The sequence below is a fragment of the Rhizobium chutanense genome, from assembly GCF_002531935.1.
GTDB classification, from domain to species: domain Bacteria; phylum Pseudomonadota; class Alphaproteobacteria; order Rhizobiales; family Rhizobiaceae; genus Rhizobium; species Rhizobium chutanense.
The window spans coordinates 168,085-225,556 of record NZ_NWSV01000008.1 but is presented as its reverse complement, the minus strand read 5'-3'; the positions used below and the strand labels follow the sequence as shown (position 1 = coordinate 225,556).

Here is a 57,472-nt window from a genome sequence, read left to right as displayed (position 1 = left end):
ACGGCGCCAAGAGCCTTTACTCCGCCTTGCGGTCATCCGCTGCCCTCACGGCGGCGGAGGCCACATCGGCGAGTTTCCGGCAGACGCTCATGACCTGCCTCGCGCTTACCTGGCTCAATCCGCATGTCTATCTCGATACGGTCGTGCTGCTCGGCACCATATCGACACGCTATCCCGGGCAGCAGACTTCGTTTGCCGCCGGCGCGGTGACGGGTTCCTTCCTGTTCTTCTTTTCGCTCGGATATGGCGCAACATGGCTGCGGCCGATCTTCTCGAAACCTTCGTCCTGGCGGATGCTGGAGACGCTCGTCGCTTTCACCATGTGGGTCATCGCCTTCAAACTGCTGGGCGGCATGTGACCGCCATTCGATCGTCGATCATTCGCTGCCGCGGCCGAGGTGAGGGCGCTCAATTCCATTTCGCGCTGGCAATCCGCCAAGAGATGCGACGGAAAACGCTTCAACTGCCGGATCGCATACTCATGGTTCGCATCCCGGCGCCTCTGCGACTTGAATGCGGAAAGGGCCTGTACGATATTCCAGATGCTTGATTGCGTCATGTCCGGCCTCCTTTGCTTGTTCATTGCTGCCGACACTGAAGATAGGCGGTCGATTGACATTCAATCAAACAAAATGATATGGGGTTATAAATCAGAAAAATTGAAAGATAAGACGATGAGCATTCCCTTTCGCCGTCCCATTCCGCTGCTTGACAACGATGTGCTGCGTACCTTTGTCGCCATCGCCGAGACGGGCAATTTTTCAACTGCGGCCGAAGCGGTCTTCCGCACGCCGTCGGCGGTGTCGATGCAGATCAAGAAGCTCGAGGAACAACTCGGCGCGACGCTGTTTTTGCGCGACGCCCGCTCGGTATCCCTGACGCGCCATGGCGAGATGCTGCTATCCTACGCCCGCAACATCCTGGCGCTGTCGAACGAGGCTGTGTCCCGTTTCATCATGCCCGAACTCAGCGGCGTCGTGCGGCTCGGCGCGCCGGAGGATATCGGTGAACGGCTGCTGCCGAGCATCCTGAAGAGTTTCGCCGAAAGCTATCCCGGCATCATGGTCGACGTGACCATCGACATGAGCATCGGGCTGAAGAGGCGCATCGAGGAGCAACGGCTCGACCTGGCGTTGATCAACTGTGCGACGCGGCCGTTCCCGACCGGCGGCGAGGTGGTCTACCGCGAGCGGCTGGTCTGGGCCGGCGCCCGGTGCGGTTCGGCGCATCGCCGCGATCCGCTGCCGATCTCGATCTGGGAGGACGGCTGCATCTGGCGCCAGGAGGCGCTCACCCAGCTCGAACGCAACAAGCGGCCCTATCGCGTCGCCTATCTCAGCGGCCACACGATGGCGCAGCGCGCCGCCGTGCTCTCCGATCTCGCCATCGCGCCGCTGCCGCTTTCCTATGTCAACGAGGACATGGCGCTCCTTGGCCCGAACGAGGGGCTGCCGGAACTCGGCGCCTTCGATATCCGCCTGCTGACCGCCTCGCAGATGTCGGGGCCGATCGAGACGGTGGCCGACAGTATTCGCAGCGCTTTTGCCGAAAGAGCGAAGGCGGTTGCCGCCTGAGGATGTCTTTCAACCGTTGAACCTTTTGGTCTCTTGCGCGTTATCGGCGCGAACGGCATAAGTGCCGTTCGGGGGTTGATTTCAAACAAGGATATTCGAAATGACGACAACGGCCAAAATTGCCGCAGCCTTCATGGTTCTTCTTGCTCTTTCCTCCTGCGGCAACACGATCCGCGGCATAGGAAAAGATACGGCCAACGCCGTCAACGCCACCCAGGATGCCGGCCGCTCGGTCGATCGGGCTGCAAGGAAGTGATCGGCTGACAGGCTTGCCGGCTTGATCCGGATCATGCTGACCGGATCATCTTGACCGGGTCCGGACCATCCTATCGGGTGGCCGGGGTCCGGATCGTTCTAACGAACGACCGGGTGCGGACCACCCTATCGGGTGGCCGGGGGATAAGCCTTTTCGAGGCCGCCGGATCGGCTGAGGCCGGTCCGGACGGCTTGATAGGCGGGATGCTGGCTGGAACGGGCGGTTTCCATCAGCCTGATCTGCAGACGGTCGGGCGCGGCGGCCCCCAGCCACAGTCCGAGATTTTCGAGCTTCAGCGAGTTCAGCAACCGCGACCCGGCGGCAAGATCGAGATGGCGGCGCAGGCCTTCCAGCAGATTGTCGTCCTGAGCGGCGTTTTCCATGAGCAGCGCCAAGTATGACTTATCCGCCTCCGACAGCGTGGCAAGCTTTTCCGCAACGGTATCGCGGTCGGGAAAGGGAACATTGCCAGTCATGTCGAATCGTCCGGTCGTTGATCGTATCCTGACGTTATAAGCTCGCCTTGACCTTCTCGGCTATATCGGCCGGCACCCATTTCATCCACAGACCCTCGTAATTGCGAAGGAAATAGAGCGCGGCATCCTCGTTGCTCTCGCGGTTTTCGTCCTGCCAGGCGAGCACCTGATTGATTGTCCCATTGTCCCATTTTCGGGTTTTGAGATAGGTGGTGACAGGCCCGGCGCGGCTGGCGAAGGACCTCGTCATCAATGTAAAGGCGCGTGAGACCGGGTAGGAATTGAGTTGGGGCCTGTTGCAGCCTGCAACCGCCGTACAGCGGTCCCATTCGCTCTTGTCGTGACCGACGCCGAAGCTCAGCCGCGTCATGTCGTATTTGCCGAGGATGGCGGTCGGCGCCCAGTAATAACCGAGCCAGCCGATCTTGTTGTCGAAGGCGCGGGCAATCGAGGCGTCGAGCTGTTCGGGGCTGCCGGTCTCGACCAGTTCGAAGCTCTTCTTGTCTGCGGCAAGCGCCTTGAACAGATTGGTGGTCGATATCTGGCAGCTCCAATCGGCGGGGCAATTGTAGACGGCGCCCTTCGACGCATCGTCCTCGGCCGGGAAGAGTTCGGGATGTCTCAGCGCATCTTCGACCGAACGAATGTCGGGGTGGGCGTCGGCGATGAATTTCGGGATCCACCAGCCTTCGACCGCGCCGTCGGCCAGAATCTCTGCCCCTTGCACCAGCCGGCCGCTATTGACGGCCTGATCGAGCAGGGACCGGACGGAATTGATCCAATATTCCGAGGCAACGTCGGGGATGCCTTTCTCGTTCATCGAAGCGAAGGTCGGCAGGGTGTCGCCGTCGACGATGGTAACGGAGCAGCCGTAGCCCTTTTCCAGGATGATCTTGTCGAAGTTTGCCGCGATCCCCGCCGAGGCCCATTTCATCTCGGCGATCGAAACCTTGCCGCACTCTGCGGCTTCGGCCGGCGCAATGGTAGAAAGAGCCGCGGCAAAGACGGCCGTCATCAGATACGTCTTCATCGTCATTCCCCGAATTCTTAGGCGGACGCGCGGCCGGATTTGCAATCCACCGACAAAGCTCTCCGGCGGGTCGTCGCAGGCGGTGGTCAACAATGGCGCATTTTGGCGAAGCCTACGCGTTCGCTCGCAGAAATCAACCGTCTTCTGCTCATGGTTGCGTATCTAAATAATTGAATTCGAAGAATTTATGTCAATATCCCAAAAATGGCGGCCGCGGGTCAAACGCACGCCCTTGGCGATCGTCGGCGGATCTTCGACAGAAATTTCGGCCAGAATGTCAAAAAAAGTCGAAATTAACATTTGCGTAAGCCTTCAATAACTCTCCGGTAAGAATGTGCCGTTATCAGTTGGGTCGTGGCGGCAATGACCGCTGCTTCTTCGGTTCAGGTAGTGCGTACTGGAGAAAGCGAGCTTCGCCGTGTAGGGGCGAAGACGCCTGAGTTTTCGGCAAACCGCGCAGAGCCAAGGCAATGCGCGGTTTTCGCGTTTCTGTGCTGCGCGAGAGCCAGGCGAAGTCTTGACCCGGTATAACAGCCCATTGTAGGCCTCGGGCTAGCGCATCGGCCCGAAAATCTGACCGATTTTCGGAAGCGCGATGCTCTGGGGAAAGGCGGCCACCATGGCAAGAGCGATCATGCTGCAGGGAACCGGCTCGGATGTCGGCAAGACGGTGCTGGTCGCAGGGCTCTGCCGGCTGGCGGCCAATCGCGGGCTTGCCGTGCGGCCGTTCAAGCCGCAGAACATGTCGAACAATGCCGCTGTTGCCGACGATGGCGGCGAGATCGGCCGGGCGCAGTGGCTGCAGTCGCTGGCGGCGCGCACGCCCTCCTCGGTGCATATGAACCCGGTGCTGCTGAAGCCGCAATCGGAAAACGGCAGCCAGATCATCGTGCAGGGCAGGGTGTTCGGCCAGGCCAAGGGGCGCGACTATCAGCGGTTGAAGCCGCAACTGCTCGGCGCCGTGCTCGAAAGCTTCGAGACGGTGGCCGCCGGTGCCGATCTCGTTGTCGTCGAAGGTGCGGGATCGCCGGCCGAAATCAATCTCCGGCCCGGCGATATTGCCAATATGGGTTTTGCGACGCGGGCCGGCGTGCCTGTCGTGCTCGTCGGCGATATCGACCGCGGCGGCGTCATCGCCTCGCTGGTGGGCACGCATGCGATTCTCGCCGACGAGGACCGGGCGATGATTGCCGGCTACATCATCAACAAGTTCCGCGGCGACGTCTCGCTGTTCGACGACGGCATCCGCGCCATCGAAGGTTTTACCGGCTGGCCGTGTTTCGGCGTCGTGCCATGGCTGCCGGGCGCTGGGCGCCTGCCGGCCGAAGATTCGGTCGTGCTCGAACGGCTGGCGCGGGGCGGATCCGGCGCGCTGAAGATCGCCGTGCCGGTGCTGCCGCGCATCGCCAATTTCGACGATCTCGACCCGCTGCGGACCGAGCCGGATGTCGAACTCACCTTCGTGCGATCGGGCGAGCGGCTGCCTGCCGATGCGGGCCTCATCGTCCTTCCCGGCTCGAAATCGACGATATCGGATCTTGCCGATTTCAGGGCTGAAGGCTGGGACCGCGATCTCCAGGCGCATGTCAGGCGCGGCGGCCGGGTAATCGGCATCTGCGGCGGCTACCAGATGCTCGGGCGGACCGTGCGCGATCCGCTTCGGCTCGAGGGCGGCACGCTGGAGATGCCGGGGCTTGGGCTTCTCGATGTCGAGACCGAGATGGCGCCGGAGAAAACCGTGCGCAACAGCCAGGCCCGCTCGACCGAATATGATACGCCGCTTGCCGGCTACCAGATCCACCTCGGCATCACCCACGGCCCCGATTGCGACAGGCCATCGGCGATCGTCGACGGCGCGCCCGACGGGGCGCTGTCGGCCGACGGCCGGATCATGGGCACCTATCTGCACGGGCTCTTCGGCAGCGACACCTACCGCGCCCGGCTGCTTCAAAGTTTCGGGCTTTCGAGTGAGCGGAAGAATTACCGCGAGAGCGTCGACCAGGCGTTGGACGAGGTCGCGAGCGGGCTGGAGAGGCATCTCGACCCGCGTTGGCTTGCGGGGCTGATTGGATAGAGCGGTTCCGAGGTGGGACTCGTGCGACAAAATGGCCCGAGGGCCAAAAGGCATGCGATATCACAGAGCCGTGATTTGACCGATAGTTCTCTCCGATTAAACGTGAGACCCACGCAAAACAAAATCACAGGTAGTCCTTCTGAACAAGATTTGCCTATCCACCTTTGAAATATGAATTCAACAACCGGCGTTGACGAGCGGGGGCTCGGAGTAACCAATTCTTCTGCGCGTAGGGTTGCGGCGGGATTAGTCAGAGCCGGTTGTTTTCGGAACCTTTGTCAAAGCCGAAGGTAACCGTTCCTTTACAAGAAGAAGCGAGCCCCGCGAGTCAATGAAACCCTCTCAAAAACAATCAAAGTAATAGTCGATATTCTCGTGCGAGCTAGAGCGCGTTTTTGCGCGTTGCTTTCGCTTCGCACCGGATTTTCACGCCACGACATCAACCGAGAGCGTCGCGGGTCAAAGTATCTTTTTTCAGCCTGGGCCTGACGCCGAGCGCTGCGAACAGGATACTGGCGCTCCGCCACAGGCGTCGCTGTTTGCGCGCGCAGAGCGCACACAGAACTTGTCTTCGCGGTCACGCTGGAGCTCGAGCAAAGTGCGGTGAGGGCGGATAGTGCAGATGTCCCACTTCCCCTGGATGTCAGCGGTCGCCGAAGTCAGCACCGGCTCGAGGCGGATACGCGCCTATGTGTTTTCGTCTCTCGTTGACGTGGCAGCCGAAGCGATGAAGGAGCGGTGATTTGATAAATTCGCAGCAACCGAGGTGGTCGGTATTTTCCGTCGTCTCGTCATATTGATGGAGGACCCGAGCGTGAACAGTAATTTCCTGCCTGCAAGCCCGCTTCCCCCGATCGGGCCCGTCCCCATCCTCCTGTTTCTGATCTTCCTGTTCCTAATAGGTCGAATTCTACTTCGACGAAGCACTATTAGCCTAGACAGCATTTTCGCCATTCTGATGGTCGCAGTGACTATTTCGTCTCTCGCATTATTTCGCCGGTTTCGAGCCCCTGACTATGTGTTCATCTTCCTGACTGCGCAGATTGTAATCGCTTTGATCTTCTTCCCAATCGCCTGGTGGATGGCGCGCCGCGCTAAGGTGACTGATGAGGGATTTTTTTACAGACTAAGCAAAGTCCCAGTTGAAAGGAATATAAGGAGCGCATCTGTGGCGGCCTCAGTAGTAATGACGGCCTTCCTTGTCATATATGTCTCTGATTACAGATTAACTACGCCCTGCGAAAATGCGAAGTGTTATGCGATAGACCTTTTTATAGGATCTAGGGATAGCGGCTTCTTTAATCTTTACATGGCAAATATCTTGAAGTCCTTATTCTTTATTTCGCTTTTTGTGCATCTATACCACATCTATCGCAAGACAATAAAAGATCGCGAGAATTCCTGATGCAACAAAGGAAGCTGGCAGAGTGGCATTTGATGGAGAAGCCAATAGTCGAACTCTACATCGACGAAGCACTATTGGCCGATGGGACGACGACAGGCACATGCTCGTATGTATTGGATAATCAGAGAAAATCAACCTGTGCGGCGCAATCAAGGTGTAGGTGACGATCAAAGGTAGCCACGTCGCTAAGGGACATGCTTGAAATTATATATAAGAGGAGAATTGGATGTCGCGGAATTTGATAATCCTGTATGGGATCTTCATTGGATCAATTCCGGTAATGGGTGCTGCAATATACATATTTGAACTAGGCGATACCCCAACTATTATTATAATAACTGCGTACAGCATCTTTGCATACTCTCTTGGCGGCGACCGTTTGATAAGCAATCTCCAAAAACGCAAAAATAAACGTGAGCGATAGGAAGTTAGGCTATGGAGGACAACCAAAGAAAATCGCAGATTGATCGGATCTCGAGACCGCGCTCGCATCCGTTCAGGCAGAAGCCACGCGCCGGCGTGAGGCCTTTGCCGGGGAGGTTTTGAGGGTAGGTAGTCCCTGCAGGGGGCCGCACTGAAACTCGAAGTTTGCGTTCCCAATCGCGATTCGGCTTCGTTCATGTCGGGCAGCCGGCGGTGGTGAAACCAATACGGCACGGTTCCTGCGACGATCGCCAAGATAGCAGCAGTTCTGCCTCGCAAATGCCCGAAGCGCGATCGACGGCGAAGTTGCGTAACAATATCACGGGCGTCTTGAAATAGATCTTTACTCAAGGAACGTTACAATGCCCGTAGGCAATACACACCCCATAGGCCGAGTGCGGGATTTTTTCACCGTAAAGACTCCGGACCGTAAGATACGCATAGGTAAAATAATCAAGTTCGGCCAGTGTATTTGCTCTGCAGTTCTGATTTATTCCATTTATTTTGGAGCTTACTACAACTTTAAACCATTGTCTGAACCTGGGATGTATTCCTTATATTTATTTTTTTTATATCTCACGTGGATAGCGTTGGCGATAATTTGGAGACGCTCGCTGTCTATATTTATCGGGTGTCTGCCCATATTATTCTCCTTCGTATTTTTTTATTCCGGGCTTGGCCGAAAAGTTGAAGAGCGTGGCTTTATCGAGACCCGGGCTCCTTTCACCGAATATGTGGAACGCTGCCGCAGCCGCTCCTATAGCGCTGACGGTCACAGGATTGAATTTTGCGAGATAATCCACTCCGAAAATGGAGTTCTCGCGGACATAATGCGGGATGAAGGAGGTCCGCCATGGACGCGTGAGTTCCTAGACTCCGCAATCTTCCGCTCAGCATTGGAGTTTCACGCCAAGTCATCACCCGAGAGCATGATATTCAATATTAATGAAATGGTCTCGTCTCTCTCGCAGGTCAAAGTATCTTTCGCCAGCCTGGGCAACGGATTTTATCTCGTCTCGTACGATCCCGGATACTGATTGCACTAGTTATACAGTCAATAGGATGTGATCTTCGGTAAGCGGTGTCCCGGTCGCATCTTGACCAAGATGCTTCAAGCAGTTTCGAAGTCTGTCGCGATGACGGGACGAATGCTTCCTGCAGAGACGGTCACACTTCTCACGGGTCGTTAGAACTTATGATAATTTCGTGTAACCCAAAGTTGCTTAGAATTTTGGGCCTTCAAATGGGAGTGAAATGTCGAAGCTCAACATCTACAGGGCGATATTGATTATTTGCCTTGCGGCCATCGTATATGTTTGGCCCATTGCGGCTCTTATAATCGCAGGCTGGTGGGTGACGGCCCTCATCGGTGTTTGGGCGAAGAAAGTCGACCCCTCCCATGGAGAAAGTTCACTCTCTCAGACTTTAAACAGCGACTCATTCGGAGCATTGTCAGCCTGGCTCGGTCTTTGGAATGGGTTCTACGTCTGGAAAGACCTAGATCAGGACTACCATCGCCGAAACCGCAATTGATCCCTGAAAAGCCGCTTTGGGCCGACAGAAACCTAGGCATGGATCATCCCGAGGCGTAATCCCATGGTAGGAGACCCTCAATCTGGATCTGCTTGGTCTCGACCCTGTCCTTCGGACCCCGCTGGGGAGAAGCGGGAGCCAAGCCGGACCTCCTGATGTCAGAGGATCATCTCGTTCCGCTATTGCCAAATTAGTGGACTGAGTCCATTAATTGTCGCGGCGGACTCGGTTGAGAGCGACGAAAACCATGAGCGTATTGGACAGATTTTCACTGGCGGGCCAGGTGGCGCTGGTGACCGGCGGCGGGCGTGGTCTGGGTCTTGAGATGGCACGTGCGCTTGCCGATGCCGGTGCGCATGTCATCGTCACCGGACGCACGGCGGCGACGCTGGACGATGCCGTCAGGATTATCCGGGCCGTGGGCGGGACGGCGGAGGCTGCTGTGTTCGACGTCGCCGACCGCGAGGCTCAGCGTGCTGTGATGGCCGATATCGACAAGATCCATGGTCGTCTCGATATCCTGATCAACAATGTCGGCGTCCGCGACCGGCGGCCGCTGGCCGAATTCGATGATGAGGGCATCATCGAGTTGCTGCGCACCGATCTGGCCGCGGCGATCACGCTTTCGCGCGATGCGGCCGTGCTGATGAAACGGCGCAGTTACGGCCGGCTGATCGCCGTGACCTCGATCAGCGGCCATGTCGTCATGCCAGGCGACAGCGTCTATCCGGCCGCCAAGCAGGGCCTGACCGGACTGATGCGCGCCATGGCGGTCGAATTCGGCCCGTACGGTATCACCAGCAACGCGATTGCGCCGGGCTGGTTCGCCACCGAGACGAATGCGGTCATGGCTCAGAACGAGGAATTGATGCCCTTCGTGCGCCAGCGGATCCCGGTCCAGCGCTGGGGACGCCCGGACGAGATTGCCGGCGCGGCCCTGTTCCTGGCAAGCGGCGCCGCCTCCTTCGTCAACGGCCACGTGTTGACCGTCGATGGCGGCATGACGGTCAGGATGTGAGCAGCTGGAGATCCCGTGCTGAATGACATCGCCTTGTCGAGAGGCGAGATCCCTTTTGTCGCCTGCCAAGACGCGGACTGGAGCAGTTTCGCTAACCGCCGGGGAGGCTGAGGCAATTTGTCATCCGTGACACCAGCGCTGTGTACCCTCGAATTCCGCATCCCCGCATTCGCCTGGGAGTAGTATCACGACGCGAAGCAGGCTAATGAATGGCATGTGCGACATGGCTTTTTCAGCGCCTGTCCTGCGGTTCCTGGTGCCTGGCCTCGATCGTGAAAACGGCTACTCCGGCTCTTGGCCCGATGCGGAGGTTTTAAAAATTAACGATCATATTCACTGGCTTATCGAGCAGGGAATCACCAGCGAGCACATTGGCGACCTCGTGGCCGGGCTGTGTGACCGGCTGATCGCCGAGGGATTTCCGATCTGGCGGGCAAGCATCCGAATGCCGTCCATCCATCCCATGTATCGCGGCATCGCGGCCAATTTCATCAGGGGCGGCGTCACGACCATCGAAATTGCCGAACACGGTATCGTGGGGGAGCGTCTCTTCGAGGAGACCCCGATATTCTATCTTTTGAATCGCGGCGAAAGAAGAGGGCGGTGGAGCCTGGAGAGAGGCGAGGGTCTCGGCTACAGCGAGCTTCGCGAATTCGCGCTCGGCGGGGGCACGGATCACGTGATCAGCCTTTTCGAATTCCCGAAGGAAGTTGCGCTGCGCGGGCTTGGTTTTTCGCTGACCAGCGATGCGCCCGGCGGATTTTCCGATGACCAGCTGGCTGTTATCGAAGAGCTTTTCCCGGCGCTCGGGCTGGCGGCCTACCGCGTGGCGGCATCGAAGACCGCGACGGATATCCTCGCCGTCTATACCGGCGCCAGGACGAGTGCGCGCATCCTCGCCGGTGAGACCCAACGGGGAACGGGGGGCTCCATTAATGCCGCGATCCTGCTTGCGGATCTCCGGAATTTCACGGCCCTGACCGAGGTCTATCAGCCCGAAGAGATCGTCGGCTTTCTGAACGAGCATTTCGAGCTGATCGACCGGCATGTCGAGGAAAATTCCGGCGAGATCCTGAAGTTCATGGGCGACAGCGTGCTGGCGATCTTTCCGACCGACGCCGACGATCCGCAGCAGGCCTGCCTGGCGGCACTCGCTTCGGCACGGAACCTGCTGAAGGCCAACGAGGCGCTCAATCGCGAGCGGACGGGCAATGGCGGCCCCGATATCGGCGTCGACGTCGTCTTGCATCTCGGCGAGGTTTTCTACGGAAATGTCGGCGCCCATGGCAGGCTCGATTTCACGGTGATCGGCAGAGCGGTCAACGAGGCCTCGCGGCTAGAAAAGCTCTGCGGCACGCTCGATCAACCCCTCTTGATGTCGGAGAGCTTCGCGACGACCTGTGCGGCGCCTTGCCAATATCTCGGATCGTTCGAACTGCGCGGAGTTTCGAAGCGGGCTGATGTTTTCAGGATTGCCGACGCTGCTGAATAATTCAAAGTGCTGCAGTGCGGCGCGGTCGGTCGGAGCGGTTTAGATCTCGCCGGAGACTTCACGGCGGCGGCGGTCGAGTTCTTCGCTGTAGCGGCGCAGCGTGTGGCTTTCGCTGAGCTGGCCGATGACCTTGCGTTCGATCAGGTTGTTGACGACGGCGAGGGCTTCGCTTTCGCTCTTGTCGAAGATTGCCGCCGCCTGCCTGGCATTCATCTGCGGCTGCAGGAAATCGTTGCGGTAGTGGATGAAGTCGGCAAGCGTCTTGCCCTCGTCCTGCGCGTCGGTCGGGTTGGCGTAGATCTCCGGCACCAGCACGAGGCCGGCATATTTGTCGCTCTCCTCGACGAGGATGACGCGCTGGGTCGAGCCGATCGGGAAGGCCCGCTTGAATTCCTCCAGCGAGATGCCTGATTTGGCCGTCTTGACGTCTGATCGCATCAGCTTGTCCACCGTCAGGTTGCGGATCCAGCCGACGTCATGGGCGCTGCGGATGCTTTCGCCGCGCAGGTGGAAGCGCCAAGTGGCGAAAGAGTAGCCGAAGGTCGAGCGCACGACGAGCGAAGAGGTGATGACGGCGGCGAGCACCAGCGCTGTGATCGGGAAATCGCCGGTGATTTCGAGCGCCAGGAAGGTCATCGTCAGCGGCCCGCCGATGACGGCGACGGCAAGCGAACTCATGCCGACCACGGCATAGATCGCAGGCGTCAACGTCGCATCGGCGAAATAGGGGCCGCAATAGGCAAACAGCTTGCCGAGCAGGGCGCCCATGAACAGCGAGGCGAAGAACAGGCCGCCTCTGAAACCGGAGCCGATCGAGATCGCCGAGGCCAGCGATTTCAACAGGAAGAGGCCGATCAGCGCCGGGATCGCCACTTCGCGGGAGAGATTGAGATGCAGGGCGCCGTGGCCGGCCGAGAGCACCTGCGGTGAGATCATTGCGAGAAGCCCGACGATGATGCCGCCGAGCGCCGGGCGGAAGGGCGGGGCAATGGAGCTCTTGCGCGCCAGTTCCTCGATGAAGGCGACGCCCTGCATGATGAGGATGCCGACGCCGGCGCAGAAGACGCCGAGCAGCAGCGCCGGGACGTAGTCGGCCGGCACGACTGAACCGAAGCTGCCGATATCGATGGTGAAATCGCCCTCGACAAGCAGTCTTGCGACGAGCGTGGACACGAGGGCGGAGGTGACGACCGGGGTAAGCGACACGATCGTATACGTGCCGATGATCAGCTCGAAGGCATAGAAGGCGCCGGTCAGCGGCGCGTTGAAGGCGGCGGCGATGGCGCCGGCCGCGCCGCAGCCGACGAGCACGCGCAGATCCGAGCGACGAAGCTGCAGCTTCAGGCCGAATTTCGAGGCGAGGCCGGCGGCAAGCTGGGTATAGCCGGCCTCCAGCCCTACGGAGGCGCCGAAACCGTTGGAGATCAGGTTCTGCACGGCAACGATGATGCTGTCGGTCAAGGACAGGCGGCCGCCGTGCAGCGCATTGGCCTCGATCGGATCGACCATCGGCTTCTTGCGTCGCTTCGCCAGGATGAAAAGCAGCAACCCGAGCAGGATGCCGCCGACGACGGGGGCAGCGAGCAGCAGCAGTTTGTCGTCGATGGCAGACGAGCTCAGCCGTTCATCGTCGGATATGCCGAAGACCAGTCGGTGCAATTCATTGGAGACGAAGCTCATACCGGTGACGGCAAGGCCCGAGACGATGCCGACGATGGCGCCGGCGAGCGACAGACCGACCTCGCTGCGGCGGGTCAGCGCACGCAGCCGCTCCGGATCAAAGAAAACACGCAGCGCGCGCAGACGGCGCCGATCCAATTTCATAAGCATGGCTAGACAACTAGGCGGGGAGAAGCCCGGTCAAGGGCGGTGGCGCAGTCCGCTTGCCGTGCAATTGCGGCGAAAAGCTGGCGCGAGGGTCAAATATTTATGACGTAAGCCTCTGATAAAAGACGATATTTCTGGTGGGGTAAGTCGTGTTTGCGTGGGACGTGCCACCGGCCGGCGATCGGCCGGCCGCCAAGGCCGGTTGACTTCACCCCCGGGCTTGCCTAACCATCCCTCAACGGATGGTCACCCGACCATCCCACGCGGATGGTCATCTGACCATCCTCGGACATAACGGATGGTTCCGGATCGGTGTAGCGCCCTTCCGGATGAAAAGGGAATGTGACGGGGCGGACCCAAACCGGGCGCCTTCATCACAGCCGACCCCGCGACTGTAGAGCGGTCAGGGTCTTCCATCCGGCATTGAGCGCTTCCGGCCGATCCTTGCAATGGTGCAGGCGGGCCGGATGGGCGACATGCCGGAAAAGCCACTGGACATGCATGGTGATCAACCGGGGTCGGACGCCTCTTACTCTACGAATCGTCCGCCTTTTCACCGATGCGGCCGGGAAGGCGAGGCAGATCCGCCGGCACGATCAGGGCGACCGGTTTCCGGTCCGCCCCGATCGGCCGACACCCGCGAGCCAGGAGACCTGCCATCCCGTGCCGGGCGAAAAGCCCAACCCTGGGCGCTATGCCCGCTGCCAGCACGGAGGTTGTCTTGGCTGAACGATTGAATTCGGCGCGGCCTGGTGCGGCGCCATTGGGTGGCCATTCCATTCCTCTTAGTGAGGGGCGCGTGGTGTGCGTCTTCCTCTCCTCCCTCATTCCTGTGCTCGTCACAGGAATCCAGTGCGCCCAAGTCCTTGGGCGCGGGAGATCTCCCTTTAACCGAGTCATTCACGGCGCGGACGCGCCGTGGCTGGATTCCTGTGACAAGCACAGGAATGAGGGAGGCTGGTGGAAGGTCGCGGTTCCTCTGGAGGCCGTGTGCCCATGACCAGCGCCTCTTCCAACACCACCTTCATCCTCGGCGGCGCACGCTCCGGCAAGTCCCGCTTCGCCGAATCTCTCGTCACTGCGACCGGCCTCGACCGCCACTACCTCGCCACCGGCCGGGCCTGGGACGAGGAGATGCAGGCGCGCATTATCAAGCACAAGGCCGATCGCGGCCCGTCCTGGGCGACGCATGAGGAGCCGCTCGATCTCGTCGGCGCGCTTGCCGCCATCGACGGTGCGAGGCGTATCGTGCTGATCGACTGCCTGACGCTCTGGGTCACCAATCTGATGATGGAGGAGCGTGAGATGGAGGCGGAATTTGCCGCCCTTGCCGCGTTCCTGCCTGACGCCAAAGCGCGGCTTGTTTTCGTTTCCAACGAGGTCGGCCTCGGCATCGTGCCCGACAATCGCATGGCGCGGGATTTTCGCGATCATGCCGGCCGGCTGCACCAGATGATCGCGGCGAAGGCCGACGAAGTCTATTTTATCGCGGCAGGCCTGCCGCTGAAAATGAAGGGTTAAATCCATGAACCAGCAGAAGATTCCCGCAACCGTCATCACCGGCTTCCTTGGTGCGGGCAAGACAACGATGATCCGCAACCTGCTTACCAATGCCGGCGGCAAGAAGATCGCGCTTGTTATCAACGAGTTCGGCGATCTCGGTGTCGACGGCGACGTGCTGAAGGGCTGTGGGGCGGAAAATTGCACCGAGGACGATATTATCGAGCTGACCAACGGCTGCATCTGCTGCACCGTTGCCGACGATTTCATTCCGACGATGACGAAGCTGCTGGAGCGCGAACAGAGGCCCGACCATATCGTCATCGAAACCTCGGGCCTTGCCTTGCCGCAGCCGCTGGTCGCCGCCTTCAACTGGCCCGATATCCGCACCCAGGTGACGGTCGACGGCGTCATCACGGTGGTCGACAGCGCGGCTGTGGCCGCCGGCCGTTTCGCCGACGATCACGATGCCGTCGATGCGCGCCGCGCCGAGGATGAATCGCTCGATCACGAAAGCCCGATCGAGGAGCTGTTCGAGGACCAGCTCACCTGCGCCGATCTCATCGTTCTCAACAAAACCGACCTGATCGACGTCGCCGGCCTCGGCCGCGTGCGCGAAGAAGTCGCCTCCCGCACCGTGCGCAAGCCCGTGATGATCGAGGCGAAAAACGGCGAGGTGCCGGCCGGCATCCTGCTTGGTCTCGGCATCGGCACGGAGGATGATATTGCCAACCGCAAGTCGCATCACGAGCTGGAGCATGAGGACGGCGCGCCGCACGATCACGACGAATTCGACAGCTTCGTCGTCGAGCTCGGCCCCGTTGCCGATCCCGCCGGTTTCGTCGAGGCCCTGAAGACGATCATCTCGACCCATGACGTGCTGCGCCTCAAGGGCTTCGTCGATGTTTCCGGCAAGCCGATGCGCCTGCAGCTCCAGGCGGTCGGCAGCCGCATCGACCACTATTTCGACCGTGCCTGGGGAGCCGGCGAGACGCGCGCTACACGTCTCGTCGTCATCGGCCTGCACGAGATGGATGAGGGCGCTGTGCGGGCAGCGATCGAGGCGCTGGCGTAAACCCATGCATCTGCTTCTGGCCCAGCAGGGAACGATCAGCGACGGCGAGGAGGCAATCGACCTCGGGCAGACGCCGGGCGAGATCCTGTTCCTGACGGCTGCCGACAGCGAGCTTGCGGCGATCGCCGCGGCCCATCGCGAACGCGGTGGGCCGCATTCGCTCAGGCTCGCCAGCCTGATGAGCCTCAAGCATCCGATGTCGGTCGATACCTATGTCGAGCGCACGGCGCGGCATGCCAAGCTGATCATCGTGCGGGCCCTCGGCGGCGCCAGCTATTTCCATTATGCGCTGGAAGCGCTGCATGCGGCAGCGTCCCGCGCCGGTGCGCTGATCGCGGTGCTGCCCGGCGATGCGAAGCCGGATGCCGGGCTCGTTCCTTTTTCGAATGTTGCTCTCGATGACTTGAACGCCCTCTGGGCCTATCTGATCGAGGGCGGCGATGCCAATGCGCGGGCCTTTCTCGATTATGCCGGGGCGATGTTGGGCGGTGGCGAGAAGCCGGCGCCGGCGGTGCCTTTGATGAAGGCCGGCATCTGGTGGCCAGGGCGGGGGCTGATCGGGGTTGAGGAGTGGCGGCGGGTTGTTGCAGTGCGTGTGGCACCTCCTTCGTCTGTCGAAGTTGAGGCACCCTCCTCTGTCCTGCCGGACCCGGGGTCGAGCCACGGGTCTCGACCCGTCCTTCGGACCCCTACAAGGGGGGAGATCGGGGATGAGAGGTCTCGCTCTATCTGCTCGGCCGAAGATGCGGCATCCTCCAACGTTTCTTTTGTGGGAGGCGCCATCGACTTGCCGATCTCCCCCCTTGTGGGGGAGATGTCCGGCAGGACAGAGGGGGGTACCAAGAACTCGACGCAGCAGGCATCCCCCATCGTCGCCATCAGCTTCTACCGCGCCCTCGTCCAGAGCGGTGAGACCGGCCCGATCGAGGCGCTGATCGACGCCTTGCAGGCACTTGGCCTTCGGCCCTTGCCGGTCTTTGCCTATAGCCTCAAAGATCCCGTTTCGACGGCTATTCTCGAAAGCGTGTTTTCGGCGTTGGAACCCGATGTCGTCATCAACACCACCGGCTTTGCGGTCTCCGCACCGAGTGCGGACCGGCAACCGACGGTGCTGGAGGCGAATGAGGCGATCGTGCTGCAGGCGATCCTGTCGGCCTCGTCGCGGGAGGCGTGGGCGGCGTCCTCGCAGGGCCTGTCGGCGCGCGATCTCGGCATGAACGTGGCGCTGCCGGAGGTCGACGGGCGGGTGCTGGCGCGAGCGATCTCCTTCAAGACGGCCGCACGTTACGATGCGGCGGTCGAGACGAATATTGTCGCCAGCGAACCGGATGCGGGGCGGGTGCGTTACACGGCGGAGCTTGCCGCCAACTGGGCGCGGCTGCGGAAGACTACCGCCGGCGACCGGCGCGTCGCGCTCGTGATGGCGAACTATCCGAACCGCGACGGCCGGCTCGGCAATGGCGTCGGCCTCGATACGCCGGCCGGAACCATCGAGGTGCTGAAGGCTATGCGGGCGGTGGGTTATCCGGTCGCCGACATTCCGGTCGACGGCGACGCGCTGATCCGCCATCTGATGGAGGGGCCGACCAATTCAGGGCATGACGGCAGGGTGATCCGCGAGACGCTTTCCATGAGTCGCTACAACGACTTCCTCAATTCTCTTCCCAATCAGATTCAGGATGAAGTGAGAGCCCGCTGGGGCGCCCCCGAGGACGATCCGTATTTTCGCCAGGGTGTTTTCGCCCTGCCGTTCGCCCGGTTCGGCGGCGTCCTTGTCGGCATCCAGCCGGCGCGCGGCTACAATATCGATCCGAAGGAGAGTTATCATTCGCCGGACCTGGTGCCGCCGCATGGATATCTCGCCTTCTACGCCTTCCTGCGCCGCGAATTCGCTGCCGATGCCGTCATTCACATGGGCAAACACGGCAACCTCGAATGGCTGCCGGGCAAGGCGCTGGCGCTGTCGCAGACATGTTATCCCGAGGCGATCCTTGGGCCGCTGCCGCATCTCTATCCCTTCATCGTCAACGATCCGGGTGAGGGCACACAGGCCAAGCGCCGGACTGCCGCCGTCATCATCGATCATCTGACGCCGCCTTTGACACGGGCCGAGAGCTACGGGCCGCTCAAGGATCTGGAAGCGCTGGTCGACGAATATTACGAGGCCTCCGGCGGCGATCCTCGCCGCATCCGGCTGCTCAGCCGGCAGATCCTCGACCTCGTGACCGATATCGGCCTTGACCGGGATGCCGGCATAGTAAGCGGCGAAAGCGAGGGCGAGGCGCTGAAGAAGCTCGATGCCTATCTCTGTGACCTCAAGGAGATGCAGATCCGTGACGGGCTGCATGTATTCGGCGTGTCGCCGGAGGGGCGGCTGCTGACGGATTTGACGGTGGCGCTGGCGCGGGTGCCGCGCGGGCTGGGCGAGGGCTGCGATGCCAGCTTGCAGCGGGCGATTGCTGAGGATGCGTTCGGAAACCCCTCCCAGCTAAAAGACCCCTCCCCAACCCCTCCCCACAAGGGGGAGGGACTTGCGGTTGCGTTCGCGGTAACCTCCGTTGCCAAAGCTGATGTTGGGACGGTGTGCCCAGCAAGCCCCTCCCACCTGTGGGGAGGGGTTGGGGAGGGGTCTTCCTTCGACCCTCTCGACACCGATATGGCCGCTCCCTGGACCGGCCCGCGCCCGGAAATCCTCGCAAATCTTCTCGATACCCCCTGGCGCACCCATGGCGATACCGTCGAGCGCATCGAACTGCTCGCGGCCAAGCTCGTTTCCGGCGAGATGGAATGCCCGCCCCTCTGGTCCCAAACCAGATGGGTGCTCGCCGAGATCGAAACCCGCCTCAAGCCCTCCATCCTCGCCTGCGGCCCCGCCGAAATCGACGGTCTGTTGCGCGGCCTCGACGGCCGCTTCGTCGCCCCCGGCCCCTCCGGCGCCCCGACCCGCGGGCGGCCGGATGTGCTGCCGACCGGCCGCAATTTCTATTCGGTCGACAGCCGCGCCGTGCCGACGCCGGCGGCCTACGAGCTCGGCAAGAAATCCGCCGAGCTTTTGGTGCGCCGCTATGTGCAGGATCACGGCGAATGGCCGGTCTCCTTCGGGCTGACCGCCTGGGGCACGTCGAATATGCGCACCGGCGGCGACGATATCGCCCAGGCGCTGGCGCTGATCGGCGTCAAGCCGCTCTGGGATATGAGTTCGCGCCGCGTCACCGGCTATGAGATCATCCCGCAAGCCGTGCTCGGGCGGCCGCGCGTCGACGTGACGCTGCGGATTTCCGGCTTCTTCCGCGACGCTTTCCCCGAGCAGATCGCCCTGTTCGACAAGGCGGTCCGCGCTGTCGGCGCGCTCGAAGAGGACGAGGCCGACAATCCGATTGCAGCGCGCATGCGCGGCGAGGCGGCAAGGCTTGCCGCCGCCGGTCTCGACGCCGCTTTCGCGAAACGCCGGGCGGGCTACCGGGTCTTCGGCTCGAAGCCCGGCGCCTACGGTGCCGGATTGCAGGCGCTGATCGACGAAAGGGGCTGGGAGCGGCGCGCCGATCTCGCCGAAGCCTATCTCGTCTGGGGCAGCTATGCCTATGGGGCCGGCGAGGAGGGCAAGGCCGAGCGCGGCCTGTTGGAGGAACGGCTGCGTTCGGTGCAGGCGGTCATCCAGAACCAGGACAATCGCGAGCACGATCTGCTCGACAGCGACGACTACTACCAGTTCGAGGGCGGCATGGCGGCGGCGGCCGAACAGCTCGCCGGCGCGCGCCCGTCGATCTATCACAACGACCATTCCAGGCCGGAGCGGCCGGTGATCCGTTCGCTGGAGGAGGAGATCGGCCGTGTCGTGCGTGGCCGCGTCGTCAATCCGAAATGGATCGCGGGCGTCATGCGCCACGGTTACAAAGGGGCGGCCGAGATCGCCGCCACCGTCGATTATCTCTTCGCCTTTTCGGCGACGACGGGGGCGGTCGGCGAACATCATTTCGAGGCCGTCTACCAGGCCTTCGTCGCCGATCCCATCGTGCGCGATTTCATGATCGAGAAGAACCCGGCGGCATTCGACGAGATGAGGGAGCGGCTCGGCGAAGCGATCGACCGCAGCCTCTGGACGCCGCGCAGCAATTCGGCCCGGTTCGACTTGGCCGCCATACAACGCAATGAGGTAAACCGATGAGCGACGAGACCCCGGACAACGAGACGGGCGGTAAGGACGATGCGCGCCACGCCGAGAAAATGGCGAAGAAGAAGGCCGCGCGCGACAAGATCATGGCGACCAAAATCGACGGCAAGGGGTTGATCATCGTCCATACCGGCAAAGGCAAGGGCAAGTCGTCCTCCGCCTTCGGCATGATCTTCCGCCACATCGCCCACGGCAAGCCGTCCGCCGTCGTGCAATTCATCAAGGGGGCGATGTGGACCGGCGAGCGCGACCTGATCGAGAAACATTTCTCCGATCTCTGCCAGTTCCATACGATGGGCGAGGGTTTCACCTGGGAAACCCAGGACCGTGCCCGCGACGTCGCCGCAGCCTCGGCCGCCTGGGAAAAGGCCAAGGAGCTGATCCGCGACGAGCGCAATTCCATGGTGCTGCTCGACGAGATCAACATTGCGTTGCGCTACGACTATCTCGACATCAACGAGGTCGTCGCCTTCCTGAAGAGCGAGAAGCCCCACATGACGCATGTCGTGCTGACGGGGCGCAACGCCAAGGAAGAACTGATCGAGATCGCCGACCTGGTCACCGAGATGGAACTGATCAAACATCCCTTCCGCTCCGGCATCAAGGGCCAGCCGGGCGTCGAGTTCTGAAGCACTGCAGGTGTCCCAGGTTCGGCGCTCAAATGCCGAGCCAGACACGCAGCGGATTGGCCGGATCGGCGAGCAGCTTGATTGCCAGAGCGACACAGACGATGACGAGCAGCGGCTTGATCAGCTTTGCGCCGATGCGCATGGCGAGCCGCGAGCCCAGCTGCGCGCCGAGGAACTGGCAGACACCCATCAACAGGCCGATCTTCCACAGGATCGCGCCGAAGCTTGCGAAGACGATCAGCGCCCCGAGGTTCGAGCCGAAATTGAGCAGCTTGGTGTGCGCGGTGGCCTTCAGCACGCCGAAGCCGGCGAGGGTGACGAAGCCGAGCATGAAGAAGGAGCCGGTGCCGGGGCCGAAGACGCCGTCATAGAAGCCGATCGCCGGGACCAGCGTCAGGCCGAAGGCGAAGGGCGTAACGAGTCGGTGTTTGTCGAGATCGTCGAGGTTCGGTTTGACGGCGAAGAAGATCGCGATTGCGAGCAGCAGCACCGGCATGATCGCCTGCAGCACGGCTCCTGGCACGATCGTGGCGAGCGCCGCACCGAGCGCTCCACCCATGACCGCCATCAGCGCCATCGGCAGCTGTTCTTGAAGCTGCACATGGCCCTTGCGGGCATAGGCGAGGGTGGCCGAGGCGGCACCGAAGATCGATTGCACCTTGTTGGTGCCGAGCGTCTGCAGCGGCGGAATGCCGGCGATCAGCATGGCGGGAACGGTGATCAATCCGCCGCCGCCGGCAATGGCGTCGACGAAACCGGCAAAGAAGGCCGCCACGCAGAGCAGCAGAAGCAGATGGAGGGCGATGTCGGGCAAGATGCTGTTCCAGGGCGGGGGGCGTTCTGGTGGCGTTGTTGCATTTGCTGCCCCAAGCTGCAATGGCTGTACGGACACAGTGGGGTGCATTCGACGGCTTCTATGAGCGATATTTCCTTCGATACGGCAGGGCGGCATGTGCTCGGACTCGGCTGTGAGCGCGGGACGCCGCCTGCGGAGGTGCTGGCGCTTGCTGTCGAGGCGTTGAGGGCAGCCGGCATCGCTGGGGCGCAGCTCGCGGCCATTGCTTCCATCGACAGCCGCAGGCACGAGGCGGCGATCCTTGCCGTTTCCAGCCATTTTGCCGTACCGGCGGTCTTCTTCGATGCGCCGCGGCTCGAACAGGAAACGCCTCGGCTGAAAAATCCGTCCGCGCTCGTCTTTGCCCGCGTCGGCTGTCACGGCGTGGCGGAATCGGCGGCACTTGCGGCGCTTGGCGCGGATGCGGAGCTGCTGCTCGGCAAGATCAAATCCGCGCATGCGACAGCGGCGATTGCCCGCATCGGGTTGCACAAAGCCTGACGGGCGTTATGGTGGCGGCACGTCGCGACGCCGGCCGGCAGATCTGCGATTCATATCTTGTTTCAACGCAATTCCAGCAAAACCGCTCATGCAATTTTGCTGAATTGCTCCAGAGGATACCAATGCACAAGGTCATTTATGACACGGATCCGGGCGTCGATGACGCCATGGCGCTTCTTTTCCTGCACCGCCATCCTGAAATCGATCTGATCGGCATCACCACCGTTTTCGGCAATGCCTCGGTCGAGACGACGACGCGCAATGCGCTCTTCCTCAAGCGCGAATGGAATATTCCGGCACCCGTTGCCAAGGGCGCCAGCGTCACCATCGATCCCTCGCGCGCCGAGCGGGAATGGCCGGCCATGGTCCATGGCGAGAACGGCCTCGGCGACATCGAAGTGCCTAAGACGATCGACCTGCCGCTCGATCCGCGCCCGGCGCATCGCTTCATCATCGACACCGTGCGCGCCAACCCCGGCGAAATCAGGCTGGTGGCCGTCGGGCGGATGACCAATCTGGCGAGGGCGCTGAAGGAAGATCCGGAGATTGCGAGCCTGGTCAAGGACGTCGTCATCATGGGCGGCAATTTCTATGTGCCAGGCAATGTCTCGCCGGTCGCCGAAGCCAATATTCATGGCGACCCCGAGGCTGCCGACATCGTCATGACCGCGCCCTGGAAGGTGGTCGTCATCGGCCTCGACGTCACCTCGATCACCACGATGAGCCGCAGCTATCTCGGCGAGATGGCGGCCAGGGGAGACGGCGCGGTGAAGCTGCTCGACGCGCTGTCGCAGTCCTACATCGACTTCTACAGGCATGCGGTGGAGGACGGCATGATGGTGCATGACAGCTGCGCCTCGGTCTATGTCGTGGCACCGGAGCTTTTCACCACGATCACGGGCGCGGTGCGCGTCGTCTGCGGTGGCATCGCCGATGGTCAGACGGTCGTCAAGCCGGATAACCGCCGTTTCCCGCCCGATGACTGGGATGGCCTGCCGAGCCAGATCGTCGCGACCGGGATCGAATCGGAAAAAGTCCTGGAGCTGATCCGCGAGACGTTGCTTACGATCTGAATGACGTGAAGGCCGGCTGCATCGCGGCCGGCCACAGACTGCTGAGATTTGTCATGCTCGGATTATGCTATGGCCGTCTGGTACCAAAAACTGCCCCTCACCCTAACCCTCTCCCCGTAAACGGGGCGAGGGGACGTGCCCTGCGGGAGCGAGGTGGGACGGAGAGGTAGCGGCATGGTCCCTTCGCCCCGCAAGCGGGGAGAAGGTGGCGGCAGCCGGATGAGGGGCAGGCGCCGATATCTGCAGCCTGTGTGTCAACAAAGACGGCGGCTCCATGTCGGTCGATCTTTCAGGTGAATATTAAAATGTATTCATATCGTTGCGTCATTTTTCTACCAGATGGAATCCGCCTCTTCGCAAAGTGAGTCATCTTGATCTCAGCAACTTCGAGTGAGGCGGTGCAGGCGGCGTTGACCTTGTTCCTTGCTGGGCCTAGATCAACAAAATGTTGACCAATCAACTTTCACATCTGCCGGCGCTGGAGCCGGGCAGCGTCTGGCTCGTCGGGGCTGGTCCGGGTGATCCGGGCCTGCTGACGCTGCTCGCCGCCAAGGGGCTGGCCGAAGCGGACGTGATCGTCCATGACGCGCTTGTCAATGAAGACTGTCTGAAGCTCGCACACCCCGGCGCGGAGCTTGAATATGCTGGAAAACGCGGCGGCAAGCCCTCGGCCAAGCAGCGCGACATTTCGCTGCGGCTGGTGGAATTGGCGCGCGCCGGCAAGCGGGTGCTGCGGCTGAAGGGCGGCGATCCTTTCGTCTTCGGGCGTGGCGGCGAAGAGGCGCTGACGCTGGTCGAGTACAATATCCCCTTCCGCATCGTGCCCGGCATCACCGCCGGCATCGGCGGGCTGGCCTATGCCGGCATTCCGGTGACGCATCGTGACATCAACCACGCTGTCACCTTCCTCACCGGCCATGATTCCTCCGGCATCGTGCCCGACAGGATCAACTGGGAGGCGATCGGCCGCGGCTCGCCCGTCATCGTCATGTATATGGCGATGAAACATATCGCCGAGATCAGCGCCAATCTCATCGCCGCCGGCCGGCAGCCGTCCGAACCCGTCGCCTTCGTCTGCAATGCCGCCACCGGCCGGCAGCAGGTGCTGGAGACGACGCTCGGGGAGGCGACCGAGGCAGTCGCCGCTTCCGGGCTGGAGCCGCCGGCGGTGGTCGTCGTCGGCGAGGTGGTGCGGCTCAGGGCCTCGCTCGATTGGCTCGGCGCGCTCGGCGGGCGGCGCCTGCAACCCGATCCGTTCGACCGGTCCGGCAAGGTGCTGATATGAGCGGCCTCCTGATCGCAGCGCCGTCCTCCGGCGCCGGCAAGACGACGGTGACGCTCGGATTGCTCAGGGCGCTTCGCCGGCGCGGCATCGCGGTCGCGCCCGGCAAGGCGGGCCCCGACTACATCGACCCAGCCTTCCACGCGGCCGCAAGCGGCGCGCCCTGCTTGAATTTCGACCCTTGGGCGATGCGCCCCGAACTGATCTCGGCCAACGCCGCTCTTCACCGCTCCGGCGATCGCATTCTCGTCATCGAGGCGATGATGGGGCTTTTCGACGGAGCAGCCGACGGAAAGGGAACGGCGGCCGATCTTGCCGCCCAGCTCGGCCTGTCGGTGGTGCTGGTCGTCGATGCCTCGCGCATGTCGCAGTCGGTGGCGCCGCTGGTATCAGGTTTTGCCGGCTTCCGCGCCGATGTCCGTGTGGCCGGCGTCATCCTCAACAAGGTCGGCAGCGAGCGGCACGAGGCGATGCTGCGCCGGGCACTCGAGGCTATCCGCATGCCCGTCGTCGCCGTAATCGAGGCCGACAAGGCGCTTGCGCTGCCGGAGCGCCATCTCGGCCTCGTCCAGGCCGGCGAACACGCGACCCTTGAGAATTTCATCGAGCATGCGGCGGATGCCGTGTCCGAGGAATGCAATTTCGAATTCCTGCTGCGCATCGCCAGGCAGGGCCTCAATCGGCCATCGGCCGCCAATATCGACCGGCTGATGCCGATCGGCGCCCGCGTCGCCGTGGCGCGCGATGTCGCCTTTGCCTTTGCCTACGAGCATATGCTGCTCGGCTGGCGGCGCCGGGGCGCTGCGATCTCCTTTTTCTCGCCGCTTGCCGACGAGGCGCCGGCCGCCGATGCCGATGCGATCTATCTGCCCGGCGGTTATCCCGAGCTGCATGCCGGGCGGCTCTCCGCTGCGCAGAATTTTCGCGCCGGCATGCTCGATGCGGCGGCGCGCGGCATCAGGATCTATGGCGAGTGCGGCGGCTACATGGTGCTGGGCGATGGGTTGATCGATGCGGAGGGGAAGCGCCACGAAATGCTCGGCCTGCTGCCGGTCGTCACCAGCTATGCCGAACGCCGGCGCCATCTCGGCTATCGCCGCGTGACGCCGCTCGACGGCGCTTTCTTCGCACGGACGATGACGGCCCATGAATTCCACTATTCCACCGTCGTTTCCGAGGGGGAGGGAAAGCGGCTGTTTACAGCGCAGGATGCGCTCGGAGCCGATCTCGGTGCTGTCGGGCTGCGGCGCGGACAGGTGGCAGGCTCCTATATGCACCTGATCGATCTTGCCGGGGCGGCTATATGAGCGCGCCCATTGCCCATGGCGGCGGTATTACCGCCGTTGCCGCCACCTTCGGCGGCAGGCCGGAAGACTGGCTCGATCTCTCAACCGGCATCAATCCGTGCCCCGTCTCCCTGCCGGATATTCCGGCAAGGGCCTGGCAGCGGCTGCCAGACCGGCATCTCGTCGACGAGGCAAGAATAGCTGCGCGTGATCATTATGGCAGTGGCGAGATCCTGCCGCTGCCGGTGCCCGGTACCCAATCGGTGATCCAGCTTCTGCCGCGTCTGCTTCGGCAGGACAAGCAAATCGCTGTGACGGACGACAGGGTCGCCGTGACGGACAACAAGGTTGCCGTGACGGACGACAGGGTCGCCGTGGTGTCGCCGACCTATGGCGAATATGCGCGCGCCTTCACTTCGGCCGGCTTTGCTGTCGATGCGGTCAATGATGTCGCCGAGATTGGAGCTGGGCATCGGCTTGCAGTCGTCGTCAATCCGAACAATCCCGATGGGCGCGCCTGGCGGGTTGAAACGCTGGTTGCCCTGCACGACAGGATGAAGGCGGCAAACGGGTTTCTCGTCGTCGACGAGGCCTTCGGCGATACCGAGCCGTGGCTCAGCCTCGCGAGCCGCGCGCAGCAGCTTTCCAACCTGATCATCTTCCGCTCCTTCGGCAAGTTCTTCGGGCTTGCCGGCCTGCGGCTCGGTTTTACGATTGCGCGCAGCGATATTCTCGCACGTTTCGAGGACTGGCTCGGCCCCTGGGCGGTCTCCGGCCCGGCGCTGTCGATTGCCGCCTCGCTGTTGCGCTCAGACGTGTCTCCGATCCACAGCCGCATCGAGGAGCGCAGTATCGGTCTGGATGCGGCGCTGGAGGGCGCCGGGTTGCGAATAGCAGGGGGAACGGCGCTGTTTACCCTTGTCGCCGATACAAGGGCGAGCGACATTTACACGCATCTCTGCCGCCATCATATTCTCGTCCGCAAGTTTGATTATGCGCCGGATTGGCTGCGCTTCGGCCTGACGCCCGATCCGGCGGCGGACCGGCGGCTTGGCGAAGCCCTTCAGGGATTTGAGCGATGACGATCGACGAAAACCTTCTCGTGCTGCTTCTGGCGCTGCTGCTTGACCGGATTGCCGGCGATCCGCAATGGCTGTGGTCGCGCGTGCCGCATCCCGTCGTCGTCTTCGGCGCGGCGATTTCCTATGCCGACCAGCAGCTCAATCCCTCGAGCCTTACAGGCTCGCAACGCCGGATGAACGGTGTTGCCGCGATCCTGACGCTGCTGCTGCTGTCGATCGCCGCAGGCTTCGTGTTCGACCGGTTCTTCGCGCTCTTCGGCCTTGCCGGCATCGTACTGGAGGCCGGGCTTGTGGCGATCTTTCTAGCGCAGAAGAGCCTTGCCGATCATGTCGCGGCCGTCGCGACAGCTTTGCGCGACCACGGGCTTGCCGGCGGACGAGCCGCTGTTTCCCGCATCGTCGGACGCGATCCGGAAACGTTGGACGAGCCGGCCGTCTGCCGTGCGGCAATCGAAAGCCTTGCCGAAAACTTCTCCGACGGCGTGGTGGCGCCGGCGCTCTGCTATGCCGTTTTCGGCCTGCCCGGACTGCTTGCCTACAAAATGCTGAACACGGCGGATTCGATGATCGGCCACAGGTCGGAAAAATACATCGATTTCGGCTGGGCCGCCGCCCGGCTCGATGATATCGCCAACTGGCCGGCCGCCCGGCTCTCCATCCTGCTGATTGCCGCCGGCGCCTGGATCCGGCGGGGCATCAGCCCCTGCCGCGAGGCGATCCGGGTGGGGATGCGCGACGGCGGCCTGCACCGTTCGCCGAATTCCGGCCGGCCGGAGGCCGCCATGGCGGGTGCTCTCAACGTCCAGCTCGCCGGTCCCCGCATCTATGGTGGTGTCGTCGTGACCGAGCCGATGATCAATAATGCCGGCCGGGACGTCGCCACAGCCGGCGATATCGAAGACGGCGTGTCGGTGTTTTATGCGAGCTGCATGGTGCTGGCTGGGCTGACGTTCGGGCTGTTCTTGTGTTTCTTGTAGGGTTGTGCCCGCGGGTTACCCCTCTGCCCGGCAGGGCAGAGGGGTAACCCGCGGTACAGTCCGCCTGTGGACACACCCGCCGCAAACGTTTATGCGAAGCGCCTCATATCTCATCACACCGGAAGCAGAGCAATGACAGTCCAGGTTGAACTACCGTGCCCGAAGTGCAAGAGCACCAAGATGAAGTTCGAGCGTGCCGAAATCCGCGAGACAGACATTATCACCTGTGCCGCCTGCGGTCATAATCTCGGCACGATGGCTTCGATCCGCCAGAAGATGAACAAGGCCTACCAGCAGCTCAAGCAGCCTTCGGCAGCACGCAAGCTGCAGTGAGGCGGTCGCTGTCTCGCGGCGCGCCGCTTCGGCTTAAGCCCGTTAAAATTGTGATTACCATTCGGGTTAAAGCTATATAGAAAGTATTTCCGTAGTCTCTCTGTCGTGAGGGCGCAGTTAAAACTGTGCGGGTGCGAAGAGGGGTTATCATGAAGACGATTTTGGCGGCCGCGGCCGCAAGTTTATTGCTGCAGTTTTCTCCGGTTGCCGCTCAAGCCGCAACGCTGGTCGCCAATATCAGCATCGGCACGCAGACGATGACCGTCACCGAGAACGGTTTCGTCAAGTATCGCTGGAAGGTTTCGACCGCGCGCAACGGCTATGTCACGCCGACCGGTTCGTGGAGCGCCAAATGGCTGTCGCGCGATCACCGCTCGCGCAAATATGACAATGCGCCGATGCCCTACGCGGTGTTCTTCAACGGCGGTTACGCCGTCCATGCCACATTCGACTTGAAGCGCCTGGGCCGGCCTGCCTCGCACGGCTGCGTCCGCCTGCATCCCGACAATGCGGCCCAGTTCTTCTCGCTGGCGCGCCAAGCCGGCCTTGCCAATACCCGCGTCATCATCACGCGCTGATTTTCTTTTCCAGCTCATCCATATCGGGCACGACGATATGCCGGAAATTCTCGATGCTGATGACGCCGCTCTTGCGCAGCCTGGTCATCTGGCGGCTGACGGTCTCGATCGTCAGCCCGAGGAAATCGGCGATCTCGGCGCGCGATAGCGGCAGGTCGAAGGCGGTGCTCGTCGCCGTTTGCGGTTCGGCATGCGTGGCGATGAGGTAAAGCAGGCTTGCGACCTTCTCTTCGGCGGTGCGCCGGCCGAGCGTCAGCATCCATTCGCGCGCGGCGTCCAGCTCCTTCAGCGCCTGATCGTGCAGGCTGCGCTGCAGCTCCGGCGTCTCCGATATCATGCGGTCGAGCAGGTTGCGGGGAAAGACGCAGATTTCGGCGTCGGTCGCAGCCTCGGCAGATAGCGTGCTTTCGCGCACGAAAGGCCTGCCGACGAAATCCGGGGCGAATTGCAGGCCGACGATCTGCTGGCGCCCGTCCGGCATCACCTTGCAGAGCTTCACCACGCCGCGCATGATGTTCGAATAGAAAGAGCTTTCCGACCCTTGAGCAACGATCTCGCAGCCTGCATCGATCTTGCGGCGCAGCGAATGGCGTCCGAGTTCACGCAGCTGGGTGCTCGACAAGGCGCCGCAAACGACGCCGTGCCGTGCCTGGCAGGAGCGGCAGGCGACGGGGATGCCAAGCTCGAGAACCTCACTGTGTGCGACGTCCATATCCTGATCCGATTCTATTGCATCCGGCATGCCGGAATCTCCCGGCGATTGCGCCTCGACTGCGGGTTCGGCTCTCCCAATTCCTTCCCGCGTTGCTTGATCATTATCAATTTCCCCGGATCACGATTTGATCTAGATCAACTGCCGGCGTCTGCGGTTCCTGCCGGAGGAGGCGCTTGCAGGCGGCGAGGCCCTGTGCGGTTTTGATTCGGGCGGCTCGTTCGCTCCGACGCCACAGCGGGCTTCCTGCTGCGGCGTCGCCGCAGCCCCGATGACGGCAAAGGTCTGCATTCCATTGCTGTTTAGGCAACACCCAATCGGCAAATTGCCGCAACGCCTGGACGAAAGCATTGGCTTTTGAAATGGATTTGCCTATGAGGAGGTTTAAATCGTCATTTCATGAGGTACAGCGCGTGACCGCTACATTCGATAAAGTTGCCGACATTATTGCAGAAACCAGCGAGATCGATCGCGCCACGATCACGCCGGAGAGCCATACGATCGACGACCTCGGTATCGACAGCCTCGATTTCCTCGACATCGTCTTTGCGATCGACAAGGAATTCGGCATCAAGATTCCGCTCGAAAAGTGGACGCAGGAAGTCAACGAGGGCAAGGTTTCTACCGAAGAATATTTCGTGCTGAAGAACCTCTGCGCCAAGATCGACGAGCTCAAAGCAGCCAAGGCCTGAGCGACATATCAGTCTTTTTTTAACGCCCTGCCGCCATCAAATATGGCGGCCGGGCGGTTTCGTTCCTAGATCACTTCAGATTCGCACTTCCGGACGGAAAACCGCTTCGCACTTTTCCTGGAATTGCTCTAAGTAGTCGTCACCGGCGGGCGGATCTGGCCTGTCGGGCCGGAGGATCCGAATGCTGCTGGAATATTTCCAGATGATTGACCGCGTCGAAGCGGTAGACCTGAAGAAGGGCGTGCTTAAGGCGCGATCCGTCGTGCCGGCCAAGAGCCCCGTCTTCGAGGGGCATTTTCCCGGCATGCCGCTGGTTCCCGGCGTGCTCTTGATCGAGACCATGGCGCAGGCCTCCGGCATGCTGGTGCTTGCCGTCACCGATTTTGCCGCCATGCCCTTCCTGATGACGGTCGACGGCGCCAAGATGCGCACCTTCGTCGAACCGGAAGCCGTGCTCGACATCGAGGCGGTGCTCGAGCACGACGGTTCGGGTTTTGCGGTTACCAAGGCTAAAATCACCAGCGGCGGCAAGAAGGTCTGCGATGCGCAGCTGAAGCTTCGCACCATGCCGTTTTCCGAGGTGCCGCTCGGCGATATCGTGAAGAAACGTGCCGGCGAGATCGGGCTTCTCGAAGCGATCGCGGCGCAGGGAGTGATTGGATGAGCAAGGCTGCAAACGACGTCGTCATCACAGGCATCGGTATCGTCACCTGTCAGGGCGTCGGCAAGGATGCGCATATCGCGCTGCTTTCGGCGGCGAGCACGCCGAAGCCGATCGTCGAGACCGAGAAGTTCAAGCCCTATCCGGTGCATCCGCTGCCTGAGATCGACTGGTCGCAGCAGATCGCCAAGCGCGGCGACCAGCGCCAGATGGAGAACTGGCAGCGCATCGGCGTCTTCGCCGCGGGCTTGGCGCTCGACGATGCCGGCTTCAAGGACGATATCGAGGCCTGCGGCACGATGGACATGATCGTGGCGGCCGGTGGCGGCGAGCGCGACATCAATGTCGATACGCTGATCGTCGACGAGGCGCTGAAGCGCAACGACCGCGAGCTGCTTTTGAACGAGAAGCTGACGACGGAACTCAGGCCGACGCTGTTCCTCGCCCAGCTTTCCAACCTGCTCGCCGGCAATATTTCGATCGTGCACAAGGTCACCGGTTCGTCGCGCACCTTCATGGGCGAGGAAGCAGCCGGCATATCGGCCGTCGAAACCGCCTTCTATCGCATCAAGTCGGGCGAATCCTCGCATGCGCTGGTTGGCGGCGCCTTTGCGGCCGAGCGGCCCGACATGATCCTGCTCACCGAAGCGATCGGCGCCCATGCGCGCGGCGACTGGGTGCCGCTCTGGTCGCGCAGACCGAGCGACGGCGGCGGCATGATCACCGGTTCGGCCGGCGCCTTCCTGGTGCTGGAATCGCGCCAGCACGCGGAGGCCCGTGGCGCCCATATCTATGCCGTCATCGATGCGGTCGAGGGCGACCGCGGCAATCGCGGCGCCGGCAATTTCGAAGTCCGGCTGGAGCGGCTGCTGGCACCCGCCGCCGGGCTTGCCGCCGAAAGCACGGCGATCTTTTCCGGCTCGACCGGCATGCACGATCTCGCTGCGCGCGAGCGAGCAGTTCTCGAACATCAATTGCCCGACGTCGCAATCCGCGGCTTCGGCGGCGTCACCGGCCATACGATCGAGACGCAGTTCACGCTGGGTCTGGCGCTTGCAGCCCTTGCCGTCGACGGCAAGGCCAAGGTGCCGCCGTTCGATGCCGCCCATGAGGCGCCGATGCACACAGGCGCGACCGCCGCTGTCGTGACCACGGTCGGCCATCAGCGCGGCGAGGGCGTCGCCGTTCTTTCCGCAGATGCGTGAGGAGTAAGGACATGACAGCTTCCGCTTACAGGGATCATCTCGGCCGTCCGATCGTTGCCGTTACCGGCATGGGTATCATCACTTCGCTCGGCCAAGGGCTGAAGGACAATTGGGCAGCCCTTTCCTCCGGCACCTCGGGCATCCACGAGATCAACCGTTTCCCCACAGAGGGGCTGTCGACGCGCATTGCCGGCACGGTCGATTTCATCGGCATTCCGGCACCGAACGCCGTCGAGCGCTCCTATGCCTTCGCCCGGGAAACAACGATCGAGGCGCTTGCCGATGCCGGTCTTTCCGGCGATTTCAACGGCCCGCTGTTTCTCGCCGCCCCGCCGATCGAGCCGGAATGGAGCGCGCGTTTCGAACTTGCCGACCGTTCGCCCGCCTCCGACCATCCGGGCGATGCCTATGAGCGTTTCCTGACGGCGCTGCGCCAGCGGCCTGACCCTGCCTTCCACGAAGCCGCCCTGTTCGGCGCGATTTCCGAGCGCCTTGCAGACCGGTTCGGCACACGCGGCCTTCCCGTGACATTGTCGACGGCCTGTGCCTCCGGCGTCACGGCGATTCAGCTCGGCATCGAAGCGATCCGCCAGGGCCGCACGACCCGGGCGCTGACGGTTGCGACTGACGGCTCGCTCAGCGCCGAAGCGCTGATCCGCTTCTCGCTGCTGTCTGCTCTTTCGACCCAGAACGATCCGCCGACCAAGGCTTCCAAGCCGTTCAGCAAGGATCGCGACGGCTTCGTCATCGCCGAAGGTGCGGCGACCCTGGTGCTGGAATCGCTGGAATCGGCAGTTGCCCGCGGCGCCAAGGTGCTCGGCATCATGAAGGGCGCCGGCGACAAGGCCGACAGCTTCCACCGCACCCGCTCCTCGCCGGACGGCGGCCCGGCGATCGCGACGATCCGCGCGGCGCTTGCCGATGCCGGCATCGACGAGAGCGGCATCGGTTACATCAATGCCCACGGCACCTCGACGCCCGAGAATGACAAGATGGAATATGGGGCGATGTCGGCCGTGTTCGGCGAGCGGCTCGTCGGCATCCCCGTGTCGTCGAACAAGTCGATGATCGGCCATACGCTGACGGCGGCGGGCGCCGTCGAGGCGGTGTTCTCGCTGCAGACGATGCTGACCGGCACGCTGCCGCCGACGATCAACTACACCAATCCCGATCCGTCGATCGTGCTCGATGTCGTGCCGAACAAGAAGCGGGACGCCCAGGTTTCGGCCGTGCTTTCCAACTCCTTCGGTTTCGGCGGGCAGAATGCCAGCCTTGTCATGGCGCTCGAACCGGCTTAAGCGGTTCCCGACAAATTTTGAGACGAGATGACGCCTTCAAGGCGAGGGATTTTGCCATGCGCGCTTTGCAATTGATCGACGACCGCAAGCTTGAGATCACCGACCTGCCGGAACCGGACGCGCCCGCCGCCGGTGAGGTGACGCTGCGCGTCAAAGCCGTGGCGCTCAACCATATCGACGTCTGGGGCTGGCGCGGCATGGCATTCGCCAAGCGCAAGATGCCGCTCGTCATCGGCGCGGAGGCTTCCGGCGTCGTTGAAGCGATCGGGCCTGGTGTCGCCAATGTGCTGCCGGGCCAGCTCGTTTCGATCTACGGCGCGCGCACGTGCGGCCTCTGCCGTCCCTGCCGCGAAGGCCGCGACAATCTCTGCGAACATGTCTCCGGCGTGCACGGCTTCCATCTCGATGGCTTCGCGCAGGAGAAGGTGAACCTGCCGGCGCGCCTGCTCGTTCCGGCTCCTCCCGGCGTCGATGCGATCGGTGCGGCGCTGGCGCCCGTCACCTTCGGCACGGTCGAGCACATGCTGTTCGACAATGCCAAGCTTGAACCCGGCGAGACGATCCTCGTTCATGCCGGCGGCTCCGGCATCGGCACGGCGGCAATCCAGCTTGCCAAGAAGATCGGCTGCACCGTCATCACCACGGTCGGTTCCGACGACAAGATCGAGAAGGCCAAGGCGCTCGGCGCCGATCACGTCATCAACTACCGCACCGACCGTTTTGAGGGCGTGGTGCGCAAGCTCACCAAGAAGAAGGGCGTCGACGTCGTCTTCGAACATGTCGGCAAGGACACCTGGGCGGGCTCGATGCTCTGCATGAAGCGCGGCGGGCGTCTCGTCACCTGCGGCTCGACGTCCGGTGTTTCCACCGAGATGAACCTGATGATGCTGTTCCAGCAGCAATTGAAGCTGCTCGGCTCGTTCGGCTGCCGCATGGAGAACATGGCGGATGCGATGCAGAAGATGGGCCGCGGGCTCGTGCATCCCGTCATCGACACCGAGGTCAGCTTCGACGATATCGACCGGGCGTTGGAGCGGATGGAATCGCGCCAGATCTTCGGCAAGATCATCCTGAAGATGGATTGACCGCGTGAAGCTCTTCATCACCCGGATCGTTCTGGCGCTCAGGAATTTCCAGCAATGGCTGGTGGCCCAAGTGATGTTCGGTTTCCTGAATTTCCTGAAGCTGTTTCCGGCCGATGGGGCGATCCGTTTTGCCGACAGGATGATGCGCCGCCTCGGCCGGCGAACCCGTCGCCATAGGCTGATGCTTGTCAATCTGCGCAACGCCTTCCCCGAGAAGAGTGAGGCCGAGATCGAGGAAATCGCGCTCGGCAGTTGGGGCAATATGGGCCGGCTGGCCGCCGAATACGTCTTCCTCGACCAGCTTTTCGACTTCGATCCGGAAAAGTCGGAGCCGGGCAGGGTGGAGGTGTCGGGCATCCCCGTGTTTCTCGACCTGCGCGACAATCCGCGCCCTTTCATCGTCTTTACCGGCCATACCGCCAATTTCGAGCTGCTGCCGGTGGCGGGTGCTGCCTTCGGGCTTAATGTGACCGTGCTCTTCCGGCCACCGAACAATCCTTACGTCGCCAAGAAGGTCTTCGACTTCAGGAGTGAGCGCATGGGCAAGCTGGTGCCCTCGCATGCCGGCTCCTCCTTCGCGCTCGCGCGACAGCTGGAAGCAGGCCAGGGCGTGGGCGTGCTCGTCGACCAGAAATTCCGCAAGGGGCTGAAGGGCACCTTCTTCGGGCGCGAGGTCAAGACCAATCCGCTGCTGCCGAAGCTGGTGCGCCAGTTCGACTGCGAAGTCTATCCGGCCCGTTGCATCCGGCTGCCGGGAAATCGCTATCGGCTGGAAATCGAGCCGCGGCTCGATATGCCGCGTGACGCCAAGGGCAATCTCGATCTGCCGGCAGCCGCCCAGCTGCTCAACGACAAGGTGGAAAGCTGGGTGCGGGAATATCCGGAGCAGTGGCTCTGGTATCATGATCGCTGGCAGATCAAGCAGACGCTCGCGCCTTAGAAAGAATCCCCAAACCTGAGGGTCCACCCTCATTTTTCAGCGGTGAAAAGCGGCAGGTCCTGTCGGATTGAAACCGATAACACTTCATGTTACCGGTCGCCACCAAGGCGCGAATAATGTCTACTGCAGGGCGCATTTCAGAGGTGCAGCCAGGTCAGATTTCGGACTCGTCTCTTGGGCCAATGGGAGGTGGAGGCGTCTTGCTGGAGCTTTTTCGAGCTTTTTCCCTGCGTTGTACGCAAATCGAGGACGCCATACGCCTGGGCGACGATCAGCGCGTCACGGCACTCGACCGCCATGTCGAGCCGCTGGTCGAGGCCATCCTGGCTCACCGGGCAGTCAATCTGCTCGAAGTCTACATGCAGTTGCAGTTTGTGACGCATCTCATCGGCCAGGACGCCGACGACAGTGCCAGCGTTACCGAGCACACGACGGTGCTCTCGTTCCTGCTCGACCGCTATTTCGGGACTCATGGGCCGGACTGGCGGGTGCCTTCGCCGCAGGATGTGCGCATCGAGCCGCCGGCGGCCTACGTACCGGATACCGATAACGGCCAGTTCCTCAACGCGGTGATCCTTGACAGCATGCCGGACCGGGTGGCGGTGCTGACGAGGGATTACCGCTACCTCTATTCCAATCCGGCCAACAGCGCCCATCTCAACAAAAAGCCGATGGAACTGATCGGCCGTCATCTTTCCGAATTCATCGGCGAGGAGCGGTTTGCCAAATGCGCCAAGCAAAAGCTCGATACCTGTTTTGCCGGCGGCCAGATCGACTACACCTATGAGCGCTCGGCCGGCAGCGCCGGTTCGCGGCAGGTGCGCTGTCGCATGTCGCCGCTGCGCGATGCGGGCGGCACGGTGATCGGCGCGCTGATCGTCATGGGAGATCTCGATCGGCAGTCGCAGGCTGCCTGATCCCGGTCGGCGGCCTGATCGTCGGCCATGGCATCAGGCGGTCGCCCAGACGGCCAGCTCGTAACCGTCGCGATCGAGGAAGTGGAAGCGGCGGCCGCCGGGAAAATCGGTGATCGGCCGGCAGATCGTGCCGCCGGCCCTTTCGACCGAGGTCAGCACCTCTTCCAGATCCTTGGCATAGACGACAACAAGCGGGCCGCCAGGCCGCACGGGGCCGAAATCGGTGAAGCCGCCCTTCAGCCGGCCATCGTCGAATTCGCAGTAGTTCGGGCCGTAATCGGTGAAACGCCAGCCGAAGGCGGAGCCGTAGAAGGCTTTGGCGGCGGCGATGTCGGCGACGTTGAATTCGACATAATCGATGCGGCGATCGTGGTTTTCTGATTTTTCGGCCATCTATCTCTCCATCAGGGCTTTCAGCATGGCGAGATCCTTCTCGACATGGGCGGCATCGGCGGCAAATTGCGCGTCGGTCATGCCGGGCAGGCGCAACAGCGTAAACATGACCTCGCAGCCGTCGCCGTTCGGCACGATGCGCAGCGCATTATAAACCCTGAGACCGGATTCGATGGTCACCGTATGGTCGATCACGCCGAATTCATTGGTTGGCACGAAGCTCACCTTGACGGTGCCGAGCGCACCGTGGGCTATCCAATCGGCGCCATCGGGATCGAGCCCCGTCGCAAGGCCGGAGGCCCAGAGCGGCATGTTTTCCGGCTTGCCGGCAAAGTCGTAGACGTCGCGCCAATCGCGCTCGATGGACAGATGGACGATTTTCGCGGGCATTGTCGACATGACTTGCAGGTCCTTCGTATCTGGTCTGCCTGAAATAACAGACCGGCCGGCGGCGTCTTGAACAAAACGGTCAGCCGGGTGTTTTCCGCATGCCGAGCTGGCCGAGGATGGCCGCGGGCGTCAGCGTCGAGAGTTCACCGACCTCGCGCGTCATATGGGCCTGGTCGGCAAAGCCCGCTTCAAGCGCAAGGCAGGCAAGCGGCATCGTGCCCGAGCTGCGGCATAGGTCGAGGAAACGCTGGAATCGGCGAATGCGTTCCAGCGTCTTGGCGCCGTAGCCGAACTGATGGTGGCAGCGGCGGCGCAGCTGCCTTTCGCTTAAGTCGAGCAGGCCGGAGGCCGGGCGTCCGCTGTTGACTGCCGCGAAGATTATGGCGGCGTCCTGCGCGGGCATCTCTTCATCTCTTGCAGCCTCTTGGAGCAGATGGCCGAACAGCGCTACGACGGCCGAGGGATCGGGGCAATCGCCAAGCCGCGACTCGAATTCGGTCGTGCCCTTGCGGCCGGTATCTGCCAGCGGCACCGAGAGGCCGACCAGCGCCGAGAGCGGCATCTTCAGCCAGGAGGCTGCGGCGCCGGGCGAAAAACGGGCGCCGATGACGGTGGTGCCAGGCTTGATGATTGGAAAGGCCGCCGTCTTGTCGGGGCCGGCGACGACCAGCCGGCCATCGATCCACAGGAGATCGCAATAACCATCCGGCACGATCGCCACCTTCGTCGGCGGCCCGTTACGGAGCGTATGCGACCAGAGGCGGCTGAAATGGCTGCGCAACGCCGGCGGCGGCGCATATTCGCGGTAGCGGCCGGCGCTGGCCGCGAGCATGGCCGGATCGTTCCTTTTTCCCGATGCCAAAGCAAGATCTCCCGAGGCGCTGATGATAACATGAGATAGGAGATAACGGGCAGGTCGTCGCAAAAATTTGCCGCATGCCGACAAGGCGCCGGTTGCGGGTTGTCGGACAAGTCGACCGTTGAAAGCTACATTTCATCGGTTTTTGCGAACCGATTAGACCCTTGCCAGACTTGCCGTTTGGCCGAGACAGTGCCACAACACCGGTCCAAATGACACATCGGAGGTTTGTCGTGGAAAAGGCAGAAATCGGACTGATCGGCCTTGCGGTCATGGGCTCCAACCTGGCGCTCAACATCGCGGAAAAAGGCAATAAAATCGCGGTGTTCAACCGCACGCCGGAGAAAACCGACGAATTCTACGAAAGCGCCGGCGATCTGAAAAAGCAGATCATTCCCTGCAAGACCATCGAGGAGTTCGTCGATGCGATCCGGCCGCCGCGCCCGATCATCATCATGATCAAGGCGGGTGACGCCGTCGACCAACAGATGGAGGCCCTGCGCCCGCATCTTTCCAAGGGCGACATCATGATCGATGCCGGCAACGCCAATTTCCGCGACACCGTCGCCCGCTTCGACCGCCTCAAGAATACCGATCTGACCTTCATCGGCATGGGCGTATCGGGCGGCGAGGAAGGTGCGCGCCACGGCCCGTCGATCATGGTCGGCGGCACCGAGGAATCCTGGAAGCGCGTCGAAAAGGTACTCACCTCGATTGCTGCCCGCTACAATGACGAGCCTTGCGTCGCCTGGCTCGGCAATGACGGCGCCGGCCATTTCGTCAAGACCATTCACAACGGCATCGAATATGCCGACATGCAGATGATCGCCGAAATCTACGGCATCCTGCGCGACGGCCTCGGCAAGAGCGCCTCCGACATCTCCGGCATCTTCGGCGAGTGGAACAAGGGCCGGCTGAATTCCTACCTGATCGAGATCTCCGAGAAGGTGCTTGCCGCCAACGACCCTGTCTCCGGCGGGCCGATGGTCGACATGATCCTCGACAAGGCCGGCCAGAAGGGCACCGGCAAGTGGTCGGCGATCGAGGCGCAGAATATGGGCATTCCGGCAACGGCGATCGAAGCCGCGGTCGCCGCCCGCAGCCTTTCCTCGATGAAATCGCAGCGCGAAGCCGCCGAAAAGATCTTCGGCACCCAGGCCGTATCCTTCCCGATCGCCTACGGTCCCGAGCTCAACAAGGACCTGGAACTGGCGCTCTTCGCTGCCAAGATCGGCGCCTATGCCCAGGGCTTCGCGGTGATGGCGGAGGCCTCGCGCGAGTTCAACTGGTCGCTGCCGATGCCGACAATCGCCCGCATCTGGCGCGCCGGCTGCATCATCCGCTCGCAGTTCCTCGACGAGATCACCTCGGCCTTCACCAAGGCGCCGGATGCCGCCAACCTGATCGTCACGCCGGCCTTCTCCGAAATGGTTAAGGAATCGATCCCGGCACTCCGCCGCGTCGTCGCCGCTGCGATCTCCGCCGGCCTGCCGGTGCCGGCGCTAACCTCGGCGCTCACCTATTTCGACGCTTATCGTCAGGGCCGGGGCACCGCCAACCTCATCCAGGCCCAGCGCGACTTCTTCGGCGCCCACGGCTTCGATCGCCTGGATGGCAAGGACTTCCACCACGGCCCCTGGGGCAGCGGTGCGGCAACCTTCTGAGGTCTGCCGAGAAGAGTTCGAGGAAAAGCCCGGCTGTCGTGCCGGGCTTTTTTGTCCGGCCGATAGCTGATTAATGCGTGCGCTGATCTGCGTTTAGCAACAACAAAAGAGCCTGTGTCACGGCTTCGGGCTGCTCTATCGGCGATAGATGTCCGCAGTCGGGTATGAGCGTCAGCCGCGAGGCTGCAATGCTTTCCGCAATCTCCTCAGACAGCGCAGGGGGCGTAATCCTGTCCGCCTCGCCGACGAGAATTGCCGTCGGACAGGAGATGCCTGACAAGGTGGGGCGGGCATCCGGCCGATCGAGCGTGGCGATCAAATGGCGCACCGCCGCGTCTCGCCCTACATCCTCCAGAGCCATTTGCCGATAGACGCCCATAAGATTTAGATCGTCGACTCGAGCGGGGTCGACCAACTGGCGAAATCGCTGTTCGATCCATGCGTCGGGGGCATCTGCCGAAAGTCTGGCAATCCGCTCAGCCCGGCCGGCAGCTTGCGATGCGTCGTCGGGCCTGGCGCTGGTGCTTATAAGGGCCAGTTTCTCGACGCGCTCTCCGGCTCTGCGCATGATATCGAGGGCGATATAACCTCCCATGGAAAATCCAACCAGGCAGAAGCGGGGCGGGGCTGCCGTCAGAATATTGTCGGCGATCTCTCCAATGGAGCCTCCCTTTCTGTGATCGGCAATCATGACCGGCCGATATTTCCAGATCGCCGGAAACTGCGACAGAAAGAGTCGCGCCGAGCAATTGATGCCGGGAACGAATAAAACAGGCGCGCCAACTTCCACGAATCTCTCCATTCTCAGTCATGCGCTCGCGAAATTTTTGATGTCGGGTCACCGCGGATTTCGGGGCGTTTGCGAAAACTAGATGGGGAGCACATCCACATTCCACATCCAGTTCCTGTTGGTCTGACCAGATCGGTTGGCCGACGTCGATGCGAATCCTCTGCGGAAGAGTGTGCCGGATTTCCGCAAGATCTACGATACCTCGGTTCAATGAGATAAGAGACTCTTTGCACGCAACAACGTGGTGGATAGAGATGCTGATCCGAGACGAAACACCCGATGATATCGACGCGATCCATGATCTGACCTCGACCGCGTTCAAGCCGACGCCCTACAGCGACGGTACGGAAGCGGAGATTATCCGCAGGCTGCGCGCGGCAGGCGATCTGACCATATCGCTGGTGGCAGAGCAGGACGGCGAGGTCCTGGGGCATGTCGCGTTTTCGCCGGTGACGATCGACGGCGCACATGCTGGCTGGTTCGGGCTGGGGCCGATATCGGTGAAGCCGGAAAGACAACGGCAGGGGATCGGTAAAGCGCTGATTGCCAGGGGACTTGAACTGTTGCAGGCGATGGGTGCCAGCGGCTGCGCGCTGATCGGCAATCCCGATCTCTATAGCCGCGTCGGGTTCAGCAGCGACGGGCAACTCAAGTATCTCGACCTCGATACGCGGCTGGTGCAGCGGATTGTGCTTCGTGGGTCCCCGCCAAGCGGGACGTTGCGATTCGCCCCGGCATTTGAAAGCTAGAATAGTCCGTCCAACATCCGAAACTCAAACCCAACCTGACAGGGAAGGCGACGACATGTTCGAAACGGACGCGATGACCATTCGGACCGAGCGTCTCAGGCTTCGCATGCCAGAGATCGGCGACTTCGAGGCGTACGCCCGGCTGATGGCCTCGCCACGCTCTGCCGGAATGGGCGGCCCGTTCGATCTGCGGGCGGCGTGGGGAATGTTCTGCCACGATGTCGCTCTCTGGCAGCTTTTCGGGCATGGGGCGCTGATGATCGACCTAACCGAAACCGGTGAATGCGTCGGCCAGGTGGGGATCAACCATGGGCCGCTCTTTCCGGAAAAGGAGCTCGGATGGTTCGTCTATGACGGGCATGAGGGCAGGGGCTATGCGACCGAGGCGGCCTTGGCGCTGCGTGACTGGGCCTTCGGGACGCTCAAGCTGCCGTCACTCGTCAGTTATATCGCGCCGGGCAACGTGGCCTCCATTGCCGTTGCGCGACGGCTGGGTGCTCGGCTTGATCCCGCAGCGCCCCGGGACGATCCAAGGGACCTCGTTTATCGTCACCTCGCTTCCTGAGTCCGGGCTCTCGGGCCGCAGAGCGGTTGGTGACCGACGGCTCAATGCTTACATATCGATAGGTCAGCATCAGACGCCGCAAGAGATGGGGATGGCCGATGACGGATGCGAAGCGGGAGCATTGGGACGAGGTCTATCGCACGAAGGCGGCCGACAGCGTCAGCTGGTATCAGCCGACACCGGAACCGTCCCTCAAGGCACTTGATGCGTTGCATTTGCCGGCTGAGGCGTCACTGATCGATGTCGGCGGCGGCGCGTCGAGCCTCGTCGATCGTCTCATCGAGCGCGGGTGGTCCGACCTTACCGTTCTCGATATTGCCGCACCGGCACTGGATGTCGCGAAGGCGCGGCTGGGCTACGATGCCATCCGCGTCGCCTGGGTGGTGGCTGATGTCACCATATGGAGACCCTGGCGCTACTACGACGTATGGCATGACCGCGCCGTTTTTCATTTCCTCACCGAGCCGGAGCAGCGGCTCGACTATCGCCACGCGCTCGAAGCCGGCACGGCGGCGGGCGGCGTCGTGATCATCGCGACCTTCGCGCCGGACGGGCCGGAACGGTGCAGCGGCTTGCCGGTCCAGCGCTACGACGCGGCCGCGCTGGCGGCGGAATTCTCGCCTGCCTTCATGCTGGAGCGCGACTGGCGCGAAGAGCATACAACGCCCGGCGGCGGCCGGCAGTCTTTCCAGTGGTGTGTTCTTCACAGGCGCTGAGATGCGGGCGAGACGCCGCTAATTCACTTCCTGAGACAGGCGGTCGAGCACGAAATCGGCCCGGTCGGCGACCGGTATCTTCGGCAGTATGATGACCTCGTAGCCGAGCGTTGGATAGATCGCCGCGAGCCTGTCATATTCAGCAACGGCCTCGTCGAAGCCATGGCGCCGCTCGGGGTCGGTGACATAGATTTCCGGCCATGGCGGGGTCAGGAAAACGCGGCTGTTATAGCGGTGAGCGGCGCTCAATTTTTCTAGGACCGGTTCCCCGATCAGATGCTGAAGTGCTGCTGCGGCATCGATCAGCCCTCGGTCGAAGAACGTCCATCCTGCTTTCCAACTCGCCGTGGCGTAGTCGGCTGTCGCCATTTCGATTGCGCGGCGGGCGAAGGCCGCCATGTCGACCCAGGGCAAGGCAGCACCATCGCCCTCCAGCTCCTGCTTGACGATCCGCCGGCCGGGCTCGTCGACGATCCTATGACCGCGACGGCCAAGTTCCGCAAGCAGCGTCGATTTTCCGCCGCCGGAACATCCGGAAATCAGAACCGACCTGTTCATGATCTAGTCTGCCCTGCGGGCGCGCGCCATGCCGTGTGCCACCAGCCGGTCGATGATCTCGGCATAGCTGACGCCGCTTGCCGCCATTGCCTTGGAGTACATGCTGATATCGGTGAAGCCGGGAATGGTGTTGAGCTCGTTGATGACGAAGCGCATGTCCGATGTCAGGAAGAAATCGACGCGTGCCATGGCGTCGCAGCCGACGGCCCGGAAAGCCATTGCGGCCATGTCGCGCATGGCGGCCTCGATCTCCGCCGGCAGGTCGGCCGGCACTTTCAGCGCGGCGCCGTTCTCGTCGATATATTTGGCGTTGTAATTGTAGAAGCCATGGCTTTCTGCCGGCACGATCTCGCCTGGACGCGAGACGAAGAGCCTGCCGTCGGCATCCTCCAGCACGCTGAATTCGATCTCGCGGCCGGCGACGAATTCCTCGGCAAGCAGGGTGCGGTCATGACGGAAGGCCTGCTCGAGCGCTGCGGCGAATTCCTGGCTGGCATGGACCTTGGCGACGCCGACCGACGATCCCTGCCGTGCCGGCTTGATGAAGAGCGGCAGGCCGAGCTCGGCTTCGAGCGCAGAAAGCGAAGGGGTGGCGCCTTCATGGATCGTCACCGCGCGCGCCACCGGCAGGCCCGCCGCCCGCAGCAGGCGCTTGGCGATATCCTTGTCCAGAGCCGCGGCTGAACCGAGGATGCCGCAGCCGGCGAGCGGTACTCGGGCCAGTTCAGCTGCGCCCTGCACCGATCCGTCCTCGCCATGCGGGCCGTGCAGCACGGGAAACAGGATGTCGATCTTCGGCAATTCATCCGGCGCGCCATGGGCCGACATGGCCAGCATGCGGCCGCGGCCGCCCGGCACGAGGCAGATTTCCGTGCCTGACGAGGGTGTCGACAGCCGGCCGTCCTCGAAGCTGCTCAGCAGCCATTGTCCCTCACGGGTGACGAAGACGGGAAGGGCGTCATATTTCTCGGGCTCCAGGGCGGCCATGACGTTGGTCGCCGAGAGGATGGAAACCTCGTGCTCGGCCGAACGGCCGCCGAAAAGCACGGCGATGCGCAACCTGTTGGGGGAAGGGGTCATGAAAGCCTCCGAAGCGATGGGATGTCGGAAAAATCAGGCCTCGACCGATATGCCGCGATTGGCAAAGAAACGATCGAAGACGGCAAGCGGCAGCGTGACATCGGCCTGGCTTGCCGCGTCATGGCCGGACGGATTGTGGAAGCGGATCGTCTCCTGCGAGGCCGCTGTCACCAACACGAGATGTCCGCCCCTCGACGGCGGCTCCTGCTCCGGCCAGCGAATGGCCGAATGCACCGAGGCGATGAAGAAACGGCGTTTCGACAGAAGTTCCGGGATGGCTGACGTATCGACGTTGGTCATCGTCTCCGCGCCGAGCCCGAAATGTTCGTTCGCGAAGCGGACGAAGGGCGCGTAGATCAGCCCCTTGATCGAAGCGTCGATCTCGTTGACGACGTAGCCGCCGTAAGCCGTGCAGGCGCGGGCGAGTTCGAGGGTGGGATGGATCTCGCCACGCGCGGCCAGGATCATCTTCAGGCAGGCCATGCCGCAGACGTTCACCGCCCAGCGCGCATATTCCTCGATGGTCGCGGCTCCCGAATGGCGCCAGAGCGGATCGCTGAGCAAAGCCTGCGATCCCTCGGCAAGCACCGGCAGCGTCATGCTGGGTGTTTCCCATTGGCTGAAATAAGGCACGCTGCTTTCATGCATTCCGTCGATATTCCCCGTGGCTCATCTGCGGGATGGCCGGCAATCAAGGCTTTTTTCGAGCCGTCGCCTCATCGCTGCGAATCCAACGGTAGGGTGGGTTTTCATTCAGGTCTACTTAATTAAAATAAGGATATAGGTTAGAGAATATGGCTGATTGCGGAGGGAGCCGGATTTGGATTTTTTCCGATTGCGCACGCTTCGCGAGCTCTCGCGCCGGGAAACGATGGCTGCGGTGGCCGATGCGCTCGGCATTTCCTCCTCGGCGGTTTCCCAGCAGATAGCCCAGTTGGAGGACGAAACCGGGATTGCGCTGGTCGAACGGCGCGGGCGAGGGGTGACGCTGACGGCGGCCGGCCGGCGGCTGGTCGAACATGCCGACCGGCTCTTCGCCATCGTAGAGGAAGCCAGAACCGATATTGCCGCGCTGCAGAATATTGTCGCCGGCGACCTCAGGATCGCCGCCCAGCCCTCGTCCGCCTCGTCCTTCATTCCCGCCGCCATGCGGCAACTGGCGATCGATCATCCGCCACTCGATATCGTCATGACGACGATGGGGCCGGCAGAAGGGCTGGCGGAACTCAGGGTCTGGCAGACCGATGTCGTCGTTGCCGACGACATAACGCTCGATCCGCACACGCTTGACGACGCCGTCGACAGGCTGTTCCTGTGCCGGGACCAGCTCTTCGTGCTGCTGCCCGTCGGCCACAGGCTGGAAAACGAGCCGGTCATCGAACTTGCCCAGCTACGGGAGGAACGCTGGACGCTCGACGTCGCCTCCAGCGCTTATTGCAAGACGATCCGTCAAGCCTGCCGCGATGCGGGTTTCGAACCGGTCATCAACGGTTTCAGCGACAGTTTCGAGGTGATTTTCGCGCTCGTCGAAGCCGGTTGCTCGATTTCGGTGATGCCGGGCCTCGCACTTCGCGATTTCCGCGGTAGCCTGATCGTCAAACCTCTCGCGCCACCCGCCTATCGCAGCATCCACGCGATCACGCGGCGCGGCGAGGGACGCAACCCGAAGGTCAAGGCAGTGTTGGAGCAACTGGCGAGGAGTGGATCGAGAGGGGCGGGCGAGGGCTGATATGGTTTCCAGGTCGGTCTTAACGTCGATATTGTTGATAAGTGAAAGGCGATTGTTGGGACCTTGCGATGGACTGCTTTGCGCCGACAGCGGACATTGCCTTTTTGAATATTGGACGCAATAAGAACACTTTTCTCCAAAGGACAGGCACGGGGTCGATGCTTCGACGCTACTGGTTTAAGTTTAGTCCGTCGCCACAACCTTCTGCCTTGAACTTGGGTTGCGGGGTGACGGCCGGCAGCGCCGTAGATGCCGAACGGATGATCTGTCAAATGGTCTTCCCCGTGTTTGGCGAACGAGAGGTCGCGGCGGTCGTAGAGGATATTGATATCCAAAGCCTCGACGAGCACCATGTTCGTCCAAACATGGGAAATCCTGCTGCGGTGGGAGTTTGGTTCCCGCGAATAGCATAGCTTGACCTATGGCCCAAATGGCCGCTTCGGGCCGAAAGCAGTCACCAGCCGCTTTTACTGGCTAGCGGCGTGGCAATATACACCGCGGCCGCAGTCACCACGACGCGGCTCTTCTTCGCTCCCATTGCGCCGTCACCCTACCTGTCACCCTCCGGCCAGACCGGCTGGCTGATGCTCTGCAGCAGTTCCGGTTCGACGCCGTCGATCCGGGCGATGACGGCTTTGGCCATTTCGCGGCCGGCCTGACGCACGTCTTCCTGGGCGGTAATGATTTCCGGGCGGATCCAGTTGAGGATCGGCACCGATTGCTTGGAGACCATGTCGAGATCGCGGCCAAGCGCCTTGCCGGCGGCCTCGATGCCGGCATTGACGGCGATCGCCGCGCTGCCGGCCGAACAGACGATGCCGTCGGGAGCGTTCGGCGAGCGCATCAGCACCTCGACGACGTCGCGGATGTCGGCGAGCGGCGCATCGGTGTTGATGCGCAGCGGCACTTCCTCGGCGCCGTAATCGTGCAGGCCGGTCTGGAAACCGATGCGGATATGGGCGTAGTAGGTGAGCTTGCTCGGCGGCTGCAACAGGGCGATGCGCCGCCGGCCGCGTCTGACGAGGCGTTCCACCGCCTGATGGGCGAAGGCCTCGTTGTCGAAATCGTGGAAGGGGTGCGTGAGACCTGCATCGGTCCGGCCATGCGTGGCAAAGGGCATGCCGCGTTCGGTCAAGAGCCGCACACGCGGATCGTCCGGCTCGATGCGCGAGATGATGACGCCGTCAGCCGATCCCGTCTCGAGAATATAGCGCACCGGCAGCATCGGGTCCTTGCTGTGCGAATGCGGGGTGACGACGATATGATAGGGCGTGCCGGACAGCACTTCGGAAATGCCGAAGACCATCTGGCTCGAAAAGCCCATGATCTCCTCATCGATGCTGAGGACGAGGGCGATGACGTTGGTCTTGCCGGTGCGCAGGCGCACGCCCGCCCTGTTCGGCTGGTAACCGAGCTGGCGGGCAACCATACGTACCCGCTCCTTGGTTTCCGCCCCGATATCAGGCGCATCTTTCAGCGCACGCGACACCGTCGTGACGCCAAGGCCGGTCATGAAGGCGATTGTCTTCAATGTCGGACGCTCGCGCGCCGCAGGCGCCGATGCCGCTTGTCCGAAATTTCCCTTGTTTTCCATCCCTGTAGGCCTGCCTCGCGCGAATTGGTGTCGCTTATAGAGGCTTTTTCAAGCGCCGTAAGCCCGCGCCTGCCAAAATCGCGCCTCCCTAAGAAACGCAAATCTGTAACGATACAGTAGAAATGTCGAGTGCTTTTTCTTGTGTGCGCTGCGGCATTGTACGCTCAGGTTGAATCGACGATTCTTCCCCGATTTTTCTGCATCTGCGAAATAGGCACCATGGGCCGTGAATTCATGAATTAAAATTTATATAGCATATTCAATTTATTATTCCAATAACGCATATGCGAGAAGAGCTGGTTTCGTATCGCTGAAGAGGGTGTGGCGCCTCGATAGAAAACAGGCAGAAGCTGCAATTCCAGTTGCTCGGGAAAAATTTGGCGGCTGACAGTTGCGTGAGGAAATCGATTGATCTAAGTTTTTCCGGCAACGTTTCAGTGAGGGAGGAGAACTCATGAAAATTCGTATGATGGCGGCTGTGCTTGCCGCTTCCGCTGCGCTTCCGATCAGCGCCAGCGCCACCGATCTCGAAGTCACCCATTGGTGGACTTCCGGCGGCGAGTCCGCTGCCGTCGCCGAACTGGCAAAGGCATTCGACGCCACCGGCAACCACTGGGTCGACGGCGCCATCGCCGGCTCCGGCGGCACGGCGCGCCCGATCATGATCAGCCGCATCACCGGCGGCGACCCGATGGGCGCCACCCAGTTCAACCACGGCCGTCAGGCGGAAGAACTCGTGCAGGCCGGCCTGATGCGCGACCTGACCGATGTGGCGACGGCCGAGCACTGGAAGGACATTATTCGTCCGTCGAGCCTGCTCGATTCCTGCACCATCGACGGCAAGATCTACTGCGCTCCGGTCAATATCCACTCCTGGCAGTGGCTGTGGCTTTCGAACGCCGCCTTCAAGAAGGCCGGCGTCGAGGTTCCGAAGAACTGGGACGAATTCGTCGCTGCCGCTCCGGCTCTTGAAAAGGCCGGCATCATTCCGCTCGCCGTCGGCGGTCAGCCGTGGCAGGCGACAGGCGCCTTCGACGTGCTGATGGTCGCGGTCGCCGGCAAGGACGTCTTCAACAAGGTCTTCAAGGACAAGGATGCGGAAGTCGCTGCCGGTCCTGAGATCGCCAAGGTCTTCAAGGCCGCCGACGATGCTCGCCGCATGTCCAAGGGCAGCAACGTCCAGGATTGGAACCAGGCGACCAACCTCGTCATCACGGGCAAGGCCGGCGGCCAGATCATGGGTGACTGGGCGCAGGGCGAATTCGCTCTCGCCGGTCAGAAGGCCGGCACCGACTACACCTGCCTGCCGGGTCTCGGCGTCAACGAGATCATCTCTACCGGCGGCGACGCCTTCTACTTCCCGCTGCTGAAGGATGAGGAAAAGTCGAAGGCGCAGGCCGTGCTTGCCAAGACCCTGCTCGATCCCAAGACCCAGGTTGCCTTCAACCTGAAGAAGGGCTCGCTGCCGGTGCGCGGCGACGTCGATCTCGCCGCCGCCAACGATTGCATGAAAAAGGGTCTCGACATCCTGGCGAAGGGTAACGTGATCCAGGGGACCGACCAGCTGCTTTCGGCCGACAGCCAGAAGCAGAAGGAAGACCTCTTCTCCGAATTCTTCGCCAATCCGTCGATGACGCCAGAAGACGCTCAGAAGCGTTTCGCCGGGATCATCGCTTCGGCTGACTGATCGGCAGATTTGCTGTCCTTGCGATCCGGCTCCCCGGAGCCGGATCTTCCCATACGGTCTCGCCGGTACTCCCGGCAGATCGCGGGGCGGGATGAAAGACGGCCGTCAGCGGCCGCCGCTGCGATTTGAGGAGAAGCGTTCATGACGGGTCACGCGCAAGCAGGCCGGCCTAACAAGTTACTGCGCAATCTGAATGCCAAGATTGCGTCCATCCCGATGATCCTGACAGCGCTGGTGATTTTTGTCGGCGGCACGTTCTGGACGGTGTTTTATTCCTTCACCAATTCCAAACTGCTTCCGCGATTGAGCTTTGTCGGCATCGATCAGTATGAGCGCCTCTGGGCAGCACCCCGCTGGGTGACGGCGATCGAGAATCTGGCGCTTTACGGAATCCTCTCGCTGATTTTCAGCTTGGTCATCGGTTTCCTGCTCGCCGCCCTGATGGATCAGAAGATCCGGTTCGAAAATACCTTCCGCACCATCTTCCTCTATCCCTTCGCGCTGTCCTTCATCGTGACGGGTCTCGTCTGGCAATGGGTTCTGAATCCGGATTTCGGTATTCAGTCGGTGGTGCGTTCGCTGGGCTGGACGAGCTTCACCTTCAACCCGCTCTATACGCCTGAAATCGTCATCTACGGCATTCTGATCGCGGCGCTGTGGCAGGGAACGGGCCTCGTCATGTGCCTGATGCTTGCCGGCCTGCGCGGCATCGATGAGGATATCTGGAAGGCGGCGCGCGTCGACGGCATCCCCATGTGGAAGACCTATCTCTTCATCGTCATTCCGATGATGCGGCCGGTCTTCATCACGACGATCGTCATCATCGCCTCCGGTATCGTCAAAGTCTACGACCTCGTTGTCGCGCAGACATCGGGCGGGCCGGGCATCTCCTCGGAAGTGCCGGCGAAATATGTCTATGACTACATGTTCCAGGCGCAGAACCTGGGGCAGGGCTTTGCCGCCTCGACCATGATGCTCGTCACTGTCGCGATCATCATCGTTCCGTGGGCCTATCTGGAATTCGGCGGAGGGCGCAAGCGTGGCTAATATCGAAACTCTCAATAGCACGGCCGCCGGCATCGACGCCGTTGCGCCGAGGCTCGGCGAAGGCCCGAGCGGCGCCAAGCCGCGCCCGGCGCTGTCGTCACGCAACATCATCCTCTACGGAACGCTTGGTGTGGCGGCGCTGTATTATCTGCTACCACTCTATGTGATGGTCGTGACGTCGCTGAAGGGCATGCCGGAAATCCGTCTCGGCAACATCTTCTCGCCGCCGATGGAGATCACCTTCGAACCCTGGGTGAAGGCCTGGGCCGAGGCCTGCACCGGCCTCAACTGCGATGGCCTGTCGCGCGGCTTCTGGAATTCGGTGCGTATCACCGTGCCATCGGTCATCATTTCCATCGCGATCGCCTCGGTGAACGGTTATGCACTTGCCAACTGGCGCTTCAAGGGATCCGAGCTTTTCTTCTCGATCCTCATCATCGGGGCCTTCATTCCCTATCAGGTGATGATCTACCCGATCGTCATCATCCTGCGCGAAATCGGCATATACGGCACGCTGACCGGCCTCGTCATCGTCCATTCGATCTTCGGCATGCCGATCCTGACGCTGCTCTTCCGCAATTATTTCGTGTCGCTGCCGGAGGAGCTGTTCAAGGCGGCGCGTGTCGATGGGGCGGGCTTCTGGCAGATCTTCCTGAAGATCATGCTGCCGATGTCGCTGCCGATCTTCGTCGTCGCAATGATCCTGCAGGTGACCGGTATCTGGAACGACTTCCTGTTCGGCGTCGTCTTCACCCGGCCGGACACCTATCCGATGACCGTGCAGCTCAACAACATCGTCAATTCAGTCCAGGGCGTGAAGGAATACAACGTCAACATGGCGGCAACGATCCTCACCGGTCTAGTGCCGCTGATCGTCTATTTCGTCTCAGGGCGGCTTTTCGTCCGTGGCATCGCCGCCGGCGCAGTGAAGGGTTGATCCATGAACATGAACTCAAGTGTCTCCAATGCAAGTGTCTCGATCAGGGATCTGTCGCTGAACTTCGGCGCGGTCAGCGTGCTGAAGGATCTGAACCTCGAGATCAACGACGGCGAATTCCTGGTGCTGCTCGGCTCGTCCGGCTGCGGCAAGTCGACCTTGCTGAACTGTATCGCCGGCCTGCTCGACGCCTCGGAAGGGCAGATCTTCATCAAGGGCAAGAACGTCACCTGGGAAGAACCGAAGGACCGCGGCATCGGCATGGTGTTCCAGTCCTATGCGCTCTATCCGCAGATGACGGTCGAGAAGAACCTCTCCTTCGGGCTTCGCGTCGCCAAGGTGCCGCAGGCCGAGATCGACAAGCGCGTGGCGCGGGCGGCCGAAATTCTGCAGATCCAGCCGCTCCTGAAGCGCAAGCCCGCCGAACTTTCCGGCGGCCAGCGCCAGCGCGTGGCGATCGGCCGGGCGCTGGTACGTGACGTCGACGTCTTCCTGTTCGACGAGCCGCTGTCGAACCTCGACGCCAAGCTGCGCTCGGAGCTTCGCGTCGAGATCAAGCGGCTGCACCAGTCTCTAGAGAATACGATGATCTACGTCACCCACGACCAGATCGAGGCGCTGACGCTCGCTGACCGCATCGCCATCATGAAGAGCGGCATCATCCAGCAGCTCGATGACCCGACGACGATCTACAACAGGCCGCGCAATCTCTTCGTCGCCGGTTTCATCGGCTCGCCGTCGATGAATTTCCTGCGTGGCGAGCTGGTCAAGGCAGGTGATGGCATTGCCTTTTCCGCCAATGGCGTCATTTTTTCGCTCGCTGCCTACGACGCTAACGAGACATTGCAGCCCGGCCGCAAGGTGGTGCTCGGCGTTCGCCCGGAGCACATCAAGGTCAACGAGAATGCCGGCGGCGAAGAACATGACGCCACCGTCGATATCGAGGAGCCGATGGGCGCCGACAATCTTCTTTGGCTGAAACATGCCGGTCACACGATGTCGGTCCGCGTCAACGGCGCACGCCGCTTCAACGTCGGAGCCAAAGTAAAGCTCGCCTTCGATATGACGCTGGCTTCGGTGTTCGATGCCGAGAGTGAGCTGCGTCTTTAGGGAAATTTTTCGCAGGCGGGGCCGGAGATGGTGCCCGCTTGCCTGACGTGAGGCCGAAGGCCAGCGCGGGTTTGGCGAGAAGCCCAACCCACTCTCCGTCATCCTCGGGCTTGACCCGAGGATCCATGCCCGCTGCTGCTGGTGGATGCCGTGTGGATGCTCGGGTCAAGCCCGAGCATGACGGAGGGCGGGGCGGACGGACGGAGCCAAGGAGCTGAGCGGAAGCGAAGGGTAATAAGGGCATGCCGTGCGGCCCCCTCATACGACCCTTCGGGCCACCGACCAGGGTCGAGCCGCGGGTCTCGACCCGTCCTTCGGACCCCCGCTGGGGAGAAGAGGGAGCCAAGCCGGCTCCTGACGAACGACAGCTACCGGACGGCGACCATCCGCCGTCCGTATCCAAAACGTAAATCGGAAATAAAATCGTGACGCAACAATCGACCCCCTCCAGCATCGACCTTTCCGGTTCGTGGCAGCTCACCTCCGTCGACGGCGAAATCCGCACCGCGATCAATCTGCCCGGCGACGTGCACACAGCATTGCACCGCGCAAGCCTGATCCCCGATCCCTATTTCGGCCGCAACGAGGAGAAGGTGCAGTGGGTCGCTGGGCGCGACTGGGCGGTCGAGCGCAGCTTCACGCTGCAGGAAGTCGAAGGCGACTGGTATCTCGATATCGACTATCTCGACACGGTCGCCAGCGTCCATGTCAACGGCTTCCTGGCGCTGGAGGCCGACAACAGCTTCCGCCGCTACCGGCCCGATGTCTCGAGCATGCTGAAAGCAGGCGACAACTCGATCCGCATCGTCTTTGCCTCCAACCCTGCCATTGGCGCCGAGCGGCAGAAGCAGCAGCCATTCTATATCCCCTACAGCACCGGCAACTCGCCGATCCCGGACGGCAACATGCTGCGCAAGCCGCAGTGCCATTTTGGCTGGGACTGGAACATCGCCATCGCGCCGTTCGGCCTTTACGGCACGATCGCGCTGAAGCAGCTCGAGACGGCGCGCATCGAACATGTCGTTGTCCGCCAGACCCACAATAGCGACGGCTCGGTCGATCTCCTGGTGACGGCAAGCCTGTTTGCCAAACATGCCGGCATTGCCCAGGTCTATTTCGATCTCGACGGCGAACGCGTGCGTCTCGATGTCGGCGTCAAGGGCGAGACGGATGTCCACCATCTCTTCCATATCGACAATCCGCGTCTCTGGTGGCCTTCCGGCAGCGGCGAGCAGGCGCTCTACAGTCTTTTAGTCGAAACCTCGACGGATGAAGTGATCAAGCAGATCGGCCTTCGCACCATCGAGCTGATCACCACGCCGGATGCGGCAGGCAGCCGCTTTGCCTTCAAGGTCAACGGCCGCGAGATCTTCTGCCGCGGCGCCAACTGGATTCCTGCCGACGCACTCTATTCGCTCTCTTCGCCTGAGAAGACGGAAGATCTGCTGCAATCGGCGAAAGCCGCAAACATGAACATGATCCGTGTCTGGGGCGGCGGATTCTACGAGCAGGAGCATTTCTACGATCTTTGCGATCGGCTCGGCCTCATGGTCTGGCAGGACTTCATGTTCGCCTGCAACCTCTATCCCTCGACCGAGGACTTCCTCGCCAATGTGGCGATCGAGGTGGATTACCAGGTGCGACGGCTTTCTTCGCATCCTTCGATCGCGCTCTGGTGCGGCGACAACGAGCTTGTGGGCGCGCTGACCTGGTTCGAGGAATCGCGGAAGGACCGCGACCGTTATCTCGTCTCCTACGACCGCCTCAACCGGACGATCGAACAGGCGGTGAAGAAGGCGCTGCCGGGTGCGCTCTGGTGGCCGTCGAGCCCGGCCTCCGGCTATCTCGATTTCGGCGACGCCTGGCATGCTGACGGCTCCGGCGACATGCATTACTGGTCGGTCTGGCACGAGAACAAGTCGTTCGACAATTACCGGTCGGTGCGACCGCGCTTCTGCTCGGAATTCGGCTTCCAGTCCTATACTTCACTGCCTGTCATCAGGACCTATGCCGAGGAGAAGGACATGAACGTCGCTTCGCCCGTCATGGAACTGCATCAGAAGAATGCCGGCGGCAACGAGCGCATTGCCGGCACGATGTTCCGCTATTTCCGCTTCCCCAAGGATTTTCCGAATTTCGTCTATCTCAGCCAGATCCAGCAGGGGCTGGCGATCAAGACGGCGGTGGAATATTGGCGGTCGCTGAAGCCCCATTGCATGGGCACGATCTACTGGCAGCTCAACGACACCTGGCCGGTCGCCTCCTGGTCGAGCCTCGACTATGGCGGCCGTTGGAAGGCGATGCATTATCTCGTCAAGCGCTTCTTCCAGCCGGTCGCGGTCGCGGCCATTCCCGCCGAGGACGGCAAGACGATCCGTTTCTCGCTGGTCAATGACACGCTTTCGGACGTCAGTATCGATCTTTCGATCTCGCTTCTGACGATGAAGGGCGAGCGGAAGCACCTGAAAGACGTGCAGGCCATGTGCTCGTCGGACGCGGCGGTGACGGCTGCGACGATCGACGTGTCCGACATTTCAGAGGGAGCGCTGCTTGCCTGGCATTTCACCGCGTCGAATGGCATGGGCGGCGAGGGGCATTACGTCAACGGCACCTATAAGGCGCTGGAGCTGGAGCCGTCGGGCGTAACCGTCACCCATGAATATGTCGAGGCGAGCGGCGCCGTCGACATCAACGTCACCGCCGGGGGACTTGCGCTCTTCGTGATGATCGAAAGCGAGACGGACGGCAAATATTCCGACAACGCCTTCGATCTTGCTGCCGGTGAGAGCCGCCGCATCACTTTCGCCCCGGCACGTCCGCTCGAGCGCGGCAAGCTGCCGGAATTCCGCTTCTACGACCTGCATTCCTGCCAATCGGCGGATTGATCCTTCCAAGAAATGGGCACGAGGCCCAAGGAGAACATGATGACGAAACTCAGCTACCAGCTCTATAGCGCGCGCAATTTCCCGCCCTTGTCGGCGATCTTCGAAAAGCTCGGCAAAGCCGGCTATGGCGAAGTCGAAGGCTTCGGCGGCATCTATGCCGAACTGGATGAAGCCGGCCTCAAGACCCTGCGCGCCGATCTCGACAAGAACGGCCTTGTCATGGCGACCGGCCATTTCAGCCCCGATTTTCTTGACGGCAATGTCGAGAAGTCGCTGCAGATCGCCAAAATCCTCGGCATGGATTCGATCTATGCGCCGCATCTGATGCCGGACCAGCGCCCGACCGACGCCGCCGGCTGGCTCGCCTTCGGCAAGCGCCTGCAGGAAATGAGCAAGCCCTACAAGGATGCGGGCTTTGAATTCGGCTGGCACAATCACGACTTCGAATTCGTGAAGCTCTCCGACGGTTCGCTGCCGATCGAGCGCATCTTCGAAGGCGCGCCCGGCATCACCTGGGAAGCGGATATCGCCTGGGTGGTTCGCGGCGGTGCCGACCCCTATGCCTGGGTCGAAAAGCTCGGGGACCGCATCAGCGCCGTGCACGTCAAGGACATTGCGCCGGCTGGCGAAGCTGCGGATGAAGGCGGCTGGGCCGATGTCGGCCATGGAACGATCGGCTGGGCCAAGCTGCTTCCGGTCGTCAAGGCGAAGACCAAGGCCAAGCATTTCGTCGTCGAGCACGACAATCCCAACGATATCGACCGCAACATCACGCGCTCGATCGCTTCCTTCAAGACCTACTGAGGCAGACCATGACCAAGGAACTTGGCGTCGGCATCATCGGATGCGGCAACATCTCCACCACTTATTTTTCGCTGGCACCGCTCTTCAAGGGGCTGAAGGTGCTGGCTTGCGCCGATATCAACGTGCAGGCGGCCGAGGCGCGAGCCGAGGAATATGGCGTCAAGGCGCAGACGATCGAGGAGCTTCTCGCCAATGACGAGATTGACGTCGTCGTCAACCTGACGATCCCGGACGCGCATTTTCCGGTGTCGAAGGCAATCCTCGAAGCCGGAAAACACGTCTATTCGGAAAAGCCGCTGGTGCTTACGCTGGAGCAGGGCGAGGAGCTTCGCCGCATCGCCAAGGCGAAGAAACTTGCCGTCGGCTGCGCGCCCGATACCTTCCTCGGCGGCGCCCATCAACTCGCCCGCAAGTTCATCGACGATGGTGGCATCGGCCGGGTGACCTCCGGCGCCTGCTACGTCATGAGCCCGGGCATGGAGATGTGGCATCCGAACCCGGATTTCTTCTTCCTGCCGGGCGGCGGTCCGATCCTCGATCTCGGCCCCTATTACATCGCCAACCTGATCAACCTGATCGGCCCGGTCAAACGCGTCGGCGCCATGACCTCGATGGCATCGCCAACCCGCACGATCACCAGCGAACCGCGTAACGGCGAGATCATCCCGGTCAAGACACCGACGACGATCCAGGCGCTGCTCGAATTCGTGAGCGGCGCCACCGTGACGCTGACGGCGAGCTGGGATGTGTGGTCGCATCGTCATGCCAATATGGAACTCTACGGCACGGACGGCTCGCTTTACGTGCCGGACCCGAACTTCTTCGGCGGCACCGTCGAGGCCAGCGGCCGCGACAAGGAGATCAAGCCCCTTGAGGATTGGGAGCATCCCTTTGGCAAGATCAACCAGGAAAACCCGAACGGGGCACGCGCCAACTATCGCACGGCCGGCCTTGCCGACATGGCGATGGCACTGATCGAGGGCCGCGACGCGCGCTGCTCGCTCGACCGCACGCTGCACGGCGTCGACGTCATGACCTCGATCCTGAAGTCGGGCGAGGAGGGCCGTTTCATCGAGCTCACGACGACCTGCACGCAGCCGGCAGCGCTTGGTATTGAAGAGGCGCGGGCGTTGTTGAAGTGATAGGATCTCTTTAGATCGTCATCCTCAGCCTTGTGCCGATGCTGTCTGGTTTGCGCCAATGGTTGCCCCTCACCCTAACCCTCTCCCCGTTCTGACGGGGAGAGGGGACGTGCCCTGCGAAAGGTTGGCGGGGGACGGAGAGGGTCCGGCATATCCCCTTCGCCCCGTTTACGGGGAGAAGGTGCCGGCAGGCGGATGAGCATGCGTTCTCTTATGTCGCATGACAATTAAGTGGATATTGTACGAAGGAGAGTTTCATGAGCTGGCAACCCGCCGCAGACCGCTATTCGAAAATGAAATATAACCGCACGGGCCGTTCCGGCTTGAAGCTGCCGGCCGTCTCGCTCGGCCTCTGGCACAATTTTGGCGGCGATACGCCGCATGATCGCAAGATCGACATGTGCCGCACGGCCTTCGACCTCGGCATCACCCATTTCGATCTCGCCAATAATTACGGTCCGCCTCCTGGCAGCGCAGAGACGGCCTTCGGCGAGATCCTGCGCACCGAGTTTGCCGGGCTTCGCGACGAACTGATCATCTCCTCGAAAGCCGGCTACGATATGTGGCCAGGCCCTTATGGCGAGTGGGGCAGCCGCAAGTACCTGATCGCCTCCTGCGACCAAAGCTTGAAGCGCATGGGCCTCGACTATGTCGATATCTTCTATTCGCATCGCTTCGACCCAGAAACGCCGCTCGAGGAAACTTGCAGCGCGCTCGATCATATCGTCCGCTCCGGCCGGGCGCTCTATGTCGGCATCTCCTCCTACAATTCGCAACGCTCGCGCGAAGCTGCAAAGATTCTGAAGGCGCTCGGCACGCCGTGCCTGATCCAT

General features: G+C 61.8%; 51 protein-coding genes and 1 riboswitch (2 of these 52 running past the window's edge). Of the genes, 38 read left to right on the top strand and 13 right to left on the bottom strand.

Annotated features, from left to right (window positions below; all coding sequences use genetic code 11):
• From CO666_RS15685 to CO666_RS15675, 3 genes are all read left to right on the top strand, one after another.
• A protein-coding gene (locus tag CO666_RS15685) for a LysE/ArgO family amino acid transporter (RefSeq protein ID WP_097613010.1) crosses the window boundary here: on the top strand, nt 1-359 show its 3' portion. Its footprint begins 250 nt before the window's first position; only the last 359 of its 609 coding nucleotides appear in the window; its start codon lies off the left edge, out of view; it ends in the stop codon at nt 357-359.
• A 273-nt stretch (nt 360-632) separates the two neighbouring features.
• Nucleotides 633-1,574: a LysR family transcriptional regulator gene (locus CO666_RS15680; RefSeq protein WP_179869694.1), complete on the top strand. Its 942-nt coding sequence runs from the start codon at nt 633-635 to the stop codon at nt 1,572-1,574.
• A gap of 100 nt (nt 1,575-1,674) precedes the next feature.
• Complete coding sequence (locus CO666_RS15675) at nt 1,675-1,830, top strand: entericidin domain-containing protein (protein WP_097613008.1); 156 nt, start codon at nt 1,675-1,677, stop codon at nt 1,828-1,830.
• A 125-nt stretch (nt 1,831-1,955) separates the two neighbouring features.
• Here CO666_RS15675 and CO666_RS15670 read toward each other — a convergent pair whose 3' ends face one another.
• Both CO666_RS15670 and CO666_RS15665 read right to left on the bottom strand, forming a co-directional pair.
• On the bottom strand, nt 1,956-2,306 hold the full coding sequence (locus CO666_RS15670; protein ID WP_097613007.1) for a VOC family protein: 351 nt from the start codon (nt 2,304-2,306) through the stop codon (nt 1,956-1,958).
• Between the two features lie 34 nt (nt 2,307-2,340).
• The gene (locus tag CO666_RS15665; protein ID WP_179869693.1) at nt 2,341-3,342 is read right to left on the bottom strand and encodes a glycine betaine ABC transporter substrate-binding protein; all 1,002 of its coding nucleotides are present in this window, start codon (nt 3,340-3,342) and stop codon (nt 2,341-2,343) included.
• 613 nt (nt 3,343-3,955) lie between these two features.
• On the opposite strand from CO666_RS15665, the gene CO666_RS15660 reads away from it, so the two are divergent.
• The 3 genes from CO666_RS15660 to CO666_RS15625 all read left to right on the top strand — a co-directional run bounded on the left by CO666_RS15660 (nt 3,956) and on the right by CO666_RS15625 (nt 11,281).
• Nucleotides 3,956-5,410: a cobyric acid synthase gene (locus CO666_RS15660; protein WP_097613053.1), complete on the top strand. Its 1,455-nt coding sequence runs from the start codon at nt 3,956-3,958 to the stop codon at nt 5,408-5,410.
• Nucleotides 5,411-9,018: 3,608 nt separating this feature from the next.
• Entirely contained in the window at nt 9,019-9,789 is a 771-nt protein-coding gene (locus tag CO666_RS15630) for an SDR family oxidoreductase (protein WP_097613002.1), read from the top strand.
• A gap of 205 nt (nt 9,790-9,994) precedes the next feature.
• Complete coding sequence (locus CO666_RS15625) at nt 9,995-11,281, top strand: adenylate/guanylate cyclase domain-containing protein (protein WP_245436793.1); 1,287 nt, start codon at nt 9,995-9,997, stop codon at nt 11,279-11,281.
• Between the two features lie 39 nt (nt 11,282-11,320).
• Here the strand turns inward: CO666_RS15625 and CO666_RS15620 are convergent, their stop codons facing one another.
• Nucleotides 11,321-13,111 carry a chloride channel protein gene (locus tag CO666_RS15620; protein ID WP_097613001.1) on the bottom strand — a complete coding sequence of 597 codons (1,791 nt, stop codon included), beginning with the start codon at nt 13,109-13,111 and terminating at the stop codon, nt 11,321-11,323.
• A 279-nt stretch (nt 13,112-13,390) separates the two neighbouring features.
• Nucleotides 13,391-13,783: riboswitch (cobalamin riboswitch) on the top strand.
• 321 nt (nt 13,784-14,104) lie between these two features.
• Here CO666_RS15620 and cobU point away from each other — a divergent pair.
• Genes cobU through cobO form a run of 4 tightly spaced genes read left to right on the top strand, consistent with a single transcriptional unit; the run spans nt 14,105 to nt 20,483 of the window.
• The gene (gene cobU / locus CO666_RS15615; RefSeq protein ID WP_097613000.1) at nt 14,105-14,629 is read left to right on the top strand and encodes a bifunctional adenosylcobinamide kinase/adenosylcobinamide-phosphate guanylyltransferase; all 525 of its coding nucleotides are present in this window, start codon (nt 14,105-14,107) and stop codon (nt 14,627-14,629) included.
• Nucleotides 14,630-14,633: 4 nt separating this feature from the next.
• On the top strand, nt 14,634-15,683 hold the full coding sequence (gene cobW, locus CO666_RS15610) for a cobalamin biosynthesis protein CobW (protein WP_097612999.1): 1,050 nt from the start codon (nt 14,634-14,636) through the stop codon (nt 15,681-15,683).
• Between the two features lie 4 nt (nt 15,684-15,687).
• Complete coding sequence (gene cobN / locus CO666_RS15605; protein ID WP_097612998.1) at nt 15,688-19,848, top strand: cobaltochelatase subunit CobN; 4,161 nt, start codon at nt 15,688-15,690, stop codon at nt 19,846-19,848.
• Complete coding sequence (gene cobO, locus CO666_RS15600; RefSeq protein ID WP_097612997.1) at nt 19,845-20,483, top strand: cob(I)yrinic acid a,c-diamide adenosyltransferase; 639 nt, start codon at nt 19,845-19,847, stop codon at nt 20,481-20,483. Before cobN ends, cobO begins: the two co-directional genes overlap by 4 nt.
• Before the next feature lie 28 nt (nt 20,484-20,511).
• Here the strand turns inward: cobO and CO666_RS15595 are convergent, their stop codons facing one another.
• Nucleotides 20,512-21,297 (bottom strand): TSUP family transporter, encoded by a 786-nt coding sequence (locus tag CO666_RS15595; protein WP_097612996.1) that lies wholly within the window; start codon nt 21,295-21,297, stop codon nt 20,512-20,514.
• A 102-nt stretch (nt 21,298-21,399) separates the two neighbouring features.
• Between CO666_RS15595 and CO666_RS15590 the strand changes: the two genes are divergently transcribed.
• From CO666_RS15590 to CO666_RS15555, 8 genes are all read left to right on the top strand, one after another.
• Complete coding sequence (locus tag CO666_RS15590) at nt 21,400-21,819, top strand: cobalamin biosynthesis protein (RefSeq protein ID WP_097612995.1); 420 nt, start codon at nt 21,400-21,402, stop codon at nt 21,817-21,819.
• Between the two features lie 122 nt (nt 21,820-21,941).
• Nucleotides 21,942-22,892, top strand: coding sequence for a nucleoside hydrolase (locus CO666_RS15585; RefSeq protein ID WP_097612994.1), 951 nt, complete (start codon nt 21,942-21,944; stop codon nt 22,890-22,892).
• A 445-nt stretch (nt 22,893-23,337) separates the two neighbouring features.
• Complete coding sequence (gene cobA / locus CO666_RS15580; protein WP_097612993.1) at nt 23,338-24,177, top strand: uroporphyrinogen-III C-methyltransferase; 840 nt, start codon at nt 23,338-23,340, stop codon at nt 24,175-24,177.
• Nucleotides 24,174-25,481, top strand: coding sequence for a cobyrinic acid a,c-diamide synthase CobB (locus CO666_RS15575; protein WP_097612992.1), 1,308 nt, complete (start codon nt 24,174-24,176; stop codon nt 25,479-25,481). The genes cobA and CO666_RS15575 overlap by 4 nt, the downstream gene beginning before the upstream one ends.
• Nucleotides 25,478-26,542 (top strand): threonine-phosphate decarboxylase, encoded by a 1,065-nt coding sequence (locus CO666_RS15570; RefSeq protein WP_097612991.1) that lies wholly within the window; start codon nt 25,478-25,480, stop codon nt 26,540-26,542. Before CO666_RS15575 ends, CO666_RS15570 begins: the two co-directional genes overlap by 4 nt.
• On the top strand, nt 26,539-27,519 hold the full coding sequence (gene cbiB / locus CO666_RS15565) for an adenosylcobinamide-phosphate synthase CbiB (protein ID WP_097612990.1): 981 nt from the start codon (nt 26,539-26,541) through the stop codon (nt 27,517-27,519). Before CO666_RS15570 ends, cbiB begins: the two co-directional genes overlap by 4 nt.
• 132 nt (nt 27,520-27,651) lie before the next feature.
• Nucleotides 27,652-27,852 carry an ECs_2282 family putative zinc-binding protein gene (locus CO666_RS15560; protein ID WP_097612989.1) on the top strand — a complete coding sequence of 67 codons (201 nt, stop codon included), beginning with the start codon at nt 27,652-27,654 and terminating at the stop codon, nt 27,850-27,852.
• 149 nt (nt 27,853-28,001) lie between these two features.
• On the top strand, nt 28,002-28,430 hold the full coding sequence (locus CO666_RS15555; protein ID WP_097612988.1) for a L,D-transpeptidase: 429 nt from the start codon (nt 28,002-28,004) through the stop codon (nt 28,428-28,430).
• On the opposite strand, the gene CO666_RS15550 is transcribed toward CO666_RS15555, so the two are convergent.
• Entirely contained in the window at nt 28,420-29,142 is a 723-nt protein-coding gene (locus CO666_RS15550) for a Crp/Fnr family transcriptional regulator (RefSeq protein ID WP_097613051.1), read from the bottom strand. The genes CO666_RS15555 and CO666_RS15550 overlap by 11 nt on opposite strands.
• A gap of 413 nt (nt 29,143-29,555) precedes the next feature.
• Between CO666_RS15550 and CO666_RS15545 the strand changes: the two genes are divergently transcribed.
• From CO666_RS15545 to CO666_RS15515, 7 genes are all read left to right on the top strand, one after another.
• Nucleotides 29,556-29,834, top strand: coding sequence for an acyl carrier protein (locus tag CO666_RS15545; RefSeq protein ID WP_003540486.1), 279 nt, complete (start codon nt 29,556-29,558; stop codon nt 29,832-29,834).
• A 181-nt stretch (nt 29,835-30,015) separates the two neighbouring features.
• A complete protein-coding gene (locus CO666_RS15540) occupies nt 30,016-30,498 on the top strand; it encodes a 3-hydroxyacyl-ACP dehydratase FabZ family protein (protein ID WP_085737528.1) in 483 nt (160 codons plus the stop codon).
• Nucleotides 30,495-31,700, top strand: coding sequence for a beta-ketoacyl-ACP synthase (locus CO666_RS15535; RefSeq protein ID WP_097612987.1), 1,206 nt, complete (start codon nt 30,495-30,497; stop codon nt 31,698-31,700). The genes CO666_RS15540 and CO666_RS15535 overlap by 4 nt, the downstream gene beginning before the upstream one ends.
• Nucleotides 31,701-31,711: 11 nt before the next feature.
• Nucleotides 31,712-32,998, top strand: a complete 1,287-nt coding sequence (locus CO666_RS15530; RefSeq protein WP_097612986.1) for a beta-ketoacyl-ACP synthase — start codon at nt 31,712-31,714, stop codon at nt 32,996-32,998.
• Nucleotides 32,999-33,054: 56 nt separating this feature from the next.
• The gene (locus tag CO666_RS15525; RefSeq protein ID WP_097612985.1) at nt 33,055-34,083 is read left to right on the top strand and encodes a zinc-binding dehydrogenase; all 1,029 of its coding nucleotides are present in this window, start codon (nt 33,055-33,057) and stop codon (nt 34,081-34,083) included.
• Between the two features lie 4 nt (nt 34,084-34,087).
• A complete protein-coding gene (locus tag CO666_RS15520) occupies nt 34,088-35,023 on the top strand; it encodes a lipid A biosynthesis lauroyl acyltransferase (protein ID WP_097612984.1) in 936 nt (311 codons plus the stop codon).
• A gap of 200 nt (nt 35,024-35,223) precedes the next feature.
• Nucleotides 35,224-35,940, top strand: coding sequence for a PAS domain-containing protein (locus CO666_RS15515; RefSeq protein WP_097612983.1), 717 nt, complete (start codon nt 35,224-35,226; stop codon nt 35,938-35,940).
• Nucleotides 35,941-35,973: 33 nt separating this feature from the next.
• Here the strand turns inward: CO666_RS15515 and CO666_RS15510 are convergent, their stop codons facing one another.
• From CO666_RS15510 to CO666_RS15500, 3 genes are all read right to left on the bottom strand, one after another.
• Nucleotides 35,974-36,333 (bottom strand): VOC family protein, encoded by a 360-nt coding sequence (locus CO666_RS15510; RefSeq protein WP_097612982.1) that lies wholly within the window; start codon nt 36,331-36,333, stop codon nt 35,974-35,976.
• On the bottom strand, nt 36,334-36,732 hold the full coding sequence (locus CO666_RS15505; RefSeq protein WP_097612981.1) for a polyketide cyclase: 399 nt from the start codon (nt 36,730-36,732) through the stop codon (nt 36,334-36,336).
• A gap of 70 nt (nt 36,733-36,802) precedes the next feature.
• Nucleotides 36,803-37,585, bottom strand: a complete 783-nt coding sequence (locus tag CO666_RS15500; protein ID WP_097612980.1) for a helix-turn-helix domain-containing protein — start codon at nt 37,583-37,585, stop codon at nt 36,803-36,805.
• A gap of 209 nt (nt 37,586-37,794) precedes the next feature.
• Here CO666_RS15500 and gndA point away from each other — a divergent pair, with 209 nt between their 5' ends.
• Nucleotides 37,795-39,246, top strand: coding sequence for an NADP-dependent phosphogluconate dehydrogenase (gene gndA / locus CO666_RS15495; protein WP_179869691.1), 1,452 nt, complete (start codon nt 37,795-37,797; stop codon nt 39,244-39,246).
• 70 nt (nt 39,247-39,316) lie between these two features.
• On the opposite strand, the gene CO666_RS15490 is transcribed toward gndA, so the two are convergent.
• A complete protein-coding gene (locus CO666_RS15490; RefSeq protein WP_179869690.1) occupies nt 39,317-40,036 on the bottom strand; it encodes an alpha/beta fold hydrolase in 720 nt (239 codons plus the stop codon).
• A 254-nt stretch (nt 40,037-40,290) separates the two neighbouring features.
• Between CO666_RS15490 and CO666_RS15485 the strand changes: the two genes are divergently transcribed.
• The 3 genes from CO666_RS15485 to CO666_RS15475 all read left to right on the top strand — a co-directional run bounded on the left by CO666_RS15485 (nt 40,291) and on the right by CO666_RS15475 (nt 42,066).
• On the top strand, nt 40,291-40,785 hold the full coding sequence (locus tag CO666_RS15485) for a GNAT family N-acetyltransferase (protein ID WP_097612977.1): 495 nt from the start codon (nt 40,291-40,293) through the stop codon (nt 40,783-40,785).
• Between the two features lie 55 nt (nt 40,786-40,840).
• On the top strand, nt 40,841-41,350 hold the full coding sequence (locus CO666_RS15480) for a GNAT family N-acetyltransferase (protein ID WP_097612976.1): 510 nt from the start codon (nt 40,841-40,843) through the stop codon (nt 41,348-41,350).
• Between the two features lie 98 nt (nt 41,351-41,448).
• Nucleotides 41,449-42,066 carry a class I SAM-dependent methyltransferase gene (locus CO666_RS15475; RefSeq protein ID WP_097612975.1) on the top strand — a complete coding sequence of 206 codons (618 nt, stop codon included), beginning with the start codon at nt 41,449-41,451 and terminating at the stop codon, nt 42,064-42,066.
• An 18-nt stretch (nt 42,067-42,084) separates the two neighbouring features.
• On the opposite strand, the gene CO666_RS15470 is transcribed toward CO666_RS15475, so the two are convergent.
• The 3 genes from CO666_RS15470 to CO666_RS15460 are packed head-to-tail and all read right to left on the bottom strand — an operon-like array spanning nt 42,085 to nt 44,352.
• Nucleotides 42,085-42,624 carry an AAA family ATPase gene (locus tag CO666_RS15470; RefSeq protein ID WP_097612974.1) on the bottom strand — a complete coding sequence of 180 codons (540 nt, stop codon included), beginning with the start codon at nt 42,622-42,624 and terminating at the stop codon, nt 42,085-42,087.
• 3 nt (nt 42,625-42,627) lie between these two features.
• A complete protein-coding gene (locus CO666_RS15465) occupies nt 42,628-43,704 on the bottom strand; it encodes a D-alanine--D-alanine ligase family protein (RefSeq protein ID WP_097612973.1) in 1,077 nt (358 codons plus the stop codon).
• Nucleotides 43,705-43,737: 33 nt separating this feature from the next.
• The gene (locus CO666_RS15460; protein WP_097612972.1) at nt 43,738-44,352 is read right to left on the bottom strand and encodes a C39 family peptidase; all 615 of its coding nucleotides are present in this window, start codon (nt 44,350-44,352) and stop codon (nt 43,738-43,740) included.
• Between the two features lie 172 nt (nt 44,353-44,524).
• Between CO666_RS15460 and CO666_RS15455 the strand changes: the two genes are divergently transcribed.
• On the top strand, nt 44,525-45,433 hold the full coding sequence (locus CO666_RS15455) for a LysR family transcriptional regulator (RefSeq protein ID WP_097612971.1): 909 nt from the start codon (nt 44,525-44,527) through the stop codon (nt 45,431-45,433).
• Between the two features lie 550 nt (nt 45,434-45,983).
• Here the strand turns inward: CO666_RS15455 and CO666_RS15445 are convergent.
• Entirely contained in the window at nt 45,984-47,027 is a 1,044-nt protein-coding gene (locus CO666_RS15445) for a LacI family transcriptional regulator (protein WP_097612969.1), read from the bottom strand.
• Nucleotides 47,028-47,481: 454 nt separating this feature from the next.
• Between CO666_RS15445 and CO666_RS15440 the strand changes: the two genes are divergently transcribed.
• The 8 genes from CO666_RS15440 to mgrA form a co-directional block, all read left to right on the top strand.
• Nucleotides 47,482-48,714, top strand: coding sequence for an ABC transporter substrate-binding protein (locus CO666_RS15440; protein ID WP_097612968.1), 1,233 nt, complete (start codon nt 47,482-47,484; stop codon nt 48,712-48,714).
• Nucleotides 48,715-48,855: 141 nt separating this feature from the next.
• On the top strand, nt 48,856-49,761 hold the full coding sequence (locus CO666_RS15435; protein ID WP_097612967.1) for a carbohydrate ABC transporter permease: 906 nt from the start codon (nt 48,856-48,858) through the stop codon (nt 49,759-49,761).
• Nucleotides 49,754-50,698 carry a carbohydrate ABC transporter permease gene (locus CO666_RS15430; RefSeq protein ID WP_097612966.1) on the top strand — a complete coding sequence of 315 codons (945 nt, stop codon included), beginning with the start codon at nt 49,754-49,756 and terminating at the stop codon, nt 50,696-50,698. Before CO666_RS15435 ends, CO666_RS15430 begins: the two co-directional genes overlap by 8 nt.
• A gap of 3 nt (nt 50,699-50,701) precedes the next feature.
• Complete coding sequence (locus CO666_RS15425) at nt 50,702-51,808, top strand: ABC transporter ATP-binding protein (protein WP_097612965.1); 1,107 nt, start codon at nt 50,702-50,704, stop codon at nt 51,806-51,808.
• Nucleotides 51,809-52,233: 425 nt separating this feature from the next.
• Nucleotides 52,234-54,693, top strand: a complete 2,460-nt coding sequence (locus CO666_RS15420; protein WP_097612964.1) for a beta-mannosidase — start codon at nt 52,234-52,236, stop codon at nt 54,691-54,693.
• A 39-nt stretch (nt 54,694-54,732) separates the two neighbouring features.
• Entirely contained in the window at nt 54,733-55,497 is a 765-nt protein-coding gene (locus CO666_RS15415; RefSeq protein WP_097612963.1) for a sugar phosphate isomerase/epimerase family protein, read from the top strand.
• Nucleotides 55,498-55,505: 8 nt separating this feature from the next.
• On the top strand, nt 55,506-56,639 hold the full coding sequence (locus tag CO666_RS15410; RefSeq protein WP_097612962.1) for a Gfo/Idh/MocA family protein: 1,134 nt from the start codon (nt 55,506-55,508) through the stop codon (nt 56,637-56,639).
• Nucleotides 56,640-56,896: 257 nt separating this feature from the next.
• On the top strand, nt 56,897-57,472 hold the 5' portion of the coding sequence (mgrA, locus tag CO666_RS15405) for an L-glyceraldehyde 3-phosphate reductase (RefSeq protein WP_097612961.1). It continues 456 nt past the right edge of the window; 576 of the gene's 1,032 nt are visible here — the first part of the coding sequence; it begins with the start codon at nt 56,897-56,899; the stop codon falls past the right edge of the window.

Excerpts from the sequence above, each read along its gene's own strand:
- CO666_RS15575 (WP_097612992.1), top strand. The coding sequence starts at position 24,174 with ATGAGCGGCCTCCTGATCGCAGCGCCGTCCTCCGGCGCCGGCAAGACG.
- CO666_RS15680 (WP_179869694.1), top strand. The coding sequence starts at position 633 with ATGATATGGGGTTATAAATCAGAAAAATTGAAAGATAAGACGATGAGC.
- CO666_RS15550 (WP_097613051.1), bottom strand. The coding sequence starts at position 29,142 with ATGGACGTCGCACACAGTGAGGTTCTCGAGCTTGGCATCCCCGTCGCC.
- CO666_RS15620 (WP_097613001.1), bottom strand. The coding sequence starts at position 13,111 with ATGCTTATGAAATTGGATCGGCGCCGTCTGCGCGCGCTGCGTGTTTTC.
- CO666_RS15485 (WP_097612977.1), top strand. The coding sequence starts at position 40,291 with ATGCTGATCCGAGACGAAACACCCGATGATATCGACGCGATCCATGAT.
- CO666_RS15675 (WP_097613008.1), top strand. The coding sequence starts at position 1,675 with ATGACGACAACGGCCAAAATTGCCGCAGCCTTCATGGTTCTTCTTGCT.
- CO666_RS15660 (WP_097613053.1), top strand. The coding sequence starts at position 3,956 with ATGGCAAGAGCGATCATGCTGCAGGGAACCGGCTCGGATGTCGGCAAG.
- CO666_RS15570 (WP_097612991.1), top strand. The coding sequence starts at position 25,478 with ATGAGCGCGCCCATTGCCCATGGCGGCGGTATTACCGCCGTTGCCGCC.
- gndA (WP_179869691.1), top strand. The coding sequence starts at position 37,795 with ATGACACATCGGAGGTTTGTCGTGGAAAAGGCAGAAATCGGACTGATC.
- cobO (WP_097612997.1), top strand. The coding sequence starts at position 19,845 with ATGAGCGACGAGACCCCGGACAACGAGACGGGCGGTAAGGACGATGCG.
- CO666_RS15630 (WP_097613002.1), top strand. The coding sequence starts at position 9,019 with ATGAGCGTATTGGACAGATTTTCACTGGCGGGCCAGGTGGCGCTGGTG.
- cobU (WP_097613000.1), top strand. The coding sequence starts at position 14,105 with ATGACCAGCGCCTCTTCCAACACCACCTTCATCCTCGGCGGCGCACGC.
- CO666_RS15625 (WP_245436793.1), top strand. The coding sequence starts at position 9,995 with ATGAATGGCATGTGCGACATGGCTTTTTCAGCGCCTGTCCTGCGGTTC.
- CO666_RS15410 (WP_097612962.1), top strand. The coding sequence starts at position 55,506 with ATGACCAAGGAACTTGGCGTCGGCATCATCGGATGCGGCAACATCTCC.
- cobN (WP_097612998.1), top strand. The coding sequence starts at position 15,688 with ATGCATCTGCTTCTGGCCCAGCAGGGAACGATCAGCGACGGCGAGGAG.
- CO666_RS15440 (WP_097612968.1), top strand. The coding sequence starts at position 47,482 with ATGAAAATTCGTATGATGGCGGCTGTGCTTGCCGCTTCCGCTGCGCTT.
- CO666_RS15555 (WP_097612988.1), top strand. The coding sequence starts at position 28,002 with ATGAAGACGATTTTGGCGGCCGCGGCCGCAAGTTTATTGCTGCAGTTT.
- CO666_RS15425 (WP_097612965.1), top strand. The coding sequence starts at position 50,702 with ATGAACATGAACTCAAGTGTCTCCAATGCAAGTGTCTCGATCAGGGAT.
- CO666_RS15510 (WP_097612982.1), bottom strand. The coding sequence starts at position 36,333 with ATGGCCGAAAAATCAGAAAACCACGATCGCCGCATCGATTATGTCGAA.
- CO666_RS15665 (WP_179869693.1), bottom strand. The coding sequence starts at position 3,342 with ATGACGATGAAGACGTATCTGATGACGGCCGTCTTTGCCGCGGCTCTT.
- CO666_RS15585 (WP_097612994.1), top strand. The coding sequence starts at position 21,942 with ATGCACAAGGTCATTTATGACACGGATCCGGGCGTCGATGACGCCATG.
- CO666_RS15465 (WP_097612973.1), bottom strand. The coding sequence starts at position 43,704 with ATGACCCCTTCCCCCAACAGGTTGCGCATCGCCGTGCTTTTCGGCGGC.
- CO666_RS15445 (WP_097612969.1), bottom strand. The coding sequence starts at position 47,027 with ATGGAAAACAAGGGAAATTTCGGACAAGCGGCATCGGCGCCTGCGGCG.
- CO666_RS15670 (WP_097613007.1), bottom strand. The coding sequence starts at position 2,306 with ATGACTGGCAATGTTCCCTTTCCCGACCGCGATACCGTTGCGGAAAAG.
- CO666_RS15480 (WP_097612976.1), top strand. The coding sequence starts at position 40,841 with ATGTTCGAAACGGACGCGATGACCATTCGGACCGAGCGTCTCAGGCTT.
- CO666_RS15590 (WP_097612995.1), top strand. The coding sequence starts at position 21,400 with ATGAGCGATATTTCCTTCGATACGGCAGGGCGGCATGTGCTCGGACTC.
- CO666_RS15535 (WP_097612987.1), top strand. The coding sequence starts at position 30,495 with ATGAGCAAGGCTGCAAACGACGTCGTCATCACAGGCATCGGTATCGTC.
- CO666_RS15560 (WP_097612989.1), top strand. The coding sequence starts at position 27,652 with ATGACAGTCCAGGTTGAACTACCGTGCCCGAAGTGCAAGAGCACCAAG.
- CO666_RS15530 (WP_097612986.1), top strand. The coding sequence starts at position 31,712 with ATGACAGCTTCCGCTTACAGGGATCATCTCGGCCGTCCGATCGTTGCC.
- CO666_RS15460 (WP_097612972.1), bottom strand. The coding sequence starts at position 44,352 with ATGCATGAAAGCAGCGTGCCTTATTTCAGCCAATGGGAAACACCCAGC.
- CO666_RS15470 (WP_097612974.1), bottom strand. The coding sequence starts at position 42,624 with ATGAACAGGTCGGTTCTGATTTCCGGATGTTCCGGCGGCGGAAAATCG.
- CO666_RS15525 (WP_097612985.1), top strand. The coding sequence starts at position 33,055 with ATGCGCGCTTTGCAATTGATCGACGACCGCAAGCTTGAGATCACCGAC.
- CO666_RS15540 (WP_085737528.1), top strand. The coding sequence starts at position 30,016 with ATGCTGCTGGAATATTTCCAGATGATTGACCGCGTCGAAGCGGTAGAC.
- CO666_RS15415 (WP_097612963.1), top strand. The coding sequence starts at position 54,733 with ATGACGAAACTCAGCTACCAGCTCTATAGCGCGCGCAATTTCCCGCCC.
- CO666_RS15435 (WP_097612967.1), top strand. The coding sequence starts at position 48,856 with ATGACGGGTCACGCGCAAGCAGGCCGGCCTAACAAGTTACTGCGCAAT.
- CO666_RS15505 (WP_097612981.1), bottom strand. The coding sequence starts at position 36,732 with ATGTCGACAATGCCCGCGAAAATCGTCCATCTGTCCATCGAGCGCGAT.
- cobW (WP_097612999.1), top strand. The coding sequence starts at position 14,634 with ATGAACCAGCAGAAGATTCCCGCAACCGTCATCACCGGCTTCCTTGGT.
- cobA (WP_097612993.1), top strand. The coding sequence starts at position 23,338 with ATGTTGACCAATCAACTTTCACATCTGCCGGCGCTGGAGCCGGGCAGC.
- cbiB (WP_097612990.1), top strand. The coding sequence starts at position 26,539 with ATGACGATCGACGAAAACCTTCTCGTGCTGCTTCTGGCGCTGCTGCTT.
- CO666_RS15475 (WP_097612975.1), top strand. The coding sequence starts at position 41,449 with ATGACGGATGCGAAGCGGGAGCATTGGGACGAGGTCTATCGCACGAAG.